At 60.4% G+C, this 57671-nt stretch carries 50 protein-coding genes (2 of these 50 running past the window's edge); 27 read left to right on the forward strand and 23 right to left on the reverse strand.

The window, feature by feature from the left end:
• The 7 genes from ACA053_RS13090 to gloB all read right to left on the reverse strand — a co-directional run.
• Window positions 1-304, reverse strand: the 5' end (the start) of a protein-coding gene (locus ACA053_RS13090; protein ID WP_497395834.1) for an ABC transporter ATP-binding protein. 1307 nt of this gene lie to the left of the window's left edge; 304 of the gene's 1611 nt are visible here — the first part of the coding sequence; it begins with the start codon at window positions 302-304; the stop codon falls past the left edge of the window.
• Window position 305: 1 nt separating this feature from the next.
• The gene (locus ACA053_RS13095; protein WP_109630526.1) at window positions 306-1325 is read right to left on the reverse strand and encodes an ABC transporter permease; all 1020 of its coding nucleotides are present in this window, start codon (window positions 1323-1325) and stop codon (window positions 306-308) included.
• A gap of 1 nt (window position 1326) precedes the next feature.
• A complete protein-coding gene (locus ACA053_RS13100; RefSeq protein ID WP_010459785.1) occupies window positions 1327-2400 on the reverse strand; it encodes a microcin C ABC transporter permease YejB in 1074 nt (357 codons plus the stop codon).
• 4 nt (window positions 2401-2404) lie between these two features.
• A complete protein-coding gene (locus ACA053_RS13105; protein ID WP_497317699.1) occupies window positions 2405-4246 on the reverse strand; it encodes an extracellular solute-binding protein in 1842 nt (613 codons plus the stop codon).
• On the reverse strand, window positions 4243-6075 hold the full coding sequence (locus tag ACA053_RS13110; RefSeq protein ID WP_497395836.1) for an extracellular solute-binding protein: 1833 nt from the start codon (window positions 6073-6075) through the stop codon (window positions 4243-4245). The genes ACA053_RS13105 and ACA053_RS13110 overlap by 4 nt, the downstream gene beginning before the upstream one ends.
• Before the next feature lie 339 nt (window positions 6076-6414).
• Entirely contained in the window at window positions 6415-7857 is a 1443-nt protein-coding gene (locus ACA053_RS13115; protein WP_497317703.1) for a transglycosylase SLT domain-containing protein, read from the reverse strand.
• A 99-nt stretch (window positions 7858-7956) separates the two neighbouring features.
• Window positions 7957-8724, reverse strand: a complete 768-nt coding sequence (gene gloB / locus ACA053_RS13120; RefSeq protein ID WP_109630536.1) for a hydroxyacylglutathione hydrolase — start codon at window positions 8722-8724, stop codon at window positions 7957-7959.
• Between the two features lie 65 nt (window positions 8725-8789).
• Between gloB and ACA053_RS13125 the strand changes: the two genes are divergently transcribed.
• Together ACA053_RS13125 and rnhA are read left to right on the forward strand one after the other, a co-directional pair.
• A complete protein-coding gene (locus ACA053_RS13125; protein ID WP_010459795.1) occupies window positions 8790-9548 on the forward strand; it encodes a class I SAM-dependent methyltransferase in 759 nt (252 codons plus the stop codon).
• A 91-nt stretch (window positions 9549-9639) separates the two neighbouring features.
• On the forward strand, window positions 9640-10092 hold the full coding sequence (rnhA, locus tag ACA053_RS13130) for a ribonuclease HI (RefSeq protein WP_008028618.1): 453 nt from the start codon (window positions 9640-9642) through the stop codon (window positions 10090-10092).
• A 111-nt stretch (window positions 10093-10203) separates the two neighbouring features.
• On the opposite strand, the gene ACA053_RS13135 is transcribed toward rnhA, so the two are convergent.
• A complete protein-coding gene (locus ACA053_RS13135; RefSeq protein WP_497395838.1) occupies window positions 10204-10506 on the reverse strand; it encodes a DUF2388 domain-containing protein in 303 nt (100 codons plus the stop codon).
• 188 nt (window positions 10507-10694) lie between these two features.
• Between ACA053_RS13135 and dnaQ the strand changes: the two genes are divergently transcribed.
• The 3 genes from dnaQ (at window position 10695) to ACA053_RS13150 (ending at window position 14655) form a co-directional block, all read left to right on the forward strand.
• Window positions 10695-11453: a DNA polymerase III subunit epsilon gene (gene dnaQ / locus ACA053_RS13140; protein ID WP_109630542.1), complete on the forward strand. Its 759-nt coding sequence runs from the start codon at window positions 10695-10697 to the stop codon at window positions 11451-11453.
• Window positions 11454-11770: 317 nt separating this feature from the next.
• Window positions 11771-14026, forward strand: coding sequence for an Orn/Lys/Arg family decarboxylase (locus ACA053_RS13145; protein ID WP_497317709.1), 2256 nt, complete (start codon window positions 11771-11773; stop codon window positions 14024-14026).
• A gap of 14 nt (window positions 14027-14040) precedes the next feature.
• Window positions 14041-14655 (forward strand): GNAT family N-acetyltransferase, encoded by a 615-nt coding sequence (locus ACA053_RS13150; protein ID WP_497317711.1) that lies wholly within the window; start codon window positions 14041-14043, stop codon window positions 14653-14655.
• On the opposite strand, the gene ACA053_RS13155 is transcribed toward ACA053_RS13150, so the two are convergent.
• Both ACA053_RS13155 and ACA053_RS13160 read right to left on the reverse strand, forming a co-directional pair.
• Window positions 14621-15514 (reverse strand): LysR substrate-binding domain-containing protein, encoded by an 894-nt coding sequence (locus ACA053_RS13155; protein WP_497317713.1) that lies wholly within the window; start codon window positions 15512-15514, stop codon window positions 14621-14623. The two genes, ACA053_RS13150 and ACA053_RS13155, sit on opposite strands and share 35 nt — an antisense overlap.
• A gap of 88 nt (window positions 15515-15602) precedes the next feature.
• A complete protein-coding gene (locus ACA053_RS13160; protein ID WP_094467661.1) occupies window positions 15603-15863 on the reverse strand; it encodes a hypothetical protein in 261 nt (86 codons plus the stop codon).
• Between the two features lie 174 nt (window positions 15864-16037).
• On the opposite strand from ACA053_RS13160, the gene ACA053_RS13165 reads away from it, so the two are divergent.
• The 3 genes from ACA053_RS13165 (at window position 16038) to ACA053_RS13175 (ending at window position 18524) form a co-directional block, all read left to right on the forward strand.
• Window positions 16038-16598, forward strand: a complete 561-nt coding sequence (locus ACA053_RS13165) for an NADPH-dependent FMN reductase (RefSeq protein ID WP_497395840.1) — start codon at window positions 16038-16040, stop codon at window positions 16596-16598.
• 264 nt (window positions 16599-16862) lie between these two features.
• Window positions 16863-17210 (forward strand): metalloregulator ArsR/SmtB family transcription factor, encoded by a 348-nt coding sequence (locus tag ACA053_RS13170; protein WP_109630556.1) that lies wholly within the window; start codon window positions 16863-16865, stop codon window positions 17208-17210.
• 30 nt (window positions 17211-17240) lie between these two features.
• Window positions 17241-18524, forward strand: coding sequence for an arsenic transporter (locus ACA053_RS13175; protein WP_497395842.1), 1284 nt, complete (start codon window positions 17241-17243; stop codon window positions 18522-18524).
• Window positions 18525-18650: 126 nt separating this feature from the next.
• On the opposite strand, the gene ACA053_RS13180 is transcribed toward ACA053_RS13175, so the two are convergent.
• Entirely contained in the window at window positions 18651-19601 is a 951-nt protein-coding gene (locus ACA053_RS13180) for a DUF1853 family protein (protein ID WP_109630561.1), read from the reverse strand.
• A gap of 107 nt (window positions 19602-19708) precedes the next feature.
• On the opposite strand from ACA053_RS13180, the gene ACA053_RS13185 reads away from it, so the two are divergent.
• From ACA053_RS13185 to ACA053_RS13225, 9 genes are all read left to right on the forward strand, one after another.
• Window positions 19709-20599, forward strand: coding sequence for an NAD(+) kinase (locus ACA053_RS13185; RefSeq protein ID WP_010459816.1), 891 nt, complete (start codon window positions 19709-19711; stop codon window positions 20597-20599).
• Window positions 20596-21570 (forward strand): metallophosphoesterase, encoded by a 975-nt coding sequence (locus ACA053_RS13190; protein WP_371922079.1) that lies wholly within the window; start codon window positions 20596-20598, stop codon window positions 21568-21570. Before ACA053_RS13185 ends, ACA053_RS13190 begins: the two co-directional genes overlap by 4 nt.
• Window positions 21567-22436, forward strand: coding sequence for a rhomboid family intramembrane serine protease (locus ACA053_RS13195; RefSeq protein ID WP_109630566.1), 870 nt, complete (start codon window positions 21567-21569; stop codon window positions 22434-22436). Before ACA053_RS13190 ends, ACA053_RS13195 begins: the two co-directional genes overlap by 4 nt.
• Window positions 22437-22466: 30 nt before the next feature.
• Entirely contained in the window at window positions 22467-22727 is a 261-nt protein-coding gene (locus tag ACA053_RS13200) for a YeaC family protein (protein ID WP_090183249.1), read from the forward strand.
• Window positions 22724-23554 (forward strand): DUF2797 domain-containing protein, encoded by an 831-nt coding sequence (locus ACA053_RS13205; RefSeq protein WP_109630569.1) that lies wholly within the window; start codon window positions 22724-22726, stop codon window positions 23552-23554. The genes ACA053_RS13200 and ACA053_RS13205 overlap by 4 nt, the downstream gene beginning before the upstream one ends.
• Window positions 23555-23564: 10 nt before the next feature.
• On the forward strand, window positions 23565-26222 hold the full coding sequence (gene pepN, locus ACA053_RS13210) for an aminopeptidase N (protein ID WP_497395844.1): 2658 nt from the start codon (window positions 23565-23567) through the stop codon (window positions 26220-26222).
• 339 nt (window positions 26223-26561) lie between these two features.
• Window positions 26562-26882, forward strand: a complete 321-nt coding sequence (locus ACA053_RS13215; RefSeq protein ID WP_497395846.1) for a hypothetical protein — start codon at window positions 26562-26564, stop codon at window positions 26880-26882.
• Between the two features lie 568 nt (window positions 26883-27450).
• Entirely contained in the window at window positions 27451-28524 is a 1074-nt protein-coding gene (locus ACA053_RS13220) for a WD40/YVTN/BNR-like repeat-containing protein (RefSeq protein ID WP_497317722.1), read from the forward strand.
• 28 nt (window positions 28525-28552) lie between these two features.
• Window positions 28553-30937, forward strand: a complete 2385-nt coding sequence (locus ACA053_RS13225) for an efflux RND transporter permease subunit (RefSeq protein WP_497395848.1) — start codon at window positions 28553-28555, stop codon at window positions 30935-30937.
• 175 nt (window positions 30938-31112) lie between these two features.
• Here the strand turns inward: ACA053_RS13225 and ACA053_RS13230 are convergent, their stop codons facing one another.
• Both ACA053_RS13230 and ACA053_RS13235 read right to left on the reverse strand, forming a co-directional pair.
• On the reverse strand, window positions 31113-31832 hold the full coding sequence (locus tag ACA053_RS13230; RefSeq protein WP_094467649.1) for a FadR/GntR family transcriptional regulator: 720 nt from the start codon (window positions 31830-31832) through the stop codon (window positions 31113-31115).
• A gap of 185 nt (window positions 31833-32017) precedes the next feature.
• The gene (locus tag ACA053_RS13235) at window positions 32018-33754 is read right to left on the reverse strand and encodes an IlvD/Edd family dehydratase (RefSeq protein ID WP_219097417.1); all 1737 of its coding nucleotides are present in this window, start codon (window positions 33752-33754) and stop codon (window positions 32018-32020) included.
• 193 nt (window positions 33755-33947) lie between these two features.
• Here ACA053_RS13235 and ACA053_RS13240 point away from each other — a divergent pair, with 193 nt between their 5' ends.
• From ACA053_RS13240 to ACA053_RS13280, 9 genes are all read left to right on the forward strand, one after another.
• The gene (locus ACA053_RS13240) at window positions 33948-35270 is read left to right on the forward strand and encodes an MFS transporter (RefSeq protein WP_109630587.1); all 1323 of its coding nucleotides are present in this window, start codon (window positions 33948-33950) and stop codon (window positions 35268-35270) included.
• Between the two features lie 144 nt (window positions 35271-35414).
• Complete coding sequence (araD1, locus tag ACA053_RS13245) at window positions 35415-36407, forward strand: AraD1 family protein (protein ID WP_497395850.1); 993 nt, start codon at window positions 35415-35417, stop codon at window positions 36405-36407.
• Window positions 36408-36417: 10 nt separating this feature from the next.
• A complete protein-coding gene (locus ACA053_RS13250; RefSeq protein WP_497395852.1) occupies window positions 36418-37998 on the forward strand; it encodes an aldehyde dehydrogenase (NADP(+)) in 1581 nt (526 codons plus the stop codon).
• Between the two features lie 202 nt (window positions 37999-38200).
• Complete coding sequence (locus ACA053_RS13255) at window positions 38201-38497, forward strand: DUF5629 family protein (protein ID WP_497395854.1); 297 nt, start codon at window positions 38201-38203, stop codon at window positions 38495-38497.
• The gene (locus ACA053_RS13260) at window positions 38484-39659 is read left to right on the forward strand and encodes a lactonase family protein (RefSeq protein WP_497395856.1); all 1176 of its coding nucleotides are present in this window, start codon (window positions 38484-38486) and stop codon (window positions 39657-39659) included. Before ACA053_RS13255 ends, ACA053_RS13260 begins: the two co-directional genes overlap by 14 nt.
• 155 nt (window positions 39660-39814) lie before the next feature.
• Entirely contained in the window at window positions 39815-39994 is a 180-nt protein-coding gene (locus ACA053_RS13265; protein WP_010459844.1) for a hypothetical protein, read from the forward strand.
• Window positions 39995-40205: 211 nt separating this feature from the next.
• A complete protein-coding gene (locus ACA053_RS13270; RefSeq protein ID WP_497317733.1) occupies window positions 40206-40331 on the forward strand; it encodes a hypothetical protein in 126 nt (41 codons plus the stop codon).
• A 115-nt stretch (window positions 40332-40446) separates the two neighbouring features.
• The gene (locus tag ACA053_RS13275) at window positions 40447-40659 is read left to right on the forward strand and encodes a hypothetical protein (RefSeq protein WP_109630599.1); all 213 of its coding nucleotides are present in this window, start codon (window positions 40447-40449) and stop codon (window positions 40657-40659) included.
• On the forward strand, window positions 40656-40913 hold the full coding sequence (locus ACA053_RS13280) for a hypothetical protein (protein WP_109630600.1): 258 nt from the start codon (window positions 40656-40658) through the stop codon (window positions 40911-40913). The genes ACA053_RS13275 and ACA053_RS13280 overlap by 4 nt, the downstream gene beginning before the upstream one ends.
• 153 nt (window positions 40914-41066) lie before the next feature.
• Here the strand turns inward: ACA053_RS13280 and ACA053_RS13285 are convergent, their stop codons facing one another.
• The 10 genes from ACA053_RS13285 to ACA053_RS13330 all read right to left on the reverse strand — a co-directional run bounded on the left by ACA053_RS13285 (window position 41067) and on the right by ACA053_RS13330 (window position 54322).
• Window positions 41067-41663, reverse strand: coding sequence for a glutathione S-transferase (locus tag ACA053_RS13285; RefSeq protein WP_109630603.1), 597 nt, complete (start codon window positions 41661-41663; stop codon window positions 41067-41069).
• Window positions 41660-45301 carry an AAA family ATPase gene (locus tag ACA053_RS13290; protein ID WP_497395858.1) on the reverse strand — a complete coding sequence of 1214 codons (3642 nt, stop codon included), beginning with the start codon at window positions 45299-45301 and terminating at the stop codon, window positions 41660-41662. Before ACA053_RS13290 ends, ACA053_RS13285 begins: the two co-directional genes overlap by 4 nt.
• Entirely contained in the window at window positions 45298-46542 is a 1245-nt protein-coding gene (locus ACA053_RS13295; RefSeq protein WP_497395860.1) for an exonuclease SbcCD subunit D C-terminal domain-containing protein, read from the reverse strand. The genes ACA053_RS13290 and ACA053_RS13295 overlap by 4 nt, the downstream gene beginning before the upstream one ends.
• A gap of 293 nt (window positions 46543-46835) precedes the next feature.
• The gene (locus ACA053_RS13300) at window positions 46836-48476 is read right to left on the reverse strand and encodes a BatD family protein (RefSeq protein WP_497317741.1); all 1641 of its coding nucleotides are present in this window, start codon (window positions 48474-48476) and stop codon (window positions 46836-46838) included.
• The gene (locus ACA053_RS13305; RefSeq protein ID WP_497395862.1) at window positions 48473-50209 is read right to left on the reverse strand and encodes a tetratricopeptide repeat protein; all 1737 of its coding nucleotides are present in this window, start codon (window positions 50207-50209) and stop codon (window positions 48473-48475) included. Before ACA053_RS13305 ends, ACA053_RS13300 begins: the two co-directional genes overlap by 4 nt.
• Entirely contained in the window at window positions 50206-51285 is a 1080-nt protein-coding gene (locus ACA053_RS13310; RefSeq protein WP_497317745.1) for a vWA domain-containing protein, read from the reverse strand. Before ACA053_RS13310 ends, ACA053_RS13305 begins: the two co-directional genes overlap by 4 nt.
• On the reverse strand, window positions 51278-51772 hold the full coding sequence (locus ACA053_RS13315; RefSeq protein ID WP_497395864.1) for a DUF4381 domain-containing protein: 495 nt from the start codon (window positions 51770-51772) through the stop codon (window positions 51278-51280). The genes ACA053_RS13310 and ACA053_RS13315 overlap by 8 nt, the downstream gene beginning before the upstream one ends.
• Window positions 51769-52713: a DUF58 domain-containing protein gene (locus ACA053_RS13320; protein WP_109630622.1), complete on the reverse strand. Its 945-nt coding sequence runs from the start codon at window positions 52711-52713 to the stop codon at window positions 51769-51771. Before ACA053_RS13320 ends, ACA053_RS13315 begins: the two co-directional genes overlap by 4 nt.
• A 5-nt stretch (window positions 52714-52718) precedes the next feature.
• The gene (locus ACA053_RS13325) at window positions 52719-53678 is read right to left on the reverse strand and encodes an AAA family ATPase (RefSeq protein ID WP_003218556.1); all 960 of its coding nucleotides are present in this window, start codon (window positions 53676-53678) and stop codon (window positions 52719-52721) included.
• Between the two features lie 290 nt (window positions 53679-53968).
• Window positions 53969-54322 carry a hypothetical protein gene (locus ACA053_RS13330; protein WP_497317748.1) on the reverse strand — a complete coding sequence of 118 codons (354 nt, stop codon included), beginning with the start codon at window positions 54320-54322 and terminating at the stop codon, window positions 53969-53971.
• 503 nt (window positions 54323-54825) lie between these two features.
• Here ACA053_RS13330 and ACA053_RS13335 point away from each other — a divergent pair.
• On the forward strand, window positions 54826-57671 hold the 5' portion of the coding sequence (locus ACA053_RS13335) for an NAD-glutamate dehydrogenase (protein ID WP_497395866.1). Its footprint extends 2056 nt past the window's final position; only the first 2846 of its 4902 coding nucleotides appear in the window; the start codon lies at window positions 54826-54828; its stop codon lies beyond the right edge, outside the window.

Consider the following 57671-nt stretch of genomic DNA (forward strand, 5'->3'; position numbering starts at 1 on the left):
GCTCCTGGAAGATCATCGCGATCCGGTTGCCGCGGATGTGGCGGATGGTTTTCTCTTTCAGGCTCAGCAGGTCTTGCCCCGAATACTCGATGGTTCCGGACGGGTGCCGGGCGAGCGGGTAGGGCAGCAGTCGCAGGATCGAGTGCGCGGTCACCGATTTGCCAGAGCCGCTTTCGCCAACCAGGGCCAGGGTTTCGCCGCGCTTGATGTCGAAGCTGACGCCTTCCACCACCCGCTGACAGTGGTCGCCGACGACGAATTCGACGGCCAGGTCGCGCACTTCGATCAGATTGTCCTGATTCATTTCACTTCCTCGGGTCGAAGGCATCGCGAGCGGACTCGCCGATGAACACCAGCAAACTCAACATCAATGCCAGCACCGCAAACGCGCTCATACCGAGCCACGGCGCTTGCAGGTTGGATTTGCCCTGGGCCACCAGTTCACCCAGGGACGGCGCGCCCGGCGGCAAACCGAAGCCCAGGAAATCGAGGGCGGTCAGGGTGCCGATGGCGCCGGTCAAAATGAACGGCATGAAGGTCATGGTCGAGACCATCGCGTTGGGCAGGATGTGGCGGAACATGATCGCGCCATTCTGCATCCCCAGCGCCCGGGCTGCGCGCACGTATTCCAGGTTTCGCCCGCGCAGGAACTCGGCGCGCACCACGTCCACCAGGCTCATCCACGAGAACAGCAGCATGATCCCCAGCAGCCACCAGAAGTTTGGCTGCACGAAACTGGCGAGGATGATCAGCAGATACAGCACCGGCAGCCCGGACCAGATCTCCAGGAAACGCTGCCCGGCCAGATCCACCCAGCCGCCATAGAACCCCTGCAAGGCCCCGGCGATTACGCCGATGATCGAGCTGATAATGGTCAGGGTCAGGGCAAACAGCACCGAAATCCGGAAGCCGTAAATCACCCGTGCCAACACATCGCGACCCTGATCGTCGGTGCCGAGCAGATTGTCGGCTGAAGGCGGCGCGGGCGCCGGGACTTTCAGGTCGTAGTTGATGCTCTGGTAGCTGTAGGGAATCGGCGCCCACAGCACCCAGGCGTCCTTGGCCTTGAGCAATTCGCGGATATACGGGCTCTTGTAGTTGGCTTCCAGCGGGAATTCGCCGCCGAACGCGGTTTCCGGGTAGCGCTTGAGTGCCGGGAAGTACCAGCCGTTGTCGTAATGCACCACCAGCGGTTTGTCATTGGCAATCAGCTCGGCGCCGAGGCTCAGGCCGAACAGCACCAGAAACAGCCACAGCGACCACCAGCCACGCTTGTTGGCCTTGAACAGTTCGAAACGTCGGCGATTGAGTGGGGACAGATTCATCTCAATGCTCCCGGCTTTCGAAGTCGATGCGCGGATCGACAAAGGTGTAGGTCAGGTCACCGATCAGTTTCACCACCAGACCGAGCAAGGTGAAGATAAACAGCGTGCCGAACACCACCGGGTAATCGCGGTTGATCGCCGCTTCGAAACTCATCAAGCCAAGACCGTCCAGGGAGAAAATCACTTCCACCAGCAACGAGCCGGTGAAGAAGATCCCGATAAACGCTGAAGGGAACCCCGCGATCACCAGCAGCATCGCATTGCGGAACACATGGCCGTAGAGCACACGGTGATTGGTCAGGCCTTTGGCCTTGGCGGTGACCACGTACTGCTTGTTGATTTCGTCGAGGAAGCTGTTTTTGGTCAGCAGGGTCATGGTCGCGAAGTTGCCGATCACCAGCGCAGTTACCGGCAATGCCAGGTGCCAGAAATAATCGAGGATCTTGCCGCCCGTGCTCAGTTCATCGAAGTTGTTCGAAGTCAGTCCCCTGAGCGGGAACCAGTCAAGGTAACTGCCGCCGGCAAACACCACGATCAGCAGGATGGCGAACAGGAACGCCGGGATCGCATAGCCGACGATGATCAGCGAACTGGTCCAGACGTCGAAGTGGCTGCCGTGTCGCGTCGCCTTGGCGATCCCCAGCGGGATCGACACCAGGTACATGATCAGCGTGCTCCACAGCCCGAGCGAGATCGACACTGGCATCTTTTCCTTGATCAGGTCGATGACCTTGGCATCGCGGAAGAAGCTGTCGCCGAAATCCAGGGTGGCGTAGTTCTTGATCATGATCCACAAGCGTTCCGGCGCCGATTTGTCGAAGCCGTACATGTGCTCGATCTCCTTGACCAGCATCGGGTCCAGGCCCTGCGCGCCGCGATAGGCCGAGCCGGCAACCGAGACTTCGGCACCGCCGCCGGCAATGCGGCTGGTGGCGCCTTCGAAGCCTTCAAGCTTGGCGATCATCTGCTCCACCGGCCCACCGGGGGCGGCCTGGATGATCACGAAGTTGATCAGCAAAATGCCGAGCAGGGTCGGGATGATCAGCAGCAGTCGCCGAAAAATATACGCCAGCATCTGATTACTCCGTGCCCGCAGGGTCGGCTTGCAGTTTGGTTTCGATTTCTACCGCAGGTTTCGCATCGGGCTTGACCCACCAGGTATTGGTGCCGATGTCGTACTTGGGAGAGACTTTCGGGTGGCCGATGTGGTTCCAGTACGCCACGCGCCAGGTCTTGATGTGCCAGTTGGGGATCACGTAATAGCCCCATTGCAGCACGCGGTCCAGTGCCCGGGCGTGGGCGACCAGGCTTTTGCGCGAATCGGCGTTGATCAGTTGCTCGACCAGTTGATCGACCACCGGATCCTTGAGGCCCATGGAATTGCGGCTGCCGGGTTTGTCGGCCGCAGCGGACATCCAGAACTCGCGCTGTTCATTGCCCGGCGAGTTGGACTGCGGGAAGCTGCCGACGATCATGTCGAAATCCCGTGAACGCACGCGGTTGATGTACTGGGAAACGTCGACCCGGCGGATCACCAGGTCAATGCCCAGGTCGCTGACGTTGCGCTTGAATGGCAGCAGCACCCGTTCGAATTCGGTCTGGGCCAGCAGGAACTCGATGGTCACCGGTTTGCCGTTGGCGTCGACCATCTTGTCGTCGACGATCCGCCAACCGGCTTCCTGCAACAGCTGATAAGCCTTGCGCTGTTGTGTGCGGATCATGCCGCTGCCGTCCGTCACCGGGTTCTGGAAGGCCTCGGTGAACACCTGTTCGGGAATCTTGCCGCGGAACGGACTCAAAATTTCAAGCTGATCGGCGTCGGGCAGGCCGGTCGCGGCCATTTCCGAGTTTTCGAAGAAACTGCGGGTACGCACATAGGCGCCGTTGAACAGTTGTTTGTTGGTCCATTCAAAGTCCATCAACAGCGTCAGCGCCTGACGCACGCGCACGTCCTGGAACACCGGACGGCGCAGGTTGAAGACAAAACCCTGCATACCCGTGGGATTGCCGTTGGGGATCTGTTCCTTGTTCAATAGGCCTTCGGTGACCGCCGGGATGTTGTAGGCGCTGGCCCAGTTCTTCGCGCTCATCTCCAGCCAGTAATCGAACTGACCGGCCTTGAGGGCTTCCAGCGCCACCGTGTTGTCGCGGTAGTAATCGGTGGTCATCACGTCGAAGTTGTAGAAGCCACGGTTGGCCGGCAGGTCCTTGCCCCAGTAATCCTTGACCCGCTCATAGCGTATCGAGCGCCCGGCCTTCACTTCGGTGACCTTGTAGGGGCCACTGCCCAACGGGATTTCAAGGTTGCCCTTGTTGAAATCGCGGTTCGCCCACCAGTGTTTCGGCAACACCGGTAACTGGCCGAGTATCAGCGGGAGTTCGCGGTTGTTGCTGTGCTTGAACTTGAACAGCACGGTGAGCGGGTCTTCGGCGACCGCTTCCGCGACATCACTGTAGTAGCCGCGAAAGAGCGGAGCGCCGTCCTTGATCAGCATCTCGAAGCTGAACACCACGTCTTCGGCGCGGACCGGATGACCGTCATGGAAGCGCGCTTCAGGACGCAGGTAGAAACGCACCCAGCTGTTATCCGGGGCTTTCTCGATCTTGCCGGCGATCAGTCCGTATTCGGTAAATGGTTCGTCCAGACCCTGTTTGGCCAAGGTGTCGTAGATCATGCCGATGTCGTCGGCCGGCACGCCTTTGCTGATGAACGGGTTGAGGCTGTCGAAGCCGCCGAACCCGGCCTGGCGAAAGATCCCGCCCTTGGGCGCGTCGGGGTTCACGTAATCGAAATGCTTGAAGTCGGCCGGGTATTTCGGCGGCTCGTTGTAGAGGGTCACGGCATGTTGCGGGGCGGCGCAGGCCAACCCGGCGAACAGCAGGCCGCTGGCCTGCAAGAGCAGGGCGCGTAAGGGTTTCATCGATCTTTCTCCGAAGATTTCAGCCACCACGCGGAGAGGCCCAGGGTGTAGGGCGGCGTGGTGACAAAGGCGAACCGGTTGCGGTAGGCCAGGCGGTGATAATTGAGGTACCAGTTGGGAATGATGTAGTGCTGCCACAGCAAAACCCGATCCAGGGCTTTGCCGGCGGCCACTTGTTCGTCGCGGGTCTGCGCGGCGAGCAATTGTTCAAGCAGGTGATCGACCACCGGGTTGGCGATACCGGCGTAGTTTTTACTGCCCTTGACCCCGACCTGGCTGGAATGGAAATACTGCCATTGCTCCAGGCCCGGGCTGAGGGTCTGGCTGAGCGTCATCAGGATCATGTCGAAATCGAACTGATCCAGGCGTTGTTTGTACTGGGCGCGATCGACCGTGCGTAGCCGCGCGTCGATGCCAATGCTGGCGAGGTTCTCGACGTAAGGCTGAAGGATGCGTTCCAGGTTCGGGTTGACCAGCAGAACCTCCAGCTTCAGTGGCTGGCCCTTGGCGTTCTCGATCCGTTGCCCGTTGAGCTTCCAGCCGGCCTCGGCGAGCAGTGCCAGGGCTTTTCGCATGGTTTCCCGGGGGATGCCGCGGCCTTCAGTCTTCGGCAGGCTGAACGTCTCGGTGAGGAGCTTGGCGGGTAACTGCTCGCGATACGGCTTGAGCATCAGCCATTCGTGACCGACCGGCAGGCCTGTCGCGGAGAACTCGCTGTTGGGGTAGTAACTCATGGCGCGTTTGTAAGCGCCGCTGAACAGCGTGCGGTTGGTCCACTCGAAGTCGAACATCAGCCCCATGGCTTCACGGACTTTGGTCTCGGAGAAGATCGGTCGCCGGCTGTTCATGAACAGGCCTTGGGTCTGGGTCGGGATCTGGTGCGGGATCTGCGCCTTGATCACGTCGCCGCGGCGCACGGCCGGGAAGTTGTAACCGCTGTCCCAGTTCTTCGCCTGGTGCTCGATGTAGATGTCGAATTCGCCGGCCTTGAAGGCCTCGAAGGCCACATCGCTGTCGCGGTAGAACTCCACTTCCATGCGATCGACGTTGTATTTGCCGCGATTCACCGGCAGGTCCTTGCCCCAGTAATCCTTGACCCGTTCGAAAATGAGCTGGCGCCCGGGGGTTACCGACGTGATGCGATACGGTCCGCTGCCCAGGGGCGTTTCGAAGGTGGTGGCCTTGAAATCGCGACCTTTCCAGTAATGCTGCGGCAGTACCGGCAATTCGCCGAGGCGCAGGATCTGCAACGGATTGCCGGCGCGCTTGAAGACGAATCGAATGCGCTGCGGGTTGAGGATGTCGACCCGCAACACTTCCTGGAGGCTGGTGCGGTACTGCGGATGACCTTCCTTGAGCAGCAAACGGTAGGAAAACGCCACGTCGTAGGCGGTAATCGGCGTGCCGTCGTGAAACCGCGCCTCCGGACGCAGGTTGAACACCACCCAGCTGCGATCTTCGCTGTATTCCACCGATTGGGCGATCAGGCCGTAACTGGAGGTTGGCTCATCGCCGGACGGCGCGTACTGGCCGGTGCCGACCATCAACGGTTCGTTGAGCTCGTTGATGCCGTATTGCAGGAAATTAGGGGTGGAAACCGGGCTGGAGCCCTTGAACGTGTAGGGATTGAGCGTATCGAAGGTGCCAAACGCCATCACCCGCAAGGTACCGCCCTTGGGCGCTTGCGGGTTGACCCAGTCGAAGTGGGTAAATCTGGCCGGGTACTTGAGCGTGCCGAACTGCGCATAACCATGGCTTTCGCTGATCGTCGCGCTTGCGGGGGAGCTCAAGGCCAGGCTGATCAGGAAGAGGAGGAGGGGACGCTTCAAGTCAGAGATCCGATCCAGGCGGCTTGGGCTTTGTGGACCGTACAGTAACAGCTTGTATCGACAGGAAAAAGACAGGTGGTTAATGCGTGGTTAATTGCAGACGCGGTAGCTCGGCCAGCCGCAGAACCTGTGGCGAGGGAGCTTGCTCCCGCTGGGCTGCGAAGCGGCCCCAAAACCTGAAATCTTTAAAATTTCTGACGCACCGCATGTTCAGGGTTAACGACTGCTTCGCAGCCGAGCGGGAGCAAGCTCCCTCGCCACAGGGAGCCATGCAGCCACACGATTTCAGCAGACCTCAAATCACAGGCAAAAAAAGCCCCTGGATTCAGGGGCTCGTTTTTAGCGCGGCGAAGACACCGTCAACATCTGCCCAGGCTTCAACGCCTGACCGACACGCGGGTTCCAGCGTTTGAGGTGCTGCATTTCAACGTTGAAACGCTTGGCGACCATATACAACGAGTCACCTTGCTTGACCTTGTATTGGGTCTGCGTTTTTTTCTTGGACGCCTTGCTGTTCGCCGCCACGACGGTGTTGACGCGACCGCCGCTACGTTTGGTGGTGTCTTGCATCACCAGGGTCTGGCCGACCTTGAGGTTCTTGCCGGTCATCTTGTTCCAGCGCTGCAGGTCCTTGACGTCGACCTTGTTCGCCTTGGCGATGGCGGCCAGGTTGTCGCCGCGTTTAACACGGTAGGCACGTTTGAGGCTGGCGATTTCCGATTCATCAGCACCTTCGAAGACCGGCTTGAGCGACTTCTTGCTGATCAGTTCCTCAGGACGCATGGTCGAGAGGCTGGCGGTCAGCAACTGTGCCTTGGACGTTGGCACCAGCAAATGCTGGGGACCGTCGATGGTGGTGCGCTGCTTGAAGGCCGGGTTGAGCTGGAACAGTTCGTCTTCGTCGATGTTGGCCACTGCGGCAACCTTGGACAGGTCCATGCGCTGGTTGATTTCGACGACCTGGAAGTACGGTTCGTTGGCGATCGGGTTGAGGTTCACGCCGTAGGCTTCGGGGGCCAGTACAACCTGGGACAAGGCCAGTAGCTTCGGCACATAAGCCTGGGTTTCCGCTGGCAGCGGCAGGTTCCAGTAATCGGTCGGCAGGCCAAGTTTCTCGTTGCGCTCGATGGCGCGACTGACCGTGCCTTCACCCGCGTTGTAGGCCGCCAGGGCCAGCAACCAGTCGCCGTTGAACATGTCGTGCAAGCGGGTCAGGTAATCCATGGCCGCAGTGGTCGAGGCGGTGATGTCGCGACGGCCATCATAGAAACGGGTCTGGCGCAGGTTGAAATAGCGGCCGGTGGAAGGAATGAATTGCCAAAGGCCCACCGCATTGGCCCGGGAATAGGCCATCGGGTTGTAGGCGCTTTCAATCACTGGCAGCAGCGCCAGCTCCAGCGGCATGTTGCGTTCTTCAAGGCGTTCGACGATGTAGTGAATGTAGAGGCTGCCGCGTTCGCCGGCGTTTTCAAGGAAGGACGGGTTGCTGGCGAACCACAGGCGCTGTTGCTCGATGCGCGGGTTGACGCCCAGGTTGTCCTGCAACTGGAAGCCTTGGCGCATGCGTTCCCAGACGTCTTGCGGTATTTGCGGTGTTGGTTTCTCGCTGAGCCAGATGGGTTTCTGCTTGGCTCGCGCGGCAATATTCGGAACGTGTGTCGCTTCGGTCTGCGGCACATGGCTGGAACAGCCCGCCAGAGTGGCGGACACAGCCACCGCTATGGCTTGAGCCAAGCGGGTCAATGCGTCTGAATTGATGGCTTTACGAATAGGTGACGACATTGGCTGGAAGTAAGTTCCGGGCAAAAATGTCGGGCGATTCTAGAAAGCGCACCCCTTGCGGTCAACCATTCAGAATTTTTGTACCAATGGCGAGCCAGGTTAGAACTTATCTTTCCAAGCCCGAAGAGCAGCAAAGACCGCACTCGGAGCCCGGTTTTGGGTTCCATTCCGTTCGTCCACTTTTTCTTTAACGGATGTTTCGTCGACACGCAAAAAGGGGTTGGTCTGCTTTTCAAGCGCCAGAGTAGAGGGCAGCGTCATGATTCCGGCTGCACGTTGCTCGGTAACTTTTTCCAGACGTGCGGCGGTGTCCGGATTGCCCGGTTCGACCGCTGCGGCAAACTTCAGGTTGCTCAGGGTGTATTCGTGGGTGCAGTAGACCAAGGTGTCTTCGGGAAGCGCGGCAAGGCGGCTCAGCGAGGCGTGCATCTGTTCCGGCGTGCCTTCGAACAGGCGCCCGCAACCGGCGGCAAAGAGGGTGTCGCCGCAGAACAGCAGGCCGTGATGGTAATAGGCGATATGTCCCAGGGTGTGTCCGGGCACGGTGAAGACGTCGAAGTCCCACCCCAGCACGCTGACGCGGTCGTTGTCCTTGAGCGCCACGTCCCGGGCCGGGATGGTTTCGCTGGCCGGGCCGTAGACTGTTGCGTCTGTCGCTTTTTTCAGCTGCTCGACGCCGCCGACATGATCATGATGGTGATGAGTGACCAGAATATCGCTCAATACCCAACCCGGATGCACCGCCAGCCAGGCTTGCACGGGCGCGGCATCACCCGGATCGACCACGGCGCAGCGCTGGGTGCTGTGGTCTTGTAACAACCAGATGTAGTTGTCGGTGAAGGCGGGCAGGGCACTGATCTGTATCATCGTCGGATTCGCCAAGCGGAAAACAATGGCGCATCTTAGAACTTCCTGGCGCGTTGGAGAATGCAATGACCGATAAAGCGTTCGCTCAGGCCGATCCTGAGTGGCTGAATTTGATCAGCGCGGCCCGTGAATGGCTGTCCGGGCCCATCGGGCAATTTTTGCTGGACGAAGAACGACGCATGCTCGAAGACGAGCTGGGGCGCTTCTTCGGTGGCTACCTGGTGCATTACGGTCCGTCAGCCCAGACGCCACCGTCTGCACCGCAAGTGCAGCGCAATGTGCGGCTCGGTGCACCGTTGCCGGGTGTCGAGATTGTCTGCGAAGAGCAGGCCTGGCCGTTGAGCGAGCATGCCGCCGATGTGGTGGTGATGCAGCACGGGCTGGATTTCTGCCTGTCGCCCCACGGTTTGCTGCGTGAAGCCGCGAGCAGCGTACGGCCCGGCGGGCATTTGCTGATCATCGGCATCAATCCCTGGAGCAGTTGGGGCTTGCGCCATGTGTTTGCCCACGACGGGTTGCGCAAGGCGCGCTGCATCTCGCCGTCGCGGGTCGGCGACTGGCTGAATCTACTGGGCTTCGCGCTGGAGAAACGCCGCTTCGGGTGCTATCGTCCGCCGCTGGCTTCACCCGCCTGGCAGGCTCGTCTCGCCGGTTGGGAGCGCAAGGCCGGTGACTGGCAACTATCAGGTGGCGGCTTCTATTTATTAGTGGCGCGCAAGATCGTTGTTGGCTTGCGGCCGGTTCGTCAGGAACGTCGCGAACCGATGGGCAAGCTGATTCCACTGCCGATGGCCAAAGTCAACCGTCGCAACATCGAGCCGTAACACATTCTTTATTTCCCGGCCGGGTTCGCCCCGGCCTCGGGCATCGTCGATCACTGATCGGCGAGCCACCGCATTTTCTGGATAGATTGGCATGAGCGATAGCGTAGAACTCTTCACCGACGGCGCCTGCAAAGGCAACCCTGGCCCTGGCGGCTGGGGCGCATTGCTGGTGTGCAAAGGCGTTGAAAAGGAACTGTGGGGCGGCGAAGCCAATACCACCAACAATCGCATGGAGCTGATGGGCGCGATCCGCGGCCTGGAAGAGCTCAAGCGTTCCTGCGACGTGTTGCTGGTGACCGACTCCCAATACGTGATGAAAGGCATCAATGAGTGGATGGACAACTGGAAGAAGCGTGGCTGGAAAACGGCGGCGAAGGAACCGGTGAAAAACGCTGATTTGTGGAAACTGCTGGATGAGCAGGTCAACCGTCACAACGTCACCTGGAAGTGGGTGCGCGGACACATCGGCCACCACGGCAACGAACGGGCCGACCAGTTGGCCAACCGTGGCGTGGATGAAGTGCGCGGGTACAAGCAGGCTTGATGATTCCACTCTGTCCTGTGGGAGCTGGGCTTGCCCGCGATGAACGATGACGCGGTTTTACTGAAAGACCGCGGTGCCCGCATCGCGGGTAAGCCCGGCTCCCACAGGAAATCACAGCATCAGGATCGCGCTCGCCAGTTGCTGGTCGGAATACTGATCGCTGACCTTTCCGCGTATCCGCAAAAAAGCCGCCTCGATCCGCGCCCCGCGAATCGTCCCCTCGCTCGCCACAAACGCCGCCGCATCATCCTTCGCCGCCAGCACAATCTTGTCGTCGCTGAACGACCCGCTAGTGCCTTTGCTCGAGCTCAACGTCAAACTCACCGTCACATCCGTGCTGATCACGAAACTGGTGGCCTGGGCGCCTGTACCCAACAGGCAAGTGCTCAATAATAGAAACCGTGCGGTCTTCATGACGAAATCAAACCCATGGGAAACAAGCCCCGCACGCTAACAAGCCGTACCTCTCCAGACTTTATGAACATTGCTAATGATTGTTAAAAACTGCATGAGCGTCGGTCACTTGGCTGCGCGCGCCGGATCCCGTCAGCGTGTTAACATCGCCGCTTTTGCACGATTGACCCGTTGAGAGCTGAGCACTGATGGCCACCAGATCCGTTGTACTCGATACCGAAACCACCGGCATGCCGGTGACCGACGGCCACCGGATTATCGAAATCGGTTGTGTCGAGTTGATCGGTCGGCGCCTGACCGGCCGGCATTTTCACGTCTACCTGCAACCGGATCGCGAGAGTGACGAAGGCGCTATCGGCGTCCACGGCATCACCAACGAATTCCTGGTGGGCAAACCGCGTTTCACTGAAGTGGCTGATGAGTTCTTCGAATTCATCAAGGGCGCGCAGCTGATCATCCATAACGCGGCGTTCGACGTTGGCTTCATCAACAACGAATTCGCCCTGATGGGCCAGCACGATCGTGCGGACATCACGCAACACTGCTCGATCCTCGACACCCTGATGATGGCCCGGGAACGTCACCCGGGGCAGCGCAACAGCCTCGACGCCTTGTGCAAACGTTATGGCGTCGACAACTCCGGCCGTGAACTCCACGGCGCCTTGCTCGACTCCGAGATCCTCGCCGACGTTTACCTGACCATGACCGGCGGACAGACCAGCCTGTCGCTGGCCGGTAATGCGTCCGACGGCAACGGCTCCGGCGAAGGCGCGGACAACTCCGCCACCGAAATCCGCCGCTTGCCGGCCGATCGCAAGCCGACCCGGATCATCCCTGCCAGCGAAGATGACCTGGCCCGGCACGTGGCACGCCTGGAAGCCATCGCCAAGTCCGCCGGCGCCCCGTCGCTGTGGCAGCAACTGGTTGAGGCCAAGGCGCAGGCGTGAATCAGGGCTGATGTGACACGGTTTGTGTGGCGAGGGGGCTTGCCTGTGGCGAGGGAGCTTGCTCCCGTTCGGCTGCGAAGCAGTCGTCAATCCTGCGAACTCTGTGCTTCTGAAGGAATGCAGGGGGCCGCTTCGCAGCCCAACGGGAGCAAGCTCCCTCGCCACAACTAGTCCTGCTGAATGTTCGAGATTGATGGCCACATGATGGTGCATTCATTGACCCGCTTCGGGGCATCGACGCTCGCCACATCCGCTTCAACCCTCTATCCTGAGCATATTGGCAGGCCATGGTCTGCAGCCTCAGGACACTGAGCCTCATGTATAAAGATTTGAAATTCCCGGTATTGATCGTCCACCGCGACATCAAGGCCGACACCGTCGCCGGTGACCGCGTGCGGGGCATCGCCCGGGAGCTGGAACAGGAAGGCTTCAGCATTGTGTCGGCGGTGGATTACACCGAAGGGCGGCTGGTCGCTTCGACCCATCACGGCCTCTCCTGCATGTTGATTGCCGCTGAGGACGCCAGCGCCCATTCGCATTTGTTACACAATATGGCTGAGCTGATCGGCTTGGCGCGGGTTCGCGCGCCGGACTTGCCGATCTTCGCGCTGGGGGAGCAGGTGACGCTGGAAAATGCTCCGGCCGATGCCATGGCCGAGCTTAATCAACTGCGCGGCATTCTCTATCTGTTCGAAGACACCGTGCCCTTCCTGGCCCGGCAAGTGGCCCGGGCGGCGCGCAAATACCTTGATGGTCTGCTCCCGCCCTTTTTCAAGGCGCTGGTGCAACACACCGCCGATTCCAATTATTCCTGGCACACCCCCGGTCATGGCGGCGGCGTGGCGTACCACAAGAGTCCGGTTGGCCAGGCGTTCCACCAGTTTTTTGGGGAAAACACCCTGCGTTCGGACTTGTCAGTCTCGGTGCCGGAACTGGGCTCCTTGCTCGATCACACAGGTCCGTTAGCCGAGGCGGAAGCCAGGGCCGCGCGCAATTTCGGTGCTGATCACACCTTCTTCGTCATCAACGGCACCTCGACCGCCAACAAAATCGTCTGGCATTCGATGGTCGCTCGCGATGACCTGGTGCTGGTGGACCGTAACTGCCACAAGTCGGTGCTGCACTCGATCATCATGACCGGCGCGATTCCGTTGTACCTGTGCCCGGAGCGCAATGAACTGGGGATCATCGGCCCGATTCCACTGAGCGAATTCAGCCGCGAATCGATTCAGGCCAAGATCGACGCCAGCCCGCTGACCCAAGGCCGTGAGCCCAAGGTAAAATTGGCGGTGGTGACCAATTCCACCTACGACGGCCTCTGCTACAACGCCGAGTTGATCAAGCAGCAACTGGGCAACACCGTCGAGGTCCTGCATTTCGACGAGGCCTGGTATGCCTACGCGGCGTTCCACGATTTTTTCGCCGGGCGATACGGCATGGGCACCTCCCGTGGCGAAGACAGCCCGCTGGTGTTCACCACGCATTCCACGCACAAATTGCTGGCCGCGTTCAGCCAGGCCTCTATGATTCATGTCCAGGACGGCGGCGCGCGGCAACTGGACCGCGACCGCTTCAACGAAGCGTTCATGATGCATATCTCCACGTCGCCGCAATACAGCATCATCGCCTCGCTGGACGTCGCATCGGCGATGATGGAAGGCCCGGCCGGGCGTTCGCTGTTGCAGGAAATGTTCGACGAGGCCCTGAGTTTTCGCCGGGCCCTGGCCAATCTGCGCCAGCACATTGCCGCGGATGACTGGTGGTTTTCCATCTGGCAGCCGCCTTCGGTGGAAGGCATCGAGCGTGTGGTTACCGAAGACTGGCTGCTGCAACCCGACGCCGACTGGCACGGCTTCGGTGGCGTGACCGACGACTACGTGTTGCTCGATCCGATCAAGGTCACCCTGGTCATGCCTGGCCTGACTGCGGGCGGGGCACTGAGCGATTGCGGGATTCCGGCGGCGGTGGTTAGCAAGTTCCTGTGGGAGCGTGGACTGGTGGTCGAGAAGACCGGGCTGTATTCATTCCTGGTGCTGTTCTCGATGGGCATCACCAAGGGTAAATGGAGCACGCTGCTGACCGAGTTGCTGGAGTTCAAGCGCAGTTACGACGCCAACGTCAGTCTGGCTACCTGCCTGCCGTGCGTGGCGAAACAGAACGTCGCACGTTATCAGGGCATGGGGTTGCGGGATTTGTGCGATCAGTTGCACGCCTGTTATCGCAGCAATGCCACGGCCAAACACCTCAAACGCATGTACACCGTGCTGCCGGAAATCGCCATGAAGCCGGCTGACGCCTATGATCATTTGGTGCGAGGTGAAGTGGAAGCGGTGTCGATCGATGCCCTCGAGGGGCGAATTGCCGCGGTGATGCTGGTTCCGTATCCGCCCGGCATCCCGCTGATCATGCCGGGCGAGCGGTTTACCGAGTCGACCCGCTCGATCATCGATTACCTGTCGTTTGCTCGCACGTTCGACAGTAGCTTCCCCGGTTTTGTCGTTGATGTGCACGGACTGCAACACGAAGATGAGGGCAATGGACGGCATTACACCGTTGATTGCATCAAGGAATGAGGACCTTTCCGAGTATGCAACCGATCATGAATCCCAAATACCCAGGCCTCTCGGTGCGTGTCGCCGACGAGGGTTTCGCGCCCTATATCTGGGGCAGCGACTTCAGTTTTGAAGTCGCGGCCTATGGCGCAGCCGAAATCGGCAAGCCGGTGGAGCAGTGGCGGGTAACGCCGATCACTCCTTATCGAAAGTGCTACGGCATTGATCCCGAGGAATTCAGCAGCTTCCGCGATGCCGGCGACAGTGCGGTGTTCATGGCCTATCTCGACGACGAGCCCGTCGGCCATCTGGTGGTCAGCACCAACTGGAACGGCTTTGCCCATATCGACGAGTTGGCGGTACATGCGCCGGCGCGCCGTCACGGTGTGGCCAAGGCGTTGCTGGACGTGGCGCAGTTCTGGAGTCGCAAGAAGAAATTGCCGGGGATCATGCTCGAGACTCAGAACAACAATCTGGGAGCCTGCCGACTGTATGAACGCTGTGGTTACGTGGTGGGCGGGATCGATCACCTGCGTTATCGCGGCATCGACCCGAACACCGCCGAGGTGGCGCTGTTCTGGTATCGCCTGTTTGATAATCCGCTGGAAAACCCGCTCAGCTCGACAACATCGCCACGGCTTGTTCCGTGATGATCTCCAGCAACACCTGAACGGCCGGCATGGGCTCGCCGTTCTTCAGGGTCAGGGCATAGAGGTTGATCGGTACCGCAGGCGCCAACGGGCAGGCATCCAGGCCGCTCGATTTGGCCCCGAGAGCGGTGAACGGGTCGACGATTGCCAGGCCTTCGCCGGCCTCGACCATGCTGCGCATCATCTGATGAGTCTGCACCCGCGTCTGGATGACCGGGGCAGGGCGCAAGGCATGCAGTTTGTTGTCGAGCGCCGGGCTCAGCGGATCATGACCTTCCAGGCCAACCATCGACTGGCCGGCCAGATCCTGCAACGAAATGTACTTTTGCTTGGGTTGCAGCCAGCCATGGGGCGCCAACAGCTGGAGTTTGCCTTGGGCAATCACCTGGCAACGAACGTCGGCGTGGTCAGGATCATGCAGGCTCAGCCCCAGATCGCTTTCACGCAGCAGCAGGCTTCTGACGATCTCGCGGGTGGGTTGGCTAAGCAGGGTGCAAGGCGCATCGGGAAGGCGTCGGCGTAGGGCCGCGATGCTGTGGGGTAATAACTGTTGGGCCAGTGGCGGGGTGCAGATGACGCGCAGCGGGTGCGCCTGATATTGCTTGAGGCTGCTGGCCAGACGCTGGACCGGTTCAAGCGCGTCATAGACGCGGGCGATTTCAACCTGTAGCTCCCGCGCTTCGCGCGTCGCCTGCAAACGTCCACGCACGCTGGAAAACAGCATGAATCCCAACTGATCCTCGGCGTCGCGCAAAAGGCCTTCGACCTCGGCCACCGGCAACTGCAGCCATTCGGCGGCGGTGCCCAGGTGACCGGTCTGCAAGAGCGCGTGGATCACTTCGATATGACGTAAACGCATGCGTGAAGTCCATGTTCAGCAGGTGAGGGAGTCAGTAACTGAATCCTAACTCAAGTGCGCGCATATGACTTCTGCTCATAACGCGGGGTTATGAGGCGGTGGTGATTTCCGGCCGGCTGCCGACATAGGTGTCGGGTTCGCGCACGATGGTGATGTTCGATTGCACCAGCAGAAACTGGTTGTCGTCGAGCTTGTTGACGCGATCGCCAATGGCCAGTTTGTAGGTGGTCACAGGCGCCGAGCCAGTGAGGCCGTCATGCGAGGGGGTGGATTCCTGGAACTCATGCACGGAATAAACGCGGCCTTCCGCGTCTCTTGCATGGAACTGACCGACGAGTACTGCTGCCATCTGCTTAGAACCTCTGGAGATAAATCACTCAATTTGCGGTTCTGTAGACCGTGGTTAAGCGAAGTAAGTTTTCCTACAGGAAAAAAATAGTCAGGGGCGGTAAATTCAACAGCCCACTGGGTGAATCGTCATCTATAACTACAAGTCTTTCCATCGAACAGTCGAGAGTCTTCCATGAGCAACGTCTATACGATCGCCGTACTGGTCGGCAGCTTGAGAAAGGAATCGATCAACCGCAAGGTTGCGCTGGCCCTGGCCGACCTGGCGCCTGCCAATCTCAAGCTCACCATCGTCGAAATCGGCGACCTGGCGCTCTACAACGAAGACATTGATGGCGCTTCACCGCCGGCAGCCTACAGCACTTTCCGACAACAAGTGAGTTCATCCGACGCAGTGCTGTTCGTCACCCCCGAATACAACCGCTCGGTGCCGGCACCGCTGAAGAATGCGATCGACGTGGGTTCGCGTCCGTATGGCAAGAGCGCCTGGAGTGGCAAACCGGGGGCGGTGATCAGTGTTTCGCCAGGCGCTGTCGGCGGGTTTGGCGCCAACCATCACTTGCGCCAATCCATGGTGTTTCTGGATGTGCCGTGCATGCAGCAGCCGGAAGCCTACCTGAGCGGTGCTGGATCGGCGTTTGATGAGGCGGGCAATTTGTCCGAGTCGGTAAAGCCGTTCTTGCAGAAGTTCATCGATGCATATGGCAAGTGGGTCGAGCAACACAAGAAAGAGTGACCCAAACGCAGGATATCCCTTGTAACAGGTGCCTTGTGGCGAGGGGATTTATCCCCGTTCGGCTGCGAAGCAGTCGCTAAATCAAGCAACGCGGTGCATCAGATAGACCGTGCGTTCAGGTTTTACGACTGCTTCGCAGCCGAGCGGGGATAAATCCCCTCGCCACAGGGCGCTACTACAGAGTTCGGTTATTCAGTCTTTGCTTTACTGCATATTCGAAATTCCATATATTCACGCCTCGTTTGTCCAGAGGCGTGTCTCCTCATGTCCAGCTCCCATAGTCCCGTCGATATTTTCAAGGCCCTGGCCGATGACACCCGCAGTCGCATCGCACTGTTGATCGCCCGCGAAGGCGAGTTGTGCGTGTGTGAATTGACGGCGGGGCTGGACCTCAGTCAGCCAAAAATCTCCCGTCATCTGGCGCAGTTGCGCAGCCATGGCCTGCTCGCAGACCGCCGTCAGGGGCAATGGGTTTTTTATCGCCTGCACCCTCAATTGTCGCCTTGGGTAATCACGCTGTTACAGGGCGCACTGGCCGATCACGCTGACTGGCTGGCCGCTGATGTTGACCGATTGCAGGCAATGGCTGATCGCCCCGTTCGCTGCTGCTAACTCCGATTTTTTCTTTGAAGGCTGCTCCGCATGCTCATAGCGTCGCTGATTTTTCTGCTGACCATCACCTTGGTGATCTGGCAACCCAAAGGCCTGGGTGTTGGCTGGAGTGCGACATTCGGCGCCGTGCTGGCGCTGATTTTCGGGGTGGTGCACCTGGGTGACATTCCAATCGTGTGGCAGATCATCTGGAACGCCACCGGCACTTTCGTGGCGCTGATCATCATCAGTCTGCTGTTGGATGAGGCAGGCTTCTTTGCCTGGGCAGCCTTGCATGTGGCCCGTTGGGGGCGAGGCAGCGGACGCAAGCTCTTTGCTTATATGGTGTTGCTCGGGGCACTGGTGTCCGCGTTGTTCGCCAATGACGGCGCCGCACTGATTCTGACGCCCATCGTGATTTCCATGCTGCTGGCGTTGCGCTTTTCCCCGGCGGCGACCCTGGCATTCGTGATGGGTGCCGGGTTCATTGCCGACACCGCGAGCCTGCCGCTGGTGGTGTCGAACCTGGTGAACATCGTTTCGGCGGACTTCTTCAATATCACCTTCAACCGTTACGCGGCGGTCATGATTCCGGTCAACTTCGTCAGTGTTGCCGCCACGCTGGCGATGCTGATGTGGTTTTTCCGTCGCGACATTCCCAAGGCTTACGACCCCGAACAACTTGAGCATCCGTCGACCGCAATCCACGACAAGGCGACGTTTTATGCCGGTTGGGCGGTGCTGGTGATTCTTCTGCTCGGCTGCTTTGCCCTTGAGCCATTGGGCATTCCGATCAGCGCCATTTCCGCCGTGTGTGCCGCATTGCTGCTGGCCATCGCCGCCCGTGGCCACAAGATCTCCACGCGCAAGGTGATGAAAGAAGCACCGTGGCAGATCGTGATTTTCTCGCTGGGCATGTACCTGGTGGTATATGGCCTTCGCAATGCCGGGCTCACCGGGTATCTGGCCGGGTGGCTGGACGGGTTCGCCCATTACGGCATTTGGGGCGCGGCCATGGGCACGGGCGTGCTGACGGCGCTGTTGTCGTCGATGATGAACAACCTGCCGACGGTGTTGATTGGCTTGCTGTCAATCGATGCGAGCCAGGCCACCGGGGTGGTGAAGGAAGCGATGATTTATGCCAACGTCATTGGCAGCGACCTGGGGCCGAAAATCACGCCGATCGGCAGCCTGGCGACGTTGTTGTGGTTGCACGTGCTGCAACGCAAGAATATTCAGATTGGCTGGGGGTATTACTTCAAGGTCGGGATTGTGTTGACGGTGCCGGTATTGTTGGTGACGTTGGCGGCTTTGGCGTTGCGGTTATCCATTTAGATCGAGGTGGCCTCATCGCGAGCAAGCTCGCTCCCACAGGATTTGTCGAATGCAAACTCGGCGAACGACACAAGACCTGTGGGAGCGGGCTTGCCCGCGATGAGGCCAGTCCAGACACCACAAATATCACCCACTACCCGGCACATTCGGCCAAAGATCCGCCACCAGAAACAAGCGCTCCGCTTCCTCCCAATCTCCGTCCGCGTTCTCGATCAGCCGCACCATCAGTTGCGCCGGGGCCAAAGGCTCCAGATCACTGAGCCACGCTTTCAGCTGCGCCGTGTTCCAGGTCTGATCCACCGGATAATGCGCCGGCGCCAGCCAGGCATGGCGGGGCAGGGGTTGCCAACGGCCGAACGGGCGTTGCACGACAAAATCGGCCCAATCCTTCTGATGCAACCAGCTGCCGCGCAAATGCTGCGGATGCGCGCCGTTGGGTGGTTCGGCTTGTCCTGGCCACGGATACAACAGATAGCCGCCCAGCCACAGATGCGCGCTGAACTGCTGAATATCCAGCGCCGCCAGCACCTCGCGACTCTCGGGGCGAGCGGAAATCGGCAATTGATGCTGGGTCAAATGCGCCAGTTTACGATCCAACCGGTCATGGCAACCCGGCCCCAGCCACTGCGCCGTGTCGCGTCCGTCACCGTTCTGCGGCCCCAGATAAAGTTTGATCGCCAGTTCCAGGTGATGCACACCGTCGCGATCGCGCAGCAGCATATCCAGCTCGCCCAGCGTATGGCCTTCGCGGCGGATCGGCATGTTGGCGGCAATCAAATCGATCCCCGGCGCATGGCGCACGGCGTATTGCCACAGCCGTTCGTAATACAAGCCCAGTCGCCGCGTCCTGGCCTGCGCCAGCCAGTGCAGCAAGTCATAACTGTCCCGGTCCAGTTGCCGAAGCCAAAGCTCCAGCCGTTCCGGTGCCTGCACCCAGTCACTGCCGGCCAGCGGGTGACGCTGCGGCCACGGCGTCTCGTCGAGCATCGGCGGCGCGAGGATGACCCAGGCCAGGTCGCGCACTTCGGGGTGGCGCAACTGGTGGGGTAACTGGAGCAAATCGGGAAATAGGATCATCTTGCGAGCATAGCCCTAAACATGAGTACACCCTTGTGGCTGAAAGGATTTTGTCTATCCCGCGCTTTCGCCCATAATCGTGTTTTTCACCGTCGCGCAGGAACCTCATGGAGCAATTTCGTAATATCGGCATCATCGGTCGCCTGGGCAGTTCGCAGGTGCTGGATACCGTCCGCCGACTGAAACGGTTTCTGCTCGATCGTCACCTGCACGTGATCCTCGAAGACACCATCGCCGAAGTCCTGCCCGGTCATGGCCTGCAAACCTCGTCACGCAAGATGCTCGGTGAAGTGTGTGACATGGTGATTGTGGTAGGCGGTGACGGCAGCCTGCTGGGCGCCGCGCGTGCCTTGGCCCGACACAATATCCCCGTACTCGGCATCAACCGCGGCAGCCTCGGTTTCCTGACCGATATTCGCCCGGATGAGCTGGAAGTCAAAGTCGCCGAAGTGCTCGACGGCCACTACCTGGTGGAAAACCGCTTCCTGCTGCAAGCCGAAGTTCGCCGCCACGCCGAGGCCATTGGCCAGGGCGACGCGCTGAACGACGTGGTGCTGCACCCCGGCAAATCCACGCGGATGATCGAATTCGAGCTGTACATCGACGGCCAGTTCGTCTGCAGCCAGAAGGCCGACGGCCTGATCGTCGCCACGCCCACTGGTTCGACCGCTTACGCGCTGTCGGCGGGCGGGCCGATCATGCATCCCAAGCTCGACGCTATTGTGATTGTGCCGATGTACCCCCATACCTTGTCGGGTAGACCGATTGTGGTCGATGGCAACAGTGAGCTGAAAATCGTCGTGTCCAAAGATATGCAGATTTACCCGCAAGTCTCCTGTGACGGGCAGAACCATTTCACCTGCGCCCCAGGCGACACCATCACCATCAGCAAAAAAGCCCAGAAACTGCGGCTGATTCACCCGCTCGACCACAACTACTATGAGGTCTGCCGGACCAAGCTTGGCTGGGGCAGCCGGTTGGGTGGTGGAGGCGACTGATGCTCGATCCCGCGCGTAGCTACGACCTGATCGGTGACGTGCACGGTTGCGCTCTGACCCTTGAGCACTTGCTCGACCGGCTCGGTTATCACAAACAAGGTGGCGTCTGGCGGCATCCATCGCGCATGGCGGTGTTTGTCGGTGACATCATCGACCGCGGCCCGCGGATTCGCGAGGCGCTGCACATCGTTCACGACATGGTCGAGGCCGGTCAGGCGCTGTGCATCATGGGCAACCATGAATTCAACGCCCTCGGCTGGGCCACGCCGGCGCCGCCGGGTAGCGGCAAGCAGTTCGTGCGCGAACACACGCCACGCCACGCACGCCTGCTCGGTGAAACCCTGACCCAGTTTGAAGATCACCCGGGTGACTGGCATGACTTCCAGCAATGGTTCTACGAATTGCCATTGTTCGTCGATGCCGGACGATTCCGCGTGGTGCACGCCTGCTGGGATTCCGGCCTGATCGAACCGCTGCGCGCGCTGTTCCCCGACGGTTGCGTCGATGAGCATTTCCTCCAGGCCTCGGCCGTGCCGGGCAGTTTCGCCTGCACGGTATTCGATCGCTTGCTGCGCGGCACCGACATGCGTCTGCCCCACGGGTTGACCATGACCAGCGGCGATGGCCTGACGCGTTCGTTCTTCCGCACCAAATTCTGGGAAGACGACCCGCAAACCTACGGAGACATCGTGTTCCAGCCTGACGCCTTGCCCGAACCCGTGGCCCAGACGCCCCTGTCGTCCACCGAAAAAAATACCTTGCTGCGCTATGGCGTCGATGAGCCGTTGTTGTTCGTCGGCCACTACTGGCGCAGCGGAAAACCGGCACCAATCCGTCCGAACCTGGCCTGCCTGGATTACAGCGCGGTGCTCTACGGCAAACTGGTCGCCTATCGCCTGGATCAGGAAACCCGTCTCGATCCGCACAAATTTGTCTGGGTCGATGTCGAGCGGCCGGAGGTGTTGCGATGAGTACCGTTGCTGTTCTACGCCTGCCGCTGGCAGTGGATTTGAGCGGGTTCGTCAAACTGCTGCAACGCATGCAGGTGCCGCATCGGGTCAGCGAAGAGTCCGGCGAGCAGGTGCTGTGGGTGCCGGCCAATATCAGCGAAGACGTGCGTTCCTTATATGAACGTTTCCCGGCGGGCGACCCTGATCAGCAGCTGGATATTCCCGTCGCACAAACCACCAGGCGACCCGGTTTCGTCGAGCAACTGCGCCACGCCAAGGCGACTGCGCTGGTGTTGCTGCTGAGTCTGATCGTTGGTGCGGTGACGCTGCTGGGTGAAAACCTCGACACGCTGCGCTGGCTGACCTTTCTCGATTTTCGCATCGTCGGCGAGTACATCCATTTTGTTCCCCTGGCTGACAGCCTGGCGGCGGGGCAGTGGTGGCGTCTGGTGACGCCGATGCTGATCCATTTCGGCATCCTGCACCTGGCCATGAACGGCATGTGGTACTGGGAGCTGGGCCGGCGCATTGAGTCGCGCCAGGGCAGCATCAACCTGATCGGCCTGACCTTGCTCTTCAGCCTGGTGTCCAACTACACCCAGTTCGTTTTCAGCGGCCCGACCCTGTTCGGCGGGTTGTCCGGGGTGCTTTACGGCCTGCTCGGGCATTGCTGGATTTTCCAGTTGTTGTCGCCGAACCCGGCTTATCGCCTGCCGCGTGGCGTGCTGGTGATGATGCTGGTGTGGCTAGTGGTGTGCCTGTCGGGGCTGGTCTCGATGATCGGTTTCGGTGAAATCGCCAACGCGGCCCATGTCAGCGGGTTGCTCGTCGGATGCTTGACCGGTTTGTTGGGTGGTTTGTACAACCGCCGTAAACTGGCCGTCTAATCAGTTATGTATTAAAGAGCGGAGCCCTTGATGTCCTCTTTTAACGAAATGATCCAGAACATCACCCCCGATATCTACCAGAGCCTGAAACTGGCGGTGGAGATCGGCAAATGGTCCGACGGTGGCAAACTCACCGCCGAGCAGCGTGAACTGTCGTTGCAAGCGATGATCGCCTGGGAAATCCAGAACCTGCCCGAGGAAGAACGTACCGGCTACATGGGCCCGCAGGAATGCAGCTCGAAGTCGATCAGCGTGCCAAATATCCTGTTCAAGTCGGATGCCGTCCATTGATTGAGATTGGCCGCGGTGCAATCAGCAAAATGTCGACGCGCCTTGACGGGACGGACGTGCAGTACGCGTTTCGTCTGGATGACGTCGAGGTACCGGTCAATCCATTGATCGGCTCCACGGTGCGTCTGGAATACCTGGGGGCGATCCATTGCTCCCATTGCGGGCGCAAGACCAAAACCAGTTTCAGTCAGGGTTATTGCTATCCGTGCATGACCAAACTGGCACAGTGTGACCTCTGCATCATGAGCCCGGAGCGTTGCCACTACGATGCTGGCACCTGCCGTGAGCCAGAGTGGGGCGAGAAGTTCTGCATGACCGATCACATTGTGTATCTGTCGAATTCATCCGGGGTGAAAGTGGGGATTACCCGCGCCACCCAGCTGCCGACTCGCTGGATCGACCAGGGCGCCCGTCAGGCGTTGCCGATCATGCGCGTCTCGACCCGTCAGCAGTCGGGGTTCGTCGAAGACCTGTTCCGCAGTCAGGTGGCGGACAAGACCAACTGGCGTGCTTTGCTCAAGGGCGACGCGGTGTCGGTGAACCTGGCTGAGGTTCGCGATCAGTTGTTCGACAGCTGCGCCGAAGGTTTGCAAGGTTTGCAGGAACGATTCGGCCTACAAGCGATCCAGACTATTGCCGATGTAGACGTCCTCGAAATCCGCTATCCGGTCGAGCAATACCCGGCCAAAATCGTCAGCTTCAACCTGGACAAGAATCCGATTGCCGAAGGCACGCTGTTGGGGATCAAGGGCCAATACCTGATTTTCGACACCGGCGTCATCAATATTCGTAAGTACACGGCTTATCAGCTCGCCGTGCATCAGTAAGGACTCCAGCATGCGCACCGAACAACCGAAGATGATTTACCTGAAGGACTATCAGGCGCCCGAGTACCTGATCGACGAGACGCACCTGACCTTCGAGTTGTTCGAGGACCACAGCCTGGTCCATGCGCAACTGGTGATGCGCCGCAATCCCGAGCGCGGCCCGGGCCTGCCGCCGCTGGTGCTGGATGGCCAGCAACTCGAACTGCTGTCGGTCACCCTGGCTGACCGCGAGTTGAGCGACGCCGATTATCAGCTGACCGAAAACCACCTGACCCTGCACCCGACCAGCACCACCTTCACGGTCGATACCAGCGTCAGGATCCACCCGGAAACCAACACTGCGCTGGAAGGTTTGTACAAATCCGGCACGATGTTCTGCACCCAGTGCGAGGCCGAAGGCTTCCGCAAGATCACTTATTACCTCGACCGCCCGGACGTGATGAGTACGTTCACCACCACGGTGGTCGCCGAGCAGCACAGCTATCCAGTGTTGCTGTCCAACGGCAACCCGATTGCCTCAGGTCCTGGCGAAGAGGGCCGGCACTGGGCGACCTGGGAAGACCCGTTCAAGAAACCGGCGTACCTGTTCGCGCTGGTGGCCGGTGACTTGTGGTGCGTTGAAGACACCTTCACCACCATGAGCGAACGCTCCGTGGCGCTGCGCATTTACGTCGAGCCGGAAAACATCGACAAGTGCCAGCACGCCATGAACAGTCTGAAGAAGTCGATGCGCTGGGACGAAGAGGTCTACGGTCGCGAGTACGATCTGGACATCTTCATGATCGTCGCGGTCAACGACTTCAACATGGGCGCGATGGAGAACAAGGGTCTCAACATCTTCAACTCCAGCGCCGTGCTGGCCCGCGCCGAAACCGCGACCGACGCTGCGCACCAGCGTGTCGAGGCGATCGTCGCCCACGAGTACTTCCACAACTGGTCGGGCAACCGCGTGACCTGCCGCGACTGGTTCCAGTTGTCGCTCAAGGAAGGCTTCACCGTGTTCCGCGATTCCGGTTTCTCCGCCGACATGAACTCGGCCACCGTGAAGCGCATTCAGGACGTGGCTTATCTACGTACTCATCAGTTCGCCGAAGACGCAGGCCCGATGGCTCACGCCGTGCGCCCGGACAGCTTCATCGAGATTTCCAACTTCTATACCCTGACCGTGTACGAAAAGGGTTCGGAAGTGGTCGGCATGATCCACACATTGCTCGGTGCCGAAGGGTTCCGCAAAGGCAGCGACCTGTACTTCGAGCGCCATGACGGCCAGGCCGTGACCTGCGACGACTTCATCAAAGCCATGGAAGATGCCAACGGTGTCGACCTGACCCAGTTCAAACGCTGGTACAGCCAGGCCGGCACGCCGCGTCTGGCGGTGAGCGAGTCTTACGACGCCGCCGCGAAAACCTACAGCCTGACCTTCCGCCAGAGCTGCCCGGCGACCCCGGACAAGGTTGAAAAACTGCCGTTCGTGATTCCTGTGGAATTGGGCCTGCTGGATTCGAAAGGCGCGGCCATTACGTTGCGTCTTTCCGGTGAAGACCGTGATCAGGGCACCTCGCGGGTCATTTCGGTGACCGAAGCCGAGCAGACCTTCACTTTCGTCGACATCGCTGAACAGCCACTGCCATCGTTGCTGCGCGGCTTCTCGGCACCGGTGAAACTGAGCTTCCCGTACAACCGCGATCAGCTGATGTTCCTGATGCAGCATGACAGCGACGGTTTCAACCGCTGGGATGCCGGTCAGCAATTGTCGGTGCAGGTGCTGCAAGAGCTGATCGCTCAGCAGCAGAAGGGCGAGAAACTGGTGCTGGATCAGCGCCTGATTTCGGCCTTGCGCACCGTGCTGGCCGACGAGACGCTGGACCAGGCGATGGTGGCGGAAATGCTTTCGCTGCCGGGCGAGGCGTACCTGACTGAAATCAGCGAAGTGGCAGACGTCGATGCCATCCATATCGCTCGCGAGTTTGCCCGTAAGCAATTGGCTGAAGGTTTGTTCGAAGCGCTGTGGCTGCGTTATCAGGCCAACCGCGATCTGTCGAAGAAAACCCCGTACGTGGCCGAGGCCGAGCACTTCGCCCGCCGCGCGTTGCAGAACATTGCGCTGTCGTACCTGATGCTCTGCGGCAAGCCGGAAGTGTTGGCTGCCACTCTTGAGCAGTTTGAGACTAGCGACAATATGACCGAGCGCCTGACGGCCTTGGCGGTGTTGGTCAACTCTTCATTCGAAGAGGATAAAGCCAAGGCACTGGGGAATTTTGCCGAGCACTTCAAGGACAATCCGCTGGTCATGGATCAGTGGTTCAGTGTCCAGGCGGGCAGCACGTTGCCGGGTGGTCTGGAACGTGTTCGTCAGTTGATGGAGCATCCGGCGTTCAATATCAAGAACCCGAACAAGGTGCGGGCGCTGGTCGGTGCGTTTGCCGGGCAGAATCTGATCAACTTCCATGCGGCTGACGGTTCCGGGTATCGTTTCCTGGCGGATCTGGTGATTGAGTTGAACGGGTTTAACCCGCAGATCGCCTCTCGCCAACTGGCGCCGTTGACTCGCTGGCGCAAATACGACGATGCGCGTCAGGCGTTGATGAAGGGTGAGTTGGAGCGGATTCGTGCTTCGGGTCAGCTGTCCAGCGATGTGTTTGAGGTGGTCAGCAAGAGCCTGGCCTGAGTCTGGCGATGCTCCCTCAGGGTTCACTTGGGCCCTGTGGGAGCTGGCTTGCCAGCGATGGCGGCCTTCGGGCCGACCATGTTGTGGTTGACCGGGTACATATCCATTCCTGCGGTTACGGCGGCTGGCGGTTTCGCCCTTACGGCGACTCACTTTTTTTTCAAACGCCAAAAAAAAGTAAGCAAAAAAAGGCTCGCCCCGAGCGTCCGGCCCCTCGCCTAGGCTCGGCGTACCTTCGCTCCGGTATCCATCCGGGGACACTGCCCTCCGGTCTGCTTCGCGACGACCTACATGCAGCGTGTTCGACTGCGTCGAACGGCGCTTCGCGCCACTTCCCGGATGAACACCTCCACTCAGCCTCCCGAAGGGGCGGGCAGATCAAGATCAAAAGCTGAAGGCGAGCTAACGCTCGGCCTGATGAGTGGTGAGAAGCGGAAGGCGCACGTCGGTCCATTGTGGGAGCTGGCCTGCCAGCGATGGCGGCCTGACAGCCGACCTGTTCTTGCGGATGTACGCAAGCTTCTAGATGGCTATGATCCTTTTGGCTTTGGCTTTGGCTTTGGCTTTGGCTTTGGCTTTGGCTTTGGCTTTGGCTTTGGCTTTGGCTTTGGCTTTGGCTTTGGCTTTGGCTTTGGCTTTGGCTTTGGCTTTGGCTTTTGACGTTGATTTTGATCTAGATCTCTCGCCCCTTCGGCAGGCCGAGCGTAGGTGTTCATCAGGGGGTTAGGCGCGTAGCGCCGTGCGGCGAAGCCGCACACATCGAGAGGAGGTCGTCGCGAAGCAGACCGTAGGCGATGCCCCCTGATGGACACCGTAGCGAGGGAACGCGGAGCCTCAGCGAGGCGCCGTACGCCGGGGCGAAGCCTTTTGCTTACTTTTCGGCGTCTGGAAAAGTGAGTCGCTGTAAGAGCGAAACCATAAGTCGCCGTTACCGAAGAAACGGATATGTACACCGAACACCGAACACCGAACACCGAACACCAAAGAAACCCCAATCACCCCACCTGATACCCAATCATTCACCCAAACCGCATTCCGCCCCAGTTAACAAAACATAACGTGGCGTCGATTGTCAGACCTTTCCAAACCCCGATAGGATAAGCCAGCTTCCGAAGGGGCTCTAGATTGCGCATTTCAGGACTATGCTCCAGAACAGGCAATCCCGATGGGACCCCTTACGGCGCCCTGAAAGGTTGAACGACCTAACAATAATAATGGGGGAAGGTCTATGAGTGAGCCTGTCATGGGTGTGGGTATTTGCCGCCCGCCGGCATTACGCAAGTTCGCGTTGCTGGCCACAGCGCTCTCGCTGTTGGGTTGTGCCGTGCTGTCGGCACCTGCGTTGGCCGCTGCGGCGCCAGCGTCCGACATTGTTTATGCCGTTGAATCTGCCAAAGCCAGCAAGAGCCTGATGCTCGACGTCGTGCACGCCGGCAAGCGCCTGGTGGCGGTCGGGGATCGCGGGCACATTCTGTATTCCGATGACCAGGGCGCGACCTGGACCCAGGCCAAGGTGCCCACCCGGCAACTGCTGACGTCGGTGTTTTTCGTCGATGACAAACATGGCTGGGCCGTCGGCCATGACGCACAGATCCTCGCCAGCGAGGACGGTGGCGTCACCTGGACCAAGCAATTCGAAGACCTGAAACGCGAATCGCCGCTGCTCGACGTCTGGTTCCAGGACGTCAACAGCGGCTTTGCCGTGGGCGCCTACGGTGCGTTGATGGCCACCACTGACGGTGGCAAGCACTGGGAAGATGTCAGCGATCGTCTCGACAACGAAGACCAGTACCACCTCAACGGCATTGCAGCGGTCAAGGATGCCGGGCTGTTCATCGTCGGCGAGCAGGGCAGCATGTTCCGCTCCGTCGACTGGGGCCAGACCTGGGAAAAGCTTGAAGGCCCGTACGAAGGTTCGCTGTTCGGCGTGATCGGCACGGCTCAAGCCAACACGCTGCTGGCCTACGGGTTGCGCGGCAATCTGTTTCGCTCCACCGATTTCGGCACCACCTGGGAGCCGGTCGAGCTCAAGGCTGCGCGAGGTGCGCTGGAATTTGGCCTGTCCGGCGCAACGCTGCTCGACGACGGCTCTATCGTGATCGTCGGCAACGGCGGCTCGGTGATCCGCAGCAACGACAACGGCGAAACCTTCAGCGTATTCAACCGTCCGGATCGTATATCCGTTTCGGCAGTGACGGCAGCAGGCAACGGCAATCTGATCCTGGCAGGACAGGGTGGCGTTCGCGTCACCTCGCTAACCGGCGCCAGCGCCGAGAATGGCAAAAACGGGTCGTCCCAATGAGCCGGGCAAATAATAAGAAGGCGGGTCTATGACATCCTTGAGCAGTCATCATCAAGACAAGGCGACGTTTCTTGAGCGCCTGATTTTCAACAACCGCCCGGCAGTGATCGTCATCTGCCTGCTGGTCAGCATCTTCCTGTTCTGGCAGGCGACGCTGATCCGGCCGTCCACCAGCTTCGAAAAAATGATTCCCCTGGAGCATCCATTCATTCAAAAGATGATGGAGCACCGCAACGATCTGGCGAACCTGGGCAACACGGTGCGCATTTCCGTTGAAGCCACCGATGGTGACATTTTCTCCAAGGAGTACATGGAGACCCTGCGTCAGATCAACGACGAGGTGTTCTACATTTCCGGCGTCGACCGTTCCGGCCTCAAGTCGCTGTGGAGCCCGAGCGTACGCTGGACCGAGGTGACGGAAGAGGGCTTCGCCGGTGGCGAAGTGATCCCGCAGAGCTACAACGGCTCCCAGCAAAGCCTCGACCTGCTGCGCAACAACGTACTCAAGTCCGGGCAGGTCGGGCGCCTGGTGGCCAACGACTTCAAGTCGAGCATTGTCGATATCCCGCTGCTGGAGTCCTACCCGGACCCGCAGGACCAGGGCAAGTTGCTGGCACTGGATTACCGCAAGTTCTCCCACGAGCTGGAAGAAAAGATCCGCGACAAGTTTGAAGCGCAGAACCCTAACGTGCAGATCCACATCGTCGGTTTCGCCAAGAAAGTCGGCGACCTGATTGATGGTCTGGTCATGGTGGTGATGTTCTTCGGCGTCGCCTTCATCATCACCCTGATCCTGCTGTACTGGTTCACCAACTGCATGCGCAGCACCGTGGCGGTGTTGAGTACGACGCTGGTAGCGGTGGTCTGGCAGCTGGGCTTGATGCACTTCTTCGGTTTCGGGCTTGATCCGTATTCGATGCTGGTGCCGTTCCTGATCTTCGCCATCGGTATTTCCCACGGCGTGCAGAAGATCAACGGGATCGCCTTGCAGTCCAGCGAAGCCGACAACGCCTTGACCGCTGCACGACGCACATTCCGTCAGCTGTTCCTGCCGGGGATGATCGCGATCCTCGCGGACGCCGTGGGCTTCATCACGCTGCTGATCATCGACATCGGTGTGATTCGCGAGCTGGCCATCGGCGCCTCCATTGGTGTGGCGGTGATCGTGTTCACCAACCTGATCCTGCTGCCGGTGGCGATCTCTTACGTCGGCATCAGCAAGCGCGCCGTCGAACGCAGCAAGAAAGACGCACACCGCGAACACCCGTTCTGGCGCCTGCTGTCGGGCTTTGCCAGCCCGAAAGTCGCACCGGTGTCGATCGTCCTGGCCTTGCTGGCCTTCGGTGGCGGCCTCTGGTACAGCCAGAACCTGAAGATCGGTGACCTCGACCAGGGTGCTCCCGAGTTGCGTCCGGATTCGCGTTACAACAAGGACAACAACTTCATCATCAGCAACTACTCCACCAGCTCCGACGTGTTGGTGGTGATGGTCAAAACCAAGTCCGAAGGCTGCTCGCGCTACGAAGCCATGGCGCCGATCGACGAGCTGATGTGGAAGATGCAGAACACCGAGGGCGTGCAGTCGGCGATTTCCCTGGTGACCGTATCCAAGCAGATGATCAAGGGCATGAACGAGGGCAACCTGAAATGGGAAACCCTGTCGCGTAACCCTGACGTCCTGAACAACTCCATCGCCCGTGCCGACGGCTTGTACAACAACAGCTGCTCCCTGGCGCCAGTGCTGGTGTTCCTCAATGACCACAAGGCCGCAACGCTGGACCGCGCGGTGCATGCGGTGCAGGACTTCGCCAAGGAAAACAACAAGGACGGCCTGGAATTCATCCTCGCGGCGGGTAACGCCGGCATCGAGGCGGCCACTAACGAGGTGATCAAGGAGTCCGAGCTGACCATCCTGATCCTCGTCTACATCTGCGTCGCTACCATGTGCATGATCACCTTCCGCTCTTGGGCGGCGACCTTGTGCATCGTGCTGCCGCTGGTGCTGACCTCGGTACTCGGCAACGCCCTGATGGCCTTCATGGGCATCGGCGTGAAAGTCGCGACCTTGCCGGTGGTGGCGCTGGGGGTAGGGATTGGCGTGGACTACGGCATCTACATCTATAGCCGTCTGGAAACCTTCCTGCGTGCGGGCCTGCCGTTGCAAGAAGCCTACTACCAGACGCTGAAGTCCACCGGTAAAGCCGTGCTGTTCACCGGCCTGTGCCTGGCGATCGGCGTGTGCACCTGGATCTTCTCGGCCATCAAGTTCCAGGCTGACATGGGCCTGATGCTGACCTTTATGCTGCTGTGGAACATGTTCGGCGCATTGTGGCTGTTGCCAGCACTGGCGCGGTTCCTGATCAAGCCGGAGAAACTGGCGGGGCAGAAGGGCAACTCGTTGTTCGCTCACTGATCCCTGGCTGAAACAAAAAAGCCGCAACCCTGGTTGCGGCTTTTTTTCATCTGAAGATTCACACCGGCCCCTGTGGGAGCGAGCCTGCTCGCGATGGCGGTCTACCAGCCAACATCAATGTTTAATGTGAAATTGCCATCGCGAGCAGGCTCGCTCCCACATTGGAGTTGTGGTGTTAGGAGGGATCGGTGCCCAGCACGACGTTCAGCGCGCTGCGCGCATCATCAAGCTGTACGAGGGTCGCATGCCGCGCACCCAGCGCATCACGGTTTTCGATCGCAGTGAGGATCGCCTTGTGCCGAGGCAACGCCAGCTCATGCAGGTTCGGCCGCTGGTTGGAATGCTTCAGCGCTTCAGCAATCGCCACCGACAGCATGTTGCACAGGTTGGCCAGCAGGTCGTTGTGGGTCGCGTCGGCGATGCGGCTGTGAAAATCCAGGTCGGGCTGCAACAGCGCTTCAGGTGTCGGCGCGGCTTCCATGCGCTGGTAGGCTTCGCCGATGGAGGCGATGTCGGCGTCGGTGGCGAATTGCGCAGCGAGGGCGGCAGCAGCGGGTTCAATGATGCTGCGCACGCTGGTCAGCAAATCGAAGAATTCATTTTGCGGGCTGCTTTGCATCAGCCAGTGCAGCACATCCGGATCGAGCATGTGCCATTCCTTGCGCTGCTTGACCACGGTGCCGACCCGGGGGCGGGAATACACCAGGCCTTTGGCAACCAGCACGCGGGTGGCTTCGCGCAGCACCGGGCGGCTGACCGCGTACTCCTCGCACAGCAGGGCTTCGGCGGGCAGTTTGTCACACGGCTTGAAGCGTCCGGAAACGATCTGCATGCCCAGTTCCTGGACGATGCGCGAGTGCATGCTTTTGCGGTCGGAGGGTTTGCGGTAATCCATGGGAAACGGCGCGATCCTGTGCGATGGAGATGCCGCGCATGATAGCAGGCGCGGCGCAATCTTGAGGCAAGTGCAAATCAATGTGGGAGCGGGCTTGCTCGCGAAGGCGGTGTGTCAGTCAACAAAAATGCTGAATGCACTACCGCTTTCGCGAGCAAGCCCGCTCCCACAGGGGACTGATGTGATTAGTGGGAGTGGCGGGGCACTTCGGAGCCGCGGCAGCCGACCAGGAAGTCGAAATCGCAACCCTGATCCGCTTGCAGCACATGGTCGATGTACAGCTGGCGATAACCGCCCACGATCAGATTTTGCGGCGGTTGCAGATCAGCCATGCGCGCCGCCAGTTCCGCATCCGGAATATCCAGGTGCAAACGCCCGTTGGCGCAATCTAGCTCAATCCAGTCGCCTTCCTTCACCGTCGCCAAAGGCCCGCCGGCCGCTGCTTCCGGGGCAACGTGCAAAACCACGGTGCCGTACGCCGTGCCGCTCATGCGCGCGTCGGAAATGCGCACCATGTCCGTCACGCCCTGCGCCAGTAGCTTGGCCGGCAGGCCCATGTTGCCGACTTCGGCCATGCCCGGATAACCCTTCGGCCCGCAGTTCTTCATCACCAGAATCGAGTTGGCATCGACGTCCAGTTCCGGATCGTTGATCCGCGCCTTGTACATGTCGAAGTTCTCGAACACCACGGCACGCCCGCGATGTTGCATCAGTTCGGCACTGGCCGCGGACGGTTTGAGCACCGCACCCAGTGGCGCGAGGTTGCCGCGCAGCACGCAGATGCCGCCGTCGGCGCGGATCGGGTTGTCGAGGGTGCGGATCACTTCGTCCTGGCCATAGATCGGCGCGTCCTTGGTGTTCTCGCCGAGGGTCTTGCCGTTGACGGTCAGAGCATTCGGGTTCGGAATCAGATTGGCTTCACCGAGGCGGCGCAGCACAGCTGGCAGGCCGCCGGCGTAGTAGAACTCTTCCATCAGGAAACGTCCGGACGGTTGCAGGTCGACGATGGTCGGCATGCCGCGGCCAATGCGGGTCCAGTCGTCCAGGTCCAGTTCGACGCCGATGCGACCGGCGATGGCTTTCAGGTGGATCACGGCGTTGGTCGAGCCACCGATGGCGGCGTTCACGCGAATGGCGTTTTCGAAAGCTTCCTTGGTCAGGATCTTCGACAGCCGCAGATCTTCGCGGACCATCTCCACCGCGCGCATGCCGGACATGTGCGCCAACACATAACGCCGTGCATCCACTGCGGGAATCGCCGCGTTGTGTGGCAGGGAAGTGCCCAGTGCTTCGGCCATGCAGGCCATAGTCGATGCGGTGCCCATGGTGTTGCAGGTGCCGGCCGAACGGGACATGCCGCCCTCGGCCGCGAGGAAATCGTCAATGGTGATGGTGCCGGCTTTCACTTGTTCGCTGAGCTGCCAGACCACGGTGCCGGAACCAATGTCCTGGCCTTTGTGCTTGCCGTTGAGCATCGGCCCGCCGGTGACGACGATCGCCGGCACGTCGCAACTGGCCGCGCCCATCAGCAGTGCCGGGGTGGTTTTGTCGCAACCGGTCAGCAGGACCACGCCATCAATCGGGTTGCCACGAATCGCTTCTTCAACGTCCATGCTCGCCAGGTTGCGGGTGAGCATGGCGGTGGGGCGCAGGTTGGATTCGCCGTTGGAGAACACCGGGAATTCCACTGGAAAACCACCGGCCTCGATCACGCCGCGTTTGACGTGTTCCGCGATCTGGCGGAAATGCGCGTTGCACGGGGTCAGTTCCGACCAGGTGTTGCAGATGCCGATGATCGGCTTGCCGTGGAACTGGTGGTCGGCGATGCCCTGATTCTTCATCCAGCTGCGGTACATGAAGCCGTTTTTGTCGGCGGTGCCAAACCATTGGGCGGAGCGCAGGTTGGGTTTCTTATCAGACATGATCGATTCTCTTATTGTATGACTATATTGTTCGAACTAAGGCGTAACATAAGCGCAAATTCGTCGCTTTGGAAGTGTTGTTGGGTAATTAGTATTACTATATAGTCGCTTTCAACGGAGGGATGGCCCTGGCGGTTTTCAGCGAGAGGCGTCCCCCGAGGTTCTATAAAAACAACAATCGGAGACCGATCTCATGAGCCAGGAACTGCGGCTTATACGTCGCATCACGCTGAAACTGATTCCCTTCCTGATCCTGCTGTACCTGATCGCCTATGTGGATCGCTCCGCCGTAGGGTTCGCCAAGCTGCACATGGGCGCCGACATTGGCCTGGGTGACGCGGCTTATGGCCTTGGCGCTGGGTTGTTCTTTATTGGCTACTTCTTGCTGGAAATCCCCAGCAACCTGATGCTCGACCGCTTCGGCGCCCGGCGCTGGTTTGCACGGATCATGGTCACCTGGGGCGCCATCACCATCGGCATGGCCTTCGTCCAGGGGCCGCACAGCTTCTATGTCATGCGCTTTCTGCTCGGCGCGGCAGAGGCCGGGTTCTTCCCGGGCGTTCTCTACTACATCACCCAATGGTTCCCGGTTCGCCATCGCGGCAAGATCCTCGGGCTGTTCATCCTGTCCCAACCCATCGCGATGATGATCACCGGCCCGGTGTCCGGCGGCTTGCTCGGCATGGATGGCATCCTCGGTCTGCATGGCTGGCAGTGGCTGTTCATCGTCATCGGCACCCCGGCGATCTTGCTGACCTGGCCGGTGCTGCGTTACCTGCCGGATGGCCCGCAACAGGTGAAATGGATGGACCAGGCTGAGAAAGACTGGCTGACCGGTGAGCTGAAAAAAGACCTGGAAGAATACGGCCAGACCCGTCACGGCAATCCGCTGCACGCCCTGAAAGACAAACGCGTGTTGCTGCTGGCGCTGTTTTATCTGCCGGTGACCTTGAGCATCTATGGCCTGGGCCTGTGGTTGCCGACGTTGATCAAACAGTTTGGTGGCACGGATCTGGTGACCGGTTTCGTGTCATCGGTGCCGTACATCTTCGGGATTGTGGGGTTGCTGATCATCCCGCGCAGTTCCGACCGCTTGAATGATCGCTACGGCCATTTGGCGGTGCTTTACGTGCTGGGTGCTATCGGTCTGTTCCTCAGCGCCTGGCTGACGGTGCCGGTGCTGCAACTCGCGGCGTTGTGCCTGGTGGCGTTTGCGTTGTTTTCCTGCACCGCGGTGTTCTGGACCTTGCCCGGTCGTTTCTTTGCCGGGGCGAGTGCGGCGGCAGGGATCGCGTTGATCAATTCGGTGGGCAACCTGGGCGGCTACATCGGCCCGTTCGTGATCGGCGCGCTGAAGGAATACACCGGCAACCTGGCTTCGGGGCTGTATTTCCTGTCGGGGGTGATGGTGTTCGGGCTGGTGTTGACCGGCGTGGTGTATCGGTTGTTGGAGCGCAAGCATGTGCTGGCAGCGGATCAGTTTGCAGCCAGCGCTCGCGGCGCGACCCGTACCTGAGGATGTACACCGATCAACTGTGGGAGCGAGCCTGCTCGCGATGACGGACTGACATTCAACGCTGATGTCGGATGTGACGGCCTCATCGCGAGCAGGCTCGCTCCCACAGGGAACAGCGGTGATTTGAATAAACAGGAGAATTTCATGCGTTTGGTTCAATTCGAGTTAAGTAACGGCGAGCGCCGGGTTGGCGTGGTCGAGGGCGGCCTGATCCGCGAAGTGCAGGACGCGCGAACGGTGCGGGACCTGGCTCTGGCGGCGATCGAGGCGGGCGTCAATCTTGAGCAGCAGGTAAAAACCCTGGGTCTGGGCATCAGCCATGACTACGCGGACCTGCTGGCCCAACTGCGAATCCTGCCACCGCTGGATCACCCGGACCCGGCGCACATGCTGGTCAGCGGCACCGGCCTGACCCATCTGGGCAGCGCTTCGGCCCGCGACAAAATGCACCAACAGGCCGGCGACGAAGCCGCGATGACCGACACCATGCGCATTTTCAAATGGGGCGTGGAGGGCGGTAAGCCGGCGGCTGGTCAGGCCGGCGTGCAACCGGAGTGGTTTTACAAGGGTGACGGCAGCATCGTCGTGCGTCCGGGTCAACCGTTCCCGCTACCGCCGTTTGCCGAAGACGCGGGTGAAGAGCCTGAACTCGGTGGTCTCTACGTCATCGGCCACGACGGCAAGCCGTATCGCCTCGGTTTTGCGGTGGGCAACGAGTTTTCCGATCACGTCATGGAGCGCAAGAATTACCTCTACCTCGCACACTCGAAACTGCGCAGTTGCAGCTACGGTCCGGAGCTGCGCGTCGGCGAACTGCCGCAGCATCTGGCCGGCACCAGTCGCATCCTGCGTGACGGTGAAGTGCTGTGGCAGAACGAGTTCCTCAGCGGCGAGGCCAACATGTGCCACAGCCTGGAAAACCTCGAGTACCACCATTTCAAGTACAGCCAGTTCCTGCGTCCAGGGGACGTGCACATTCATTTCTTCGGCACCGCGACCCTGTCCTTTGCCGATGGCATTCGCACCCGGCCGGGTGACGTGTTCGAGATCAGCCAGGCCGAGTTCGGCGCACCGTTGATCAACGGGATTGCACCGGTTGAAGCAGTGTTCGAACCCGGCACCGTCGGCACCCTTTAAGGAGACACCCATGACCCAGATTCTCGGTCACAACTACATCGGCGGCCAGCGCAGCGCTGCCGGCAGCATCAAAATGCAGAGCGTCGACGCTAGCACCGGCGAGGCTTTACCTCATGATTTCTTCCAGGCGACACCTGAAGAAGTCGATGCCGCCGCCAAGGCTGCCGCCGCCGCTTACCCGGCCTATCGCAGCCTGAGCGCGGAACGTCGTGCGCAGTTTCTCGATGCGGTTGCCGATGAACTCGACGCCCTGGGCGATGACTTTGTCGCCGTGGTCTGCCGCGAAACTGCGTTACCTGCCGGACGTATTCAAGGCGAGCGTGGGCGTACCAGCGCACAGATGCGACTCTTCGCCAAAGTACTGCGTCGCGGCGATTTCTACGGCGCGCGAATCGATCAGGCATTGCCGGATCGCCAACCGCTGCCCCGTCCGGACCTGCGCCAATACCGAATCGGCCTCGGGCCTGTCGCCGTGTTCGGCGCGAGCAACTTTCCGTTGGCCTTCTCCACCGCAGGCGGTGATACCGCGTCGGCGCTGGCCGCCGGTTGCCCGGTGGTGTTCAAGGCTCACGGTGGCCACATGGCCACCGCTGAACAGGTGGCTGATGCGTTGATTCGCGCGGCGGAAAAAACCGGCATGCCGGCCGGGGTGTTCAACATGATCTACGGCGGCGGAGTCGGCGAAGCGCTGGTCAAGCACCCGGCGATTCAGGCGGTCGGTTTCACCGGTTCGCTGAAGGGTGGTCGTGCGTTGTGCGACATGGCCGCCGCGCGTCCACAACCCATCCCGGTGTTCGCCGAGATGTCGAGCATCAACCCGGTGATCGTGTTGCCCCAGGCACTGGACGCTCGGGCCGACACCATCGCCCGTGACCTGACCGCTTCGGTGGTTCAGGGTTGCGGACAGTTCTGCACCAATCCCGGTCTGGTGATCGGTATTCGCTCGCCGCAGTTCACCGCGTTCGTGCAACAGGTGGCCGGGTTCATCGGAGATCAGCCGGCGCAGACGATGCTCAACGCCGGAACCTTGAGCAGCTATGGCAAAGGCCTGCAAAAACTCCTCGCTCACCCGGGCATCGAGCACCTGGCTGGCAATCCGCAGCAAGGCAATCAGGCGCAACCGCAGTTGTTCAAAGCCGATGTCAGCCTGTTGATCAATGGCGATGAAGTGCTGCAGGAAGAAGTGTTCGGCCCGACCACGGTGTTCGTCGAAGTGGCGGATCAGACGCAACTCAGTGCCGCATTGAACGGCCTGCACGGGCAGCTGACGGCGACGATCATTGGTGAACCGGCGGACTTCGAACAGTTCAGCGAGTTGACGGCATTGCTTGAGCAAAAGGTCGGGCGGATCCTGCTCAATGGCTATCCGACGGGTGTTGAAGTCTGTGATTCGATGGTCCACGGCGGGCCGTATCCAGCGACTTCCGATGCGCGTGGCACGTCGGTGGGCACGTTGGCGATTGATCGGTTCCTGCGTCCGGTGTGCTTCCAGAACTATCCGGACAGCCTGTTGCCGGAACCGTTGAAGAACGCCAATCCACTGCGCATTCAGCGCCTAGTGGACGGCAAGCCATCCCGCGACGCCCTCTAACGGCCAAGCACACAACCCCTGTGGGAGCGGGCTTGCTCGCGAAGGCGGTGTATCAGTCAATACATGTGTCGACTGACACTCCGCCTTCGCGAGCAAACCCGCTCCCACATTTGTCCTGCGTTGTGTCCGAGTTTTGTGGTCGGCGCTAGGGCGCTGCCACATTGAGCTATCATTGCGTCTTTCCATTCAAAGATTGACTGCCATGACTGCCGTAGCCGACACCTTGATCAACGCCCTCGAACACTGCGACATGCTGGAAATCGACGGGCTGCACGCTTTCGATTTTTCCCTCGATGAAGACGATAACCTGCACATCGAATGCATGGACGGACGAGCGCTCGAGCGTTGGGAGTTCAGCATTGCGCAGATCACGGCGGCGACTTTCGATACTGCTTTGAAAAGCTGGATCATTACCGGCGATTCCGGTGAGCATCGACTGGTGCCTATGGAGGCGTTCGGCGGCGGTGAAGACGAGGAAGAAGGGAATGAGGATGCATAAGCTCTGGCCACTGTTGATGGCCGGCAGCCTCGGCGCGATGGGCATTGAGGTGGCATCGGCCGACGAGTATCAGTTGCTGGTCGGTTCGTACACGGCGGGGCAGAGCCAGGGGATTTATCGCCTGAACTTCGACAGCGACACCGGGCAGATCAACCCTATGCCGTTGCAAGTGGTCACCAGTGAAAACCCGTCGTGGATGACAGTGTCCAAAGATCAGCAGCGCCTGTTCGTGGTCAACGAAAATGGCCCGGGCCAGAAAGACCCGGTCGGGCGCGTCAGCAGTTATGCGATCAACCCCAAGACCCATGCACTGAGCCTGATCAATCAGGTGCAGAGCCTGGGCAACGAGCCGACGCACTCAAGCCTCAGCGGTGACGCCAGCCATCTGTTCGTCAGCAATTATTCCGTGGTTGAAGACCCGGGTGGCACCCTGGCGGTGTTGCCCGTGGGCACCGATGGCAAGCTCAAACCTGTGGTGCAGATGAGCAGTCACCCGTCGAGCCGGGTCAATCCCGAGCGGCAGATGTCGGCGCATGTGCATTCGACGGTTTCGTCGCCGGACGGCAAGTTTGTATTCTCCAATGACCTGGGCGCCGACAAGATCTTTGTCTACCGCTTCGATCCCAAGGCTAATCCGGAGCTGCCGTTGACTGCCGCCCCACTGGCGTCGGTCCAGTTGCCAGCCGGAAGCGGGCCGCGTCATTTGTTGTTCAGCGCCGATGGCAAACATGCCTGGCTGACCATGGAAATGAGCGCGCAGGTTGCGGTGTTCGATCACCAGAACGGCAAGCTTGAGCAAACCCAGATGGTTGATCTGGCGGCGGGGCAGCCCACGTCCGACAAGGCCGCTGCTGCGCTGCACGCATCGGCCGATGGCAAGTTCCTGTACGTCAGCAACCGTGGCACTGCCAATCAGTTGCTGGTATTTGCCATTGATCCTGCGAGCGGGCATCTCAAGGAGCTGCAGCGTCGTTCGGTGGAAGGTGATCACCCGCGCGAGTTCAGCCTCGACCCGAGCGGCAAGTTTTTGCTGATTGCCAATCAGAAGAGCAACCAGATTGTCGTGGTCGAGCGCGATGCCAAGAGCGGTCTGCTGGGTAAAACCGTGCAGAAACTGCCGATGGATGCCCCGAGCGACCTCAAGTTCCTGGTGCGTCAATAGGCCGCAGGCCCCGGTTGATGGGGCCTGCATCCTTGTATTAATGAGACTGATATCTGCTAATGCTACAAAAGATTTCAAGGCGTCAACCTCGAAGGTTAAGTTTGCTTCACGGCCCCACCGGGCAAGCAAGCCAACTGAATCCGAGGAATACCGCCATGAACTTCAATCTCTTTTCCATCATCGCCGCATCCGCCATCTCTGCCACCGTTGCTCTGCCAGCCAGCGCCAACGTTGAAATCAGCGACAAAAAATCCCACGCCCAGAGCTACACCCAGAAATACCTGCAACAGAGCGCCAACTTCTACGCGGCACTGGATCACAAGACCCAAGCCTGAAATTCAAGCCCTGCACCTTTTATGCAGGAGCGAAGTCACTTGCGTCGATCGGGCTGAGAAGCATCGAGAAACCTGAGTGATGTCGCTCCTGCATAACGCGTTTACGACAGCATCACATTGCCATCAATCAACGGCTTGATATCACATGGCCATTGCGTTTAGATTTGACGCTGAGTTTTTGACTCCTTTTCCAATAACAAGGATCGACAGCATGGCGATGCGTCTGGCAGTGGTTCTTCTGTTTCTGTATTCCGCCCCCATTCTTTCGGCTGCCCAGCCCGTTCCAGACGAGCCGGATGCGGCCCGCGAGCGCTTGATGAGTTTTATTGAAGACTGAAATAGACTGGCTTAATGATTAATGAAGCTGATGGTTACTATGGAAAACCCTGAGTGGTTGTCACAGCTTTTTTGATCGATTCTGTGGGCTCTGAAACATGCCCACGGAGAACACCATGGCCAGCTCAATCATCACTTCTGCCAAATACGGCGCCTACCTGGCCATAGGTCTTTACGTGGCCCTGGTACTGGTCGTCAGCATTTCGGCGCAATCGCAGCACACGTTTGAAGCACCCGTTCAGGTCGCTTATCCCGCCATCCAGTTCGAACACCGCGCTCAAAACGTGGTGGTCGATCACGAAGACTTGGCGGGAGCGGCAGGGGCATGAAAGGGGGCAAACTCTGGGTCATCGCCTTCCTGGCGTTCATGACCAATGGCTCTTCCCTGTTGGGGATAGGGCAGGGCTCGGCGGGTTCCGTTGCACGGTCCATCGAAGCCAATCACAACCTTGCGCGTAACATCGAAACCGCAAAAGCTCTGGGCTTGCTGGCCGGCAATCCGCCCATGAAACGGCAAGACGATTTCTTCGGGCCGTTCCAGGTGGATTGCTCCGTTCTGGAAATGTGCGAAGTGTTCGCCTAAGAGCTGCAGGCCAGAGAGATCCATTGTGGCGAGGGGGCTTGCCCCCGTTCGGCTGCGAAGCAGTCGTCAATCCTGCAAACTCTATGCACCTGAAGAAATGTAGGGTGCCGCTTCGCGGCCCAACGGGGGCAAGCCCCCTCGCCACAGGGATTGTTACTTGGCCATGATTGCGATGAACAGTTCCGACTCCAGAAACCGCTGCAACCACGCCTGCAACCGCACGTAAGGCGTCTGCCCGAACCATTCGCGATCAACATGGGCGAATTGCCGTATGAACGGCATCAACGCCACATCCGCCAGGCTCGGATGCCCGGCCAGCAAATAGTCGCGCCCCTCCAGCAACTCATCCAGCTTGCGCAAGAACACCTCGCCCGCCGCACGATAGGCTTCCATCGGCTGCTCCGGGTAACGCTCGGCATACTTGTAGCGATTCAGATGCACCTTGAACGCCTGATCGTTCTCTTCAATCAGCGCGGCGATGTGCGCCTGTGCGACGGGATCATCCTTGAGCAACCAATCCTGCGGGTCGTTCTGCGCCAAGGCCCAGCGCATGATCGCCAGGCTTTCATCGATCACCTGACCGTCGACACTCAGCACCGGCACCGTGCCCTTGGCCGACAGCGCTAGCATCTCGGCAGGTTTGGCCTTCAGGCTGACCTCGACAATCTGCACGGCAACGCCCGAATAGCGCAGGGCCATTCGCGCTCGCATGGCGTAAGGGCAGCGGCGGAACGAATACAGCGTATTCATTTCACCTCCAGGGTGCTCAGGCCATTGCCCTGGCGGTGGACCTGGATCTGCACCGGAATCCGCTCATGCATTTCCTGCACGTGGGAAATCACCGCGACCTTGCGGCCCTGGGCCTGCAAGCCATCCAGCGCATCCATGGCCAGTTGCAGGGACTCCGGATCAAGGCTGCCGAAGCCTTCGTCGATGAACAGCGATTCGATTTTCAGTGTGCTCGAAGCCATCGACGCCAAACCCAGCGCCAAAGCCAACGACACCAGGAACGTCTCGCCGCCCGACAACGAATGCACCGAGCGCAGCTCATCGCCCATCTCGGTGTCCATCACCAACAACCCGAGCATGCTGCCGCCGCGTTTCAGGCGATAACGCCGCACCAGTTGCCGCAACTGCACGTTGGCGTGATGCACCAGCAAGTCGAGGTTGTAGGCCTGGGCGATCTTGCGGAAGGTGTCGCCAGTCGCCGAGCCGATCAACGCATTCAATCGCGCCCAGCGCTGATATTCGCCGTAGGCGTCAGCGATCTGCTGCGCCAGGGCCTGATTGGCGTTCTGCCGACGCTGATCCTCGGCCTGTTCGGCACGCAGTTCGGCGCAGCGGTGTTCGCTGGCGACGAACAGGTTTTGCAGGTCTGTCAGGGCCGTGGCGAGTTGCTCGGCGTCGAGATTGCCGTTGTGTTGCGCTTGATGATTGAGTAGGCGCTGTTCGCGCTCCTGCAATCGCACGTTGGCCTGCTCGATGGCTTTTTCGCTTTGCTGCAAGTGCTGCCGCAGTTCGCTGACGTGCTGATCGTCGACACTCAACAGTGCTTCCAGCCCGCCGTCATCCAGCTCCGGATGCAAGGCCCGCCAGTCGGCGATCTTCGCGCTCAGCTCGCGGTCCTCGGTTTCCAGCGCCAGCAGACGCTCTTGCTTGGCTTTGAGTTCGGCAGCCAGTTCGACTAACCGCGTGCGTACGGTTTGCAGTTCCTGATTGGCCGTTGCCTGGGCAGTGCGTGCCTGTTCGACGGCTTGATCCAGTTGCTGCTGCCAGTGTTCGGCGCTGCTGTGTTCGCCCAGCCATTGCGTCAGCTGTTGCTGGCAAGCCTGTTGCTGCTCGGCGAGGACGGTGAACTGTTGCTGAGCCGCTTCCAGTGTCTGGGCGCGGGCCAGTTGGCGGTCCTGTTCTTTTTCCAGTGTCTGTTGGCGTTGTTGCTGTTCACCGAGCTCATCGCGTTGCTGATCGAGTTGCTCCAGACGCTGGACGATCTGCCGGTCAAGCCGCATGAAGGTCGCAGCCGGTTCGTTGCGCAAGGCCTCCAGCGTATCCGCCGGAAGCAGGGTGCTGAAGGCGCTCAACTCCTCGTCGAGACGCTGGCGATCACTGCTCAGCTCACGCTGCTGATTGCTCAGGTGCTGCGTCGCTTGCAGGCTCGCCGCTTCGGCACTGCGCAGTTGCTGCTGAAGGCGAGCCGCGTCTTGTTGCAGGGTGAGCAGGGCAGTTTGCCGTTGTTCATCCTGGGTGATGCTCTGGTTCAACTGGCTGTTTTGCTGCGCCAGCCAACCGTCGCGTTTGCTCGCGTCCTGCGCCAGCAATTGCGTGGACAACGGATGCGCTTCGAGGCTCGGCGTCAGGCCTTGTTGCTGGGTGGCGAGTTGTTCTTGTTGCTGCAACAGTTCTTTTTGCTGAGCGATCAAGCCGCCGACTTCGCCGCGTAAATCGGTGAGTTTTTCTTTGAGCAGGTCAACGGCTTTCTGCGCATTTGCCTGTTCGCTTTCATCGTGGCGACCGAGGCTTTGCAGCAACGCTTCGGGCTGATGATAAGGATGGTCGGGGCTGCCGCAGACCGGGCACGGTTGATCGTCCTGCAACTGTGCGCGCAATTCTTCGACACTGGCGCTGCGGGCCAGACGCTGACGCTCCAGCAGTTCGCGAGTGACGGTGAGGGTCTGTTCGGCGACGACCAGGTCGTTCTTGGTTTTCACGCCGTCCTGGGTCAGGCGATCACGTTCCTGCTGAGCGCGGAGCTGGCGTTGCGTAAGCTCCGCGCCGCGCTTGTCGATCTCTTGCTGGCTGGCCCACAGCCGGGTCAGTTCTTCGAACGCTCGCAGCTGTTTGCGGTTGTCCTGCAACAGCGTGCCGAGCAGCTGGATCTGTTCGGCCACGGCCCCGGGTTCGGCACCGGCCTCTTTGTAGAGCACTTCCAGATGCTGCTTTTGAGCCGTCAGTTCTTCGCTCGCGCGGGCGGCGCTTTGCTCCAGGGCAGCCAGTTCAGCCTGGCCCTTGTTCAAGCGATTGCCGATCAGCATCAGCTGTTGCAGGCGATCACGGTAGGCGTTCCACGCCTCGCTCAGCGGCGCCAGATGGGTGCTTTGTTCAAGCTCCCCGGCAATCCGCTCCAGACGTGCAGCCACCTGCTTTTGTTGCTCAAGCAGACCCTGAATCGTGTTCTGCCCTTGAGTGCTGGCCAATTCCGCTTGTTGTTTGAGGTCCGCACTCGCGCTGGCGTCTTTGATCAGCCGGGCGAGGGTGCTTTGCGCTTCAAACGCCTGTCGCAGCAGCGGAGCCTTTTCGGTGTGTTGGCGTTGGGCTTCGACCAGCGCGGTCTGCGCAGCGCTCAAGCTCTGTTCGAGTTGCGTCTGACGCTCGTTCAACTCCGCTTGCTGCTGGGTGTGTTGCTGAATCTGCGCCGCCAGCGGGGTGAGCTGGGCGGTGAGTTCGGTCTTGCGGGCGAACTGGTGCCGTTGCGGGGCCAGTTGCTCCAGGCGCGTCAGCTTCAAGCGTTCGCCGGCCAGGCTTTCCCAATGCTGCCGGGCGCTGGTCAGTTGCTCGGTGGCGCTCTGTTGCTCGTCCTGCAATTGACGCAGGTCCTTGAGCCAAGTGTGCTGCAATTCAAGCTGTTTAAGCTGCGACTGCTGGGTCTTGAGTTGCTGCTGCGCTTCGTTGAAACGTTCATCCAGCTCGGCCCGAGCCTCGGTGGACAGCGGCGTCACGCCCGTGGCCTGATCCTGCAACAGCTTGTGCGCTTCGCGGGCTTCTTTGGCTTTGTCGAACGCGCGGCGACCGAGGCGGGTGTACAGCGCGGTGTCGGTGAGCTTCTCCAGCAGTTCGCTGCGCTCGTTGTCGTTCGCCTTGAGGAAGGCACTGAACTCGCTCTGGGCCAGCAGCACGGCGCGGGTGAACTGTTCGAAGTTCAGGCCCAGCACGGCTTCAAGCTGGGTTTTGAACTCGACTTTCTGACTGGCCAGCAACTGATCCTGATCGATGTCGCGCAGACTCTGACGGCTAGCCTGCAGCTTGCCGCCAGCCTTTTCGCGCGCGCGATTGGCTTCCCAACGCGCGCGGTAACGACGGCCGTCGATGCCGACGAAATCCACTTCGGCATACCCTTCGCCGGTGCCACGACGCAGCAAGGTGCGCGGGTCACCGGTGCTGATTTCGCCATCGGCGTCCGGCGCCTTGGCCGACACCTGAGCGTTACTCAAGCGCGGCACGGCGCCAAACAGGGCGAGGCACAACGCATCGAGCAAGGTGCTTTTGCCAGCGCCTGTCGGCCCGGTGATCGCGAACAGACCGGCACTCACCAGCGGTTCAGCGGTGAAGTCGATTTCAAAAGGTCCGGCCAGGGAGGCGAGGTTTTTCAGGCGGATCGCGAGGATCTTCATGGTTGTTCGCTCTCCATTTGCACATCCTGCAACAGCTCGGCAAAGTCCTTCAGCGTCTGCTCATCGACCTCGCTGCCGTAGCTGTCTTGCCAGGCGCGACTGAACAATTCCTGTGGCGTGAGCTGGTCCAGTTCAATCAACGTGGTGCCGTCATCGACGCCCTCGCGACTGCCGTTGCCGGCGTACTCGGCGGCGATGCGCACCAGGCGCACGGCTTTGCCTTGCAGCGCGCTTTCTACTTGATGGCGCAAGTCGGGTTGCGGTTCGTCGAGACGCACGCGAACCTCAAGCCACGGCTGACGCTGGATGTCGGCGAGCAAATCGATGTTCGGCAAGTCGGCCAGTTGCAAGAGGATCTCGGCCAGGGGCGCCGGGCCGATGCGTTGCAGGTTGACCGCGCGGGGGATCAGTTTCGGTTCGACGCTGACCAGGGTTTCGCCGTCGAGTGTGACGTTGAGAATCTGATGCTGATAACCGATTTCGGAGAACGACAACGGAATCGGCGAGCCGCTGTAGCGGATGCGCTCTTCACCGTTGACCTTCTGCGGCTTGTGCAAATGGCCCAGCGCGACGTAGCTGATGCTCGGCCCGAACAGGCTGGCAGGCAGGGCTTCGGCATTGCCAATGATCAAACTGCGCTCGGAGTCTTCCGACACGGAACCACCGGCCATGTGCGCATGGCTGATGGCAATCAGTGCCTGGCCCGGCTTGCGTTTGGCATTGGCCGCTTCAATCAGCCATTCATGAACCTGACCGATGCCGCGCAGGTAGTTGTCGCCCAACTGCGCGCCGGTCACTTCGGCAGGCCGCAAAAACGGCAGCGCCAGGCACCAGCCGGCAATTTCACCGCTGGCATCCGGCAATGGCAGCAACAGCCGCTCGGCATCCAGTTGGCCGTCATCCAGCCACAAGACTCGGCCCAGTGCGTGGGTGCGCAAACGGCGCATCAGCGGCGCAGGCAGTTCGATCCGCGAGCCGGAGTCGTGGTTGCCGGCGATGATCACGATGGTCAGCAACGGTTGCTGTTCGTGGGCGCTGACGATGAATTCGTAGAGGCGTTCCTGGGCTTTGACCGGCGGATTGACCGTGTCGAAGATATCGCCGGCGATCAACAGCACATCAGGCCGGTCCAGCTTCAGCTGGCGCAACAGCCATTCAAGAAAGCAGGCGTGCTCGAAATCGCGTTCCTGGCCGTGCAGGTTCTGCCCAAGGTGCCAGTCGGAGGTGTGAAACAGACGCAAGGCGAACTCCGTAGGAAATAAGGTAATGGCCGCGTGGAAAATGATGGCGGCGAAAGGGGAGAGAGTTTACGGGTAAAGCGATATCAAACCTACCGCGGGAACAGGTTGCCGGCGATGGCTGCCTCAAACTCAACTCCAATTTCAAGGGCCCCTTCGCGGGCAAGCCTCGCTCCTGCAAGAGCGGGGTGGGCGCGAATCCTTGTAGGAGCGAGGCTTGCCCGCGAAGGCGGCCTCGAGGGCGCCGCGGGATTCAGCTTCGTTTCGCCAGCAAGCCGGCTCCTACAGGATTGGGGTTATTTCGGGTAAAGCGGCGGCAGGCCGCTGTCACCCACCGGATCCTGAACCCGCTCGGCAATCGGGATCGCCTTGATTGCCCGCCACAGTTCTTCGCCTTGCCAGTGCTGGCCGGTTTCGCTGTAGAGCGCGCCGTTCAAGCCGTCCAGTGCGTCGGACAGTGGCACGAAGCGGGCGGCCATGTCAGCGAGGGTTTCCGGTTGTTGTCGCGCCCAGGCGTCGAGGGCCTGGCGAGTGGCGTGGGAATCGTTGGCCTGGCAGGCACGCTTGAGTTCGTCGAGGACGGTGCGTGGGCTCGGACCGGTCTGCGCGGCGCGCAGCACCGCCGGTTGCCAGCGGCCACGCCACCAGAGGCCGAAGCCGAGCAGGGTGGTGCAGGCCAGGATCAAGGTGCTGAGTTTCCACTTCCACAGGGTTTCGCTGTCGACGCCGGCATTCACTTGCGTGGTGCTCATCGGTGTATCGACTACCAGGCTTGGATTACTCGCCACTTGCAGGCTTCGGGCTGGCAGGCTGCTGTGTTCCAGGTGATCTTCGAAGGTGTTCCACCAGACTACTTCCACCGCCGGCAGCTCGATTGCACCACTGCGGCCCGGCACCAACGCTTCGCGATCTTCACGGCTGCCGATCAAACCGCGCTCGGTGCTCTGGTTGCTCAATACCGGTTGATCCGGGTAGCGCCGCAGGCCGTTGACGTCGGTGGCGGGCAGCGGCGGCAGTTGTGAGCTGGCCAGGCCTTCGGCTTTCAAGGTCAGGCTGCGGGTCAGCGAATCGCCCACCTGCGCATGGTCCGGCTCCGGGTTCCAGCTTTCGCTCAGGCTCAGGCTACGGGCCGGCAGCCACGGCAGGTCGGCCGGGTACGTAATGGGTTTGGCCTTGACTGTCAGCAGAATCGGGGCGGAGCTGACACGCATCAGTTTCCCGGATTTCGGCGCCTGACTGGCGGCGTCCTGGGCGGGCTGCGCGTCGACGAGCGTGGCACTGAAGATCTGCGCCGGAATGGTCAATTCGCCGCTGTGTTGCGGGTAGATCGCATAGCGCATTTCAATCACGCCATGGCGTAGCGTGTTGATGACTTTCTCGTACGTGCGTGACTCGCCGAGTTGTTCGATGCGCGCATCGGGAATCTGCAACGGGGTCAGGCTGCTGTCGTCGTACAGCGACACCGAATGGTAGATGCGCAAGGTCAGGATGGCCTGTGCCTGCACGTACACGCTGGTCTGGTCGAGGCTGGCGTCGATGAACACCGGGGCCAGTTTATTCGCGGTGTCCTGGGTTTCGCTCTCGACCACTTGCACGGTGATCGGCTGGCTCTGTGCCTCGCCCAGTTGCAACGGTGGAATCGTCACGCTGCCGTTTTCCTTCGGCAGCAAGGTAATGATCCAGCGCGTGGTGGCGCGGTTGTCGCCGTTCAGGGTGGTCAGCTGGTTGACTTGGCGGGTGCCGCGCACTTCGAACAGCGGCTCCAGCGGCGTCAGGTCAGGCTTGCCGAACTGCGTCACGTCGTTGGATTCCAGGGTCAGTTCGACCGTCTCGCCAGAGTTCAGGCGACTGCGATCGACACTGGCGACCAGAGCTGCCGCCTGAGCCTCAACGGTGCTGAACAACAGGGCGAGCATGAGAAGGGTGAAGCGGGTCATCGCGTTTTTTCCTGATCCTGATGTTGTTGCTGTTCGTACCAGAATTTGCGCCTGAGCAATTCACCCGGATCATCGGGGATCTTGCGCAGCCATTGCTCCAGCGCCTGACGCTGTTCGCCATCGATATTGTCGCTGGCCGGCCGCATCGGAGGCGTGGTGGTTTGCTCGTCCCCCAATTCGCTGCCCGGGACTTCATTGGCGCCCGGTTTCGGCGGCGTTGTCGCCTGTTGCCCGGCGTCCGGCGTGGTCTGCTCGGCGTCGGATTTGGGATGGTCGTTATCCGCCGGTTGTGTAGCAGACCCCGGTGGCGGTTCCTGCGCGTTGGTCTCGGTTTCGTCATCGGCGGATTTCTGCGGCTCAACCGGCGGCGCGTTTTTCTGCTTGAGCAGACTTTCCACCAATGCCTTATTGGTCTGCGCCGGGCGTAAATCAGGTTGCCGCTCCAGCGCCTGATCGTAGGCGTCCAACGCCGCTTCCAGCTCACCGCTTTTGGCCAGGGCGTTGCCACGATTGTAGTGGGCGTGGGCGTCATTGCCTTTGGCGAACCGCTGGGCGGCGCCGCTGTAGTCACCGGCCTCATACAGCGCCACGCCTTGCCATTGCGGATCTTCAAAGTGCTGCGAAGCCTTCGCCGGATGGCCTTGCCTGAGCAAATGCAGGCCTCGCTGATCGGGGCGCAACCACAGATCTTCGAAGTCGAAGGCATAGCTCGGTTGCGGCAGCAGGAACAGCAGCGGCAAGCAGAACAACCAGCCACGGCGACCGGCACAGGCGGCGAGCAGCAACAGCGGCAGCAGCAACCAGTAACCCTGATCGGCCCAGGTGTCGAGGTGCAAGGTCTGGCCGTCGTTGCGCAGGGTGCGTGGGCCATCGAGCAGGCCGAGTCCGCGCAGATCGGCATCGTCCAGACGCGCCGGGCGATAGTCTCCGCCGAGGTCGTTGGCAAAGGCCTTCAGGCTTGGGCTGTCAAGACGGGGCACCAGAATCGCGCCCTGATCGTCCTTGAGGAAACTGCCGTCCTCCTGAGCGACCGGCGCGCCTTCGGCGGTGCCGATTCCGAGCATCAGAAACTGCGTCGATTTCCTCTCCAGCACCTGGCGAATGCCTTCACGTTCCAGGTTCGTCAGGGTTGAACCGATCAACAGGATCCGGCCTTCACCCAAATCGCCCTGATTCAACAGCGCCAACGCCTTGGTCACCGCGAGATCGGCACGATGACCGACCTCGGGCATCAGCGAAGGCTTGAGCGCGTCCAGCAGATTACGGCTGGTCGACAGGTCATCCGACAGTGGCACCAAAGTGTGCGCGCTGCCGGAGTAGACGACGATGGCGGTCTGGGCGTCGCTGCGGGCTTGCAGCAGGTCCAACAGCTTGCGTCGGGCCTGTTCGAGTCGGTTCGGCGCAACGTCGGTGGCGAGCATTTCCGGCGTCAGCTCCAGCACGACCACCAGCGGGTCGGCGGGTTTCTGGCTGAGTTGTTCGACGCGCTGCCAACTCGGGCCCAGCAAGGCCAGAACGGTCAGCACCCACGCCACGCCGAGGACGACCCATGGCAGCTTGCTGTCGCGACCGTTTCCACCGCTCAGCAGGGCGGCATGAAAGGCCGGTGGCAAGATCATCTGCCAGCGCCCTGCGCGTTTTTGCCGGTGCCAGAGTTGCCAGAGCAGCCAGCCCAATAGCGGCAACAACAGCAGCCACCATGGGCGGAACCAGTACGGCCACAGCGCACTCATCGGCGCCTCCGCAGACGCAGGCGTTTGAGCCGCTGGCGCCAATCAGGCAGTTGCGTTTGCAAAAACAGATCCTTGGTAAACAGCCGTTGCAACGGGTTATCCGGCCAGCGCTCGCGCACCACCAGCAACATGCTCAACAACAATGCCAGCGCCAGAGGCCAGTGATACAACGCTTGCGCCGGGCGGGCCTGGGTCGGTTGTTGAGTCACCGGCTCGAGTGTGTCGAGGGTGTCTTTGATCACCTGCAGTTCTTTGCCATCGTGGGCGCGGAAGTACTGACCGCCGGTGGCTTGGGCGATGGCCTTCAGCGCCGGTTCGTCGAGGTCCAGGCTCGGGTTGATCCCGAGGAAACCCAGGGTGCCGCTTTGCTCCGGGTCGGCGCCGATGCCGATCGGGTAGATTTTTACGCCTTCTTTGGCCGCCAGCCGAGCCGCGGTGAGCGGGTCGATTTCACCGCCGTTGTTGGCGCCGTCCGTGACCAGGATCAGCACGCGGCTCTGGGCGGGACGCATGCGCAGGCGTTTAAGGGCCAGGCCGATGGCATCACCAATCGCGGTGTTCTTGCCGGCGATGCCGATGCGCGCTTCGTCGAGCCACACCCGCACGGTACGGCGGTCGAACGTCAACGGTGCTTGCAGGTAAGCCTGGCTGCCGAAGAGGATCAGGCCGACGCGATCGCCGTCGCGACTTTCAAGGAAGTCGCCGAGCAAATGTTGGACCAGCGACAGACGGCTGACGTCTTCGTCGTGCCACTGCATGTCGGGGAAATCCATCGAACCGGACACGTCCACGGCCACCAGCAGGTCGCGGCCACTGGCGGCAATTGGCAGCGGATCGCCCAACCATTGCGGGCGCGCTGCTGCGATCAGCAACAACAGCCATAACAGAATGAACGGTGCTTGCTGGCGCCAGGCCGGCAGGTTGGCCCGGGCGCGGCGACGGGCCAGGCCTTCGAGGTCATTGAGGAAACTGACTTTGAGCGCCGGTTCGCCACTGTCGGCCACCGGCAGCAGGATGCGCATCAGCCAGGGCAGCGGCAGCAGGGCAAAGATCCACGGCCAGGCGAACTCAAACATGTTTGCGAATCCAGGTATCGACGGCCTGAGTCAGGCCGGCGATGGCCTTGTCGTCGAGTTTGCATTCAGGTTTGTAGGCGCCTTCGACCAGCACCATCCAGCGGGTCAGGCCGGCGGCCGGGCAGCGGTTGTCGAGGAACGCCAGCCATTTGCGCCCATTGAGCGTGTGGCTCTGGCTGTAAGGGTAATGGTTGCGGCACAGGCGTTTGAGCAAGCCGTTAAGCTGCTGCAACCAGGCGCCGGCCGGTGCGCCATCGTAGGGTTTTGGCATCAGCGCCAGTTCGGCCAGTGCGGCGATACGCACCGGATCCAGCGGTTGTTCGGCGCGCACGATCGGGCGTTTGTCCGGAATGAAGCGCCGTGCCTTCCACAGCCCGAAACCGATCAGCGGCAGCAACAACAGCAACAGCCACCAACCGGCCGCGGGTGGCCAGAATTCGATAGGAGGCGGGGAGATCAGCGGTTGCAGTTGATCGAGGCTGCTCATCGACCTTTCCCCGGTTTCTGTGGGTTCAGGTATTCGCGCAGTTGCTCGACCATCTCGCTCTGGGTGCTCAGCGGCATCAGCAACACACGCAGCTTTTGCGCGAGCAATTCCCAGCGGGCAATACGCGTTTCGGCCTGGGCGCGGTAGGTCTGGCGCAAGTCGAAATTCAGCGTGTCGAGTTCGAGTTGCGCACCACGTTCGGCGAAGCGAAGCAGCCCGGCGGCGGGCAGGGCGTGGTCCAGTGGATCGGACAGTGGCAGCAGCAACAGGTCGCAATGGCGTGATAACAGGCTCAGTTGCTGTTCAGAGCCTTCGGTCAACGCACGCTCATCACAGATCACGATCACCAGACTGCCGGGGCGCAGCACTTCTCGCGCACGACGCAGCGCCAGGTTCAGGGAGTCGCGGTTCTGCTCGCTTTCGGTGTGCAGCGACTGATTGACCCGCACCAAGCGGTTCAGCAGCTGCAGCAGGCTTTGTTTGCTGCGCCGGGGCTTGATCTCGTAGTGCTCGTTATCGCCGAACACCAGCCCGCCAACCCGGTCGTTATGGCCCAGGGCGGCCCAGCCGATCAGGCTCGCCGCCTGGGCGGCAAGTACCGATTTGAACATCAGCCCCGAACCGAAAAACAGCCGACGGCTTTGCTCGACCATGATGAAAATCGGCCGCTCGCGTTCTTCGTGAAACAGCTTGGTGTGGGGTTCCTGGGTGCGGGCGGTGACGCGCCAGTCGATGGTGCGCACGTCGTCGCCGGCCTGATAGACCCGCACCTGATCGAAGTCGACGCCGCGGCCGCGCAGCTTGGAGTGGTGCAGGCCGATCAGCGGGCTGCGCTGGCTCGGCGTGGAAAACAGCTGCACTTCGCGCACGCGATGGCGCATCTCGATCAGCTCGGCGAGGCTGACGCGGATGCCCGGCTCGGGCGGCAGGAGGGCGTTCATCGGGGTCAAGCGACGGCTACGACGTCGAGAATCCGCTGGACCACCCGGTCCTGATCGATGCCAGCGGCTTCGGCTTCAAAGGAAAGAATGATGCGATGGCGCAATACGTCGAACAGCACCGCCTGAATGTCTTCCGGGCTGACGAAGTCGCGACCGGCCAGCCAGGCGTGGGCCCGGGCGCAGCGGTCGAGGGCAATCGAGCCGCGGGGACTGGCGCCATAGGCGATCCACTCGGCCATCTCTGGGTCGAACTTGGCCGGGGTGCGCGTCGCCATGACCAGTTGCACCAGGTATTCCTCCACGGCGTCGGCCATGTACAGACCGAGGATTTCCTTGCGTGCGGCGAAGATCGCCTGCTGGCTGACCCGGCGCTCGGGCTTGGTTTCGCCGTTCAGGGCTTCGCCCCGGGCCTGTTGCAGGATCCGGCGCTCGACGGCGGCGTCCGGGAAACCGATTTTGACGTGCATCAGGAAACGGTCGAGCTGGGCTTCGGGCAACGGATACGTGCCTTCCTGCTCGATCGGGTTTTGCGTGGCCATCACCAGAAACAGTGGCGACAGCTCGTAAGTGCTGCGTCCAACGCTGACCTGGCGCTCGGCCATGGCTTCCAGCAGTGCTGATTGAACCTTGGCCGGGGCACGGTTGATTTCGTCCGCCAGCACCAGGTTGTGGAAGATCGGGCCTTGCTGGAACACGAAACTGCCGGTTTCCGGGCGATAGATTTCCGTGCCGGTGATGTCGGCGGGCAGCAGGTCGGGGGTGAACTGAATGCGATGGAACTGGGCTTCGATGCCTTCGGCGAGTTCTTTGATGGCCTTGGTCTTGGCCAGCCCCGGTGCGCCTTCGACCAGCATGTGGCCGTCGGCGAGCAAGGCGATGAGCAAGCGCTCGATGAGTTTTTCCTGGCCGAGAATCTGCGTTGAAAGAAAGGTTCGCAGCGCTAGCAGCGCTTCACGATGTTCCATCGATGACTGTTCCTGGAAAGGGTGACCGAAGACGTTCGAATAACGCCAGGGCTGGGGGCGTTACTTTAATCCATCGCGGGGGGCGGCGACTAACGGCATTTTGTGCAAAGTGTGGGAAATGGCTGGGGAAATTGTTGGAGATTTGTAGGCGTGGGGGATTGCGGTGTTCTTTTGGCCGCCTTCGCGGGCAAGCCCGCTCCCACAGGTTTCAATATTGTGCCTTCGATTTGTGCAACACATCGGACCCTGTGGGAGCGGGCTTGCCCGCGAAGAGGCCCGTTCAGACACCATCAAATCTCGCTTATATAAGTCCCTGTGCCCTTGAGGATGTTCTGCAGGGTCAATTCAATTTCAGCCAGATCACTCGCATCGGTACTGTGAATAATCTCCAGCGAATCATCCCCATTCAACGCATCCGCATCCGCCGCGGCGATTTCGATCAGCAAGCGGGTCGGGCTCAAGGTCACTTTCACGCCGTCCAGGGTCGACGGTTCGCCATCAAGGGTGATGTCCAGCGCGTCTTCGTCCGGGTAGCGGGTCATCAGAAACATGTCGCCCTGTTCGCTGTGGCAGCAGAGCATGGCCATGTTGTCTTCTTCGTCATCGCACGGGTTGACGATCAAGAGTTGGGTGGTCATTTGCATGGGGAAATCCTGGCTCGGCGAGCGTTGAGAGCGCAATAAAAGGCGATTCTGCCAGCCCGCGGGAATTTCTGCTTGGCTGAGTGTCAGAGGATGTGTCGTGAACGCTCAGCGTGTTGCTGGTCATTTCGGGTACGCAAAAGCCGTAAAACCGGGGATAAAACGCCCGTTTTCCTGCACGACTGCTAGTGTTGTTCGAGGCGTATGCCGCGAGCTGCGTACCGATGACCGAATATGTCGCAGCGCCGCAAGCACAGGCCTTGCCGCACTCGTTAAGCTGCGCATCGAATGGATATCCGTAAAGACATTGTGCAATTCATCGCACAGGCGTTTTTGCCGATAGCCATCCATGGAAGGTGAATGTGACCTGAGTGTCTCGTCCAGCTTCACCCACCTGTCATCCTGTTTCCTCTGCCCGAGAATCAGGAACAGGGTGACGGATCGCCCCGAAAGGGGTTTTGCACGCGACGCTTCCATCAATAACAAGCCCAAGCGGAGTACCACAGATGGCGTTCTTCACCGCAGCCAGCAAAGCCGACTTCCAGCACCAACTGCAAGCGGCACTGGCCCAGCACATCAGTGAACAGGCACTGCCACAAGTGGCGCTGTTCGCTGAACAATTTTTCGGCATCATTTCCCTGGATGAGCTGACCCAGCGTCGGTTGTCCGACCTCGCCGGCTGCACCCTTTCTGCGTGGCGCCTGCTTGAGCGCTTCGATCACGCGCAACCGCAAGTGCGCGTCTACAACCCTGACTACGAACGCCACGGCTGGCAGTCGACCCACACCGCGGTCGAAGTGCTGCACCACGACCTGCCATTTCTGGTGGACTCGGTGCGTACCGAGCTGAACCGTCGCGGCTACAGCATTCATACCCTGCAAACCACTGTGCTGAGCGTGCGTCGCGGCAGCAAGGGCGAGCTGCTGGAAATCCTGCCGAAAGGCACTCAGGGTGAAGGCATTCTGCAAGAATCGCTGATGTACCTGGAAATCGACCGTTGCGCCAATGCGGCCGAGCTCAATGTCCTGAGCAAAGAGCTGGAGCAGGTTCTCGGTGAAGTCCGCGTCGCGGTCACCGATTTCGAACCGATGAAAGCCAAGGTCCAGGAAATCCTGACCAACCTGGACAGCAGCCAGTTCGCGGTTGATCCAGAAGAAAAAGCCGAAATCAAAAGCTTCCTGGAATGGCTGGTGGGCAACCACTTCACGTTCCTGGGCTATGAAGAATTCGTGGTTCGCGACGAAGTCGACGGCGGCCACATCGTCTACGACCAGGATTCGTTCCTGGGTCTGACCAAGCTGCTGCGCACCGGCCTGACCTACGATGACCTGCGCATCGAAGACTATGCCGTGAACTACCTGCGCGAACCGACCCTGTTGTCGTTCGCCAAGGCTGCACACCCAAGCCGTGTGCACCGTCCGGCCTACCCGGACTACGTGTCGATCCGTGAAATCGATGCCGACGGCAAAGTTATCAAGGAATGCCGTTTCATGGGCCTGTACACCTCGTCGGTGTATGGCGAGAGCGTGCGGGTCATTCCGTACATCCGCCGCAAGGTCGAAGAAATCGAGCGCCGCTCCGGCTTCCAGCCCAAGGCTCACCTGGGCAAAGAACTGGCGCAAGTGGTCGAAGTGCTGCCACGCGATGATCTGTTCCAGACCCCGGTGGACGAGCTGTTCAGCACCGTGATGTCGATCGTGCAGATCCAGGAACGCAACAAGATCCGCGTGTTCCTGCGCAAAGACCCGTACGGCCGTTTCTGCTACTGCCTGGCCTACGTGCCGCGTGACATCTACTCCACCGAAGTGCGCCAGAAGATCCAGCAAGTGCTGATGGATCGCCTGAAAGCCTCTGACTGCGAGTTCTGGACCTTCTTCTCCGAATCCGTGCTGGCTCGCGTACAACTGATCTTGCGCGTAGATCCGAAGAACCGTCTCGACATCGACCCGGTCCTGCTGGAAAAAGAAGTCGTGCAAGCCTGCCGCAGCTGGCAGGACGACTACGCCAGCCTGATCGTCGAAAGCTTCGGCGAAGCCCACGGCACCAACGTGCTGGCTGATTTCCCGAAAGGCTTCCCGGCCGGTTACCGCGAGCGTTTCGCTGCCCACTCGGCCGTGGTCGACATGCAGCACCTGCTGAGCCTGAACGAAAAAAATCCACTGGTGATGAGTTTCTATCAGCCACTGGGCCAGGTCTCCGGTCAGCGCGAGCTGCACTGCAAGCTGTATCACGCCGACACGCCGCTGGCGCTGTCCGACGTATTGCCGATCCTGGAAAACCTCGGCCTGCGCGTGCTGGGCGAATTCCCGTACCGCCTGCGTCACAACAGCGGCCGCGAGTTCTGGATTCACGACTTTGCGTTCACCGCTGCTGAAGGCCTGGAACTCGATATCCAGCAACTCAACGACACCTTGCAGGACGCCTTCGTCCACATCGTGCGTGGCGATGCCGAGAACGATGCGTTCAACCGCCTGGTGCTGACCGCCGGCCTGCCTTGGCGTGATGTGGCGCTGCTGCGTGCCTACGCCCGTTACATGAAGCAGATCCGCCTGGGCTTCGACCTGGGTTATATCGCCAGCACCCTGAACAACCACACCGACATCGCTCGCGAGTTGACCCGGTTGTTCAAGACCCGTTTCTACCTGGCGCGCAAGCTCACCGGCGACGATCTGGAAGACAAGCAGCAACGCCTGGAACACGCGATCATCGCCGCTCTGGACGAAGTCCAGGTGCTGAACGAAGACCGCATCCTGCGTCGCTACCTGGACCTGATCAAGGCCACGCTGCGGACCAACTTCTACCAGACCGATGCGAACGGCAAGAACAAGTCCTACTTCAGCTTCAAGTTCAACCCGCACCAGATTCCAGAGCTGCCGAAGCCAGTACCGAAGTTCGAAATCTTCGTTTACTCGCCACGCGTTGAAGGCGTGCACCTGCGCTTCGGCAACGTCGCTCGCGGCGGTCTGCGCTGGTCCGACCGTGAAGAAGACTTCCGCACCGAAGTCCTGGGCCTGGTAAAAGCCCAGCAAGTGAAGAACTCGGTCATCGTGCCAGTGGGCGCGAAGGGCGGCTTCCTGCCGCGCCGTCTGCCACTGGGCGGCAGCCGAGACGAGATCGCGGCCGAAGGCATCGCCTGCTACCGCATCTTCATCTCGGGCCTGTTGGACATTACCGACAACCTGAAAGACGGCGCGCTGGTTCCGCCGGCCAACGTCGTGCGTCATGACGACGATGACCCGTACCTGGTGGTCGCTGCGGACAAGGGCACTGCAACCTTCTCCGACATCGCCAACGGTATCGCCATCGACTACGGCTTCTGGCTGGGTGACGCGTTCGCGTCCGGTGGATCTGC

The organism is Pseudomonas sp. LBUM1672, from assembly GCF_059695655.1.

Excerpts from the sequence above, each read along its gene's own strand:
- ACA053_RS13290 (WP_497395858.1), bottom strand. The coding sequence starts at position 45,301 with ATGAAGATCCTCGCGATCCGCCTGAAAAACCTCGCCTCCCTGGCCGGA.
- ACA053_RS13270 (WP_497317733.1), top strand. The coding sequence starts at position 40,206 with ATGGCGATGCGTCTGGCAGTGGTTCTTCTGTTTCTGTATTCCGCCCCC.
- ACA053_RS13255 (WP_497395854.1), top strand. The coding sequence starts at position 38,201 with ATGACTGCCGTAGCCGACACCTTGATCAACGCCCTCGAACACTGCGAC.
- ACA053_RS13100 (WP_010459785.1), bottom strand. The coding sequence starts at position 2,400 with ATGCTGGCGTATATTTTTCGGCGACTGCTGCTGATCATCCCGACCCTG.
- ACA053_RS13160 (WP_094467661.1), bottom strand. The coding sequence starts at position 15,863 with ATGGCAGCAGTACTCGTCGGTCAGTTCCATGCAAGAGACGCGGAAGGC.
- araD1 (WP_497395850.1), top strand. The coding sequence starts at position 35,415 with ATGCGTTTGGTTCAATTCGAGTTAAGTAACGGCGAGCGCCGGGTTGGC.
- ACA053_RS13250 (WP_497395852.1), top strand. The coding sequence starts at position 36,418 with ATGACCCAGATTCTCGGTCACAACTACATCGGCGGCCAGCGCAGCGCT.
- ACA053_RS13185 (WP_010459816.1), top strand. The coding sequence starts at position 19,709 with ATGGAGCAATTTCGTAATATCGGCATCATCGGTCGCCTGGGCAGTTCG.
- ACA053_RS13115 (WP_497317703.1), bottom strand. The coding sequence starts at position 7,857 with ATGTCGTCACCTATTCGTAAAGCCATCAATTCAGACGCATTGACCCGC.
- ACA053_RS13285 (WP_109630603.1), bottom strand. The coding sequence starts at position 41,663 with ATGAATACGCTGTATTCGTTCCGCCGCTGCCCTTACGCCATGCGAGCG.
- ACA053_RS13280 (WP_109630600.1), top strand. The coding sequence starts at position 40,656 with ATGAAAGGGGGCAAACTCTGGGTCATCGCCTTCCTGGCGTTCATGACC.
- ACA053_RS13320 (WP_109630622.1), bottom strand. The coding sequence starts at position 52,713 with ATGAACGCCCTCCTGCCGCCCGAGCCGGGCATCCGCGTCAGCCTCGCC.
- ACA053_RS13215 (WP_497395846.1), top strand. The coding sequence starts at position 26,562 with ATGAACACCTCCACTCAGCCTCCCGAAGGGGCGGGCAGATCAAGATCA.
- ACA053_RS13175 (WP_497395842.1), top strand. The coding sequence starts at position 17,241 with ATGCTCATAGCGTCGCTGATTTTTCTGCTGACCATCACCTTGGTGATC.
- ACA053_RS13125 (WP_010459795.1), top strand. The coding sequence starts at position 8,790 with ATGACCGATAAAGCGTTCGCTCAGGCCGATCCTGAGTGGCTGAATTTG.
- ACA053_RS13095 (WP_109630526.1), bottom strand. The coding sequence starts at position 1,325 with ATGAATCTGTCCCCACTCAATCGCCGACGTTTCGAACTGTTCAAGGCC.
- ACA053_RS13265 (WP_010459844.1), top strand. The coding sequence starts at position 39,815 with ATGAACTTCAATCTCTTTTCCATCATCGCCGCATCCGCCATCTCTGCC.
- ACA053_RS13220 (WP_497317722.1), top strand. The coding sequence starts at position 27,451 with ATGAGTGAGCCTGTCATGGGTGTGGGTATTTGCCGCCCGCCGGCATTA.
- rnhA (WP_008028618.1), top strand. The coding sequence starts at position 9,640 with ATGAGCGATAGCGTAGAACTCTTCACCGACGGCGCCTGCAAAGGCAAC.
- ACA053_RS13305 (WP_497395862.1), bottom strand. The coding sequence starts at position 50,209 with ATGAGTGCGCTGTGGCCGTACTGGTTCCGCCCATGGTGGCTGCTGTTG.
- gloB (WP_109630536.1), bottom strand. The coding sequence starts at position 8,724 with ATGATACAGATCAGTGCCCTGCCCGCCTTCACCGACAACTACATCTGG.
- ACA053_RS13225 (WP_497395848.1), top strand. The coding sequence starts at position 28,553 with ATGACATCCTTGAGCAGTCATCATCAAGACAAGGCGACGTTTCTTGAG.
- ACA053_RS13240 (WP_109630587.1), top strand. The coding sequence starts at position 33,948 with ATGAGCCAGGAACTGCGGCTTATACGTCGCATCACGCTGAAACTGATT.
- ACA053_RS13150 (WP_497317711.1), top strand. The coding sequence starts at position 14,041 with ATGCAACCGATCATGAATCCCAAATACCCAGGCCTCTCGGTGCGTGTC.
- ACA053_RS13170 (WP_109630556.1), top strand. The coding sequence starts at position 16,863 with ATGTCCAGCTCCCATAGTCCCGTCGATATTTTCAAGGCCCTGGCCGAT.
- ACA053_RS13310 (WP_497317745.1), bottom strand. The coding sequence starts at position 51,285 with ATGTTTGAGTTCGCCTGGCCGTGGATCTTTGCCCTGCTGCCGCTGCCC.
- ACA053_RS13230 (WP_094467649.1), bottom strand. The coding sequence starts at position 31,832 with ATGGATTACCGCAAACCCTCCGACCGCAAAAGCATGCACTCGCGCATC.
- ACA053_RS13195 (WP_109630566.1), top strand. The coding sequence starts at position 21,567 with ATGAGTACCGTTGCTGTTCTACGCCTGCCGCTGGCAGTGGATTTGAGC.
- ACA053_RS13200 (WP_090183249.1), top strand. The coding sequence starts at position 22,467 with ATGTCCTCTTTTAACGAAATGATCCAGAACATCACCCCCGATATCTAC.
- ACA053_RS13105 (WP_497317699.1), bottom strand. The coding sequence starts at position 4,246 with ATGAAACCCTTACGCGCCCTGCTCTTGCAGGCCAGCGGCCTGCTGTTC.
- pepN (WP_497395844.1), top strand. The coding sequence starts at position 23,565 with ATGCGCACCGAACAACCGAAGATGATTTACCTGAAGGACTATCAGGCG.
- ACA053_RS13330 (WP_497317748.1), bottom strand. The coding sequence starts at position 54,322 with ATGCAAATGACCACCCAACTCTTGATCGTCAACCCGTGCGATGACGAA.
- ACA053_RS13165 (WP_497395840.1), top strand. The coding sequence starts at position 16,038 with ATGAGCAACGTCTATACGATCGCCGTACTGGTCGGCAGCTTGAGAAAG.
- ACA053_RS13275 (WP_109630599.1), top strand. The coding sequence starts at position 40,447 with ATGGCCAGCTCAATCATCACTTCTGCCAAATACGGCGCCTACCTGGCC.
- dnaQ (WP_109630542.1), top strand. The coding sequence starts at position 10,695 with ATGGCCACCAGATCCGTTGTACTCGATACCGAAACCACCGGCATGCCG.
- ACA053_RS13300 (WP_497317741.1), bottom strand. The coding sequence starts at position 48,476 with ATGACCCGCTTCACCCTTCTCATGCTCGCCCTGTTGTTCAGCACCGTT.
- ACA053_RS13145 (WP_497317709.1), top strand. The coding sequence starts at position 11,771 with ATGTATAAAGATTTGAAATTCCCGGTATTGATCGTCCACCGCGACATC.
- ACA053_RS13260 (WP_497395856.1), top strand. The coding sequence starts at position 38,484 with ATGAGGATGCATAAGCTCTGGCCACTGTTGATGGCCGGCAGCCTCGGC.
- ACA053_RS13155 (WP_497317713.1), bottom strand. The coding sequence starts at position 15,514 with ATGCGTTTACGTCATATCGAAGTGATCCACGCGCTCTTGCAGACCGGT.
- ACA053_RS13325 (WP_003218556.1), bottom strand. The coding sequence starts at position 53,678 with ATGGAACATCGTGAAGCGCTGCTAGCGCTGCGAACCTTTCTTTCAACG.
- ACA053_RS13315 (WP_497395864.1), bottom strand. The coding sequence starts at position 51,772 with ATGAGCAGCCTCGATCAACTGCAACCGCTGATCTCCCCGCCTCCTATC.
- ACA053_RS13135 (WP_497395838.1), bottom strand. The coding sequence starts at position 10,506 with ATGAAGACCGCACGGTTTCTATTATTGAGCACTTGCCTGTTGGGTACA.
- ACA053_RS13235 (WP_219097417.1), bottom strand. The coding sequence starts at position 33,754 with ATGTCTGATAAGAAACCCAACCTGCGCTCCGCCCAATGGTTTGGCACC.
- ACA053_RS13180 (WP_109630561.1), bottom strand. The coding sequence starts at position 19,601 with ATGATCCTATTTCCCGATTTGCTCCAGTTACCCCACCAGTTGCGCCAC.